Raw genomic sequence first — 57671 nt, 5'->3', positions numbered from 1 at the left:
CCAGACGCTGTTTTTTGACTGCGGCACCACCACTCCGTGGATTATCGAAGCCATCGACAGCAGTATTCCCTTTACCGCCGTGTGTTACTCCCTGAACACCTTTCTGGCGCTGCAGGAGAAACCCGAGTGCCGGGTGATCCTCTGCGGCGGTGAGTTTCACGCCAGCAACGCTATCTTTAAGCCGCTCAACCTGCAGGACACGCTCAGCAACTTATGTCCGGACATCGCGTTCTATTCCGCCGCGGGCGTGAATGTGCGTCAGGGGGCGACCTGCTTTAACCTGGAGGAGCTGCCGGTAAAGCACTGGGCATTAAGCGCCGCGCAATACCATGTGCTGGTGGTCGATCACAGTAAGTTTGGTAAGGTGCGGTCGGCAAGAATGGGCGAGCTGGCGCAGTTTGACGCCATCGTCAGCGATTGCCGCCCGGATGAGGAAATTGTGGCCCATGCGAAGGCGCAGCAGGTGAAGTTGATATATTGAGAGGGGTGCGGTCTGATGCCCTCACCCCGCCCCTCTCCCACAGGGAGAGGGAGAAAAGCATGATGGATTAGCTGAACCAGCTGCCAAACCAGCTGTGGAATTTCATCAATACGAAATCCCACATCCGGCTGAAGAAGCCACCCTCTTCTACCGCTTCCATCACGATCAGCGGACGCTGTTCAATTGACTTACCGTTTAACTGGAAATCAATCGTCCCGACCACCTGGCCTTTTTTCAACGGCGCGGTGAGCTGCGGGTCGGTCAGGGTATAGCTGGCCTTCAGGTTTTTCAGCTGACCGCGTGGAATGCTCACGGAACCGGCTTCCCCCGCCCCGAGATTCACTTCACTCTTGTCCCCAAACCAGACGCGCTGGCTGACGAACGTGGCATCCGGTTTAATCGGCGTCACGGTTTCATAGAAACGGAAGCCCCAGGTCAGCAGTTTTTCTGATTCGTTAAACCGGATGCGGTCGGTTTTGGTGCCCAGCACAACCGAGATCAAACGCATGTCGCCCTGCGTCGCAGAGGCCACCAGGTTATAGCCCGCGCCCGCCGTGGTGCCGGTCTTCATGCCGTCCACGTTAACGTTGCTGCTCCACAGGAGACGGTTACGGTTCGGCTGGCGAATTTTGTTGAAGGTAAACTCTTTCTCTTTGTGGATCGCGTATTCATCCGGTACGTCGTGGATCAGCGCTTTCCCCAACAGCGCCATGTCGCGCGCGGTACTGAACTGTCCCGGCGCATCCAGGCCGTGAACTGTTTTGAATGTCGTGTTGGTTAAGCCGAGTTTCTGCGCATAGCCATTCATCAAACCAATGAAAGAATCCTGACTGCCGGCCACATAATCGGCCAGCGCGATACACGCGTCATTTCCCGACTGAATAATTACACCTTTGTTCAGATCGGAAACGGACACCTGATCCCCTGGCTTCAGGAACATCACCGATGACCCGCGCAGCGCGGGGTTACCGGTCGCCCAGGCGTCCTTTCCGATGGTGACCATATCGTCCAGCTTGATCTTACCGGCTTTCAAGGCCTGGCCGACCACATAGCTGGTCATGATTTTGGTCAGGCTGGCCGGATCGAGTTTCTCATCGGCATTGCCTTCCGCCAGCACTTTCCCGCTGGCATAGTCCATCAGGATCCAGGCGCGCGCATCCACCGGTGGCGCTTCGGGCGCAGCCTGTTCTGCTGCGTAGAGAGTTGGTGCAAACAGGAAAAGGAGCGCAGAGCCTGCCGCCAGGCTGCGCAGAGAAGTCATTTTTCGCGTCATAAATGCCACCCGAGTGTCCATTCAAAAATTACGTCACATCACCGTGTCGCAAGAAGCGATGAGTAATAGCGCACTAAAACGGTGAAAGAAACCCAGCGAGGGTAAAGTTATTAAAGTTTATGCAATAACATTCATTTACGCTTTGATTCAGGCGATTTTTTTGTCTTCTGTTGCGTAATTGTTAGGTTTATCTCACCATGGCGAAAAAGGTGACCCGGATTCACAACTCATCAGGAGTAAATATGATTACGCTGTGGGGCAGGAACAATTCGACCAACGTGAAGAAAGTGCTCTGGACGCTGGAAGAGCTGGATTTACCGTTTAATCAAATTATGGCTGGCATGGCATACGGGGTAAACAGAGAGGCCGACTATCTGGCGATGAACCCGAACGGCCTGGTGCCGCTGCTGCGCGATGACGAAACAGACGCAACGCTTTGGGAATCTAACACCATTGTGCGCTACCTCGCCGCCCAGTACGGTCTTGGCCGCCTGTGGGTTGAAAACCCGGCGCAGCGCGCCCAGGGTGAAAAGTGGATGGACTGGGCAAACCAGACGTTCTCTCCTGTTCACCGGGTTATCCTGATGGGACTGGTGAGAACCCCCGAGGCCGAGCGCGACTATCCTGCTATTCATGCCGCTCAGGATTCCTGTGAAAACCTGTTTGCCATGATGGATGACGAACTGGCGAAGCGCGCCTGGTTCTCCGGCGAGACGTTCGGCGTGGGGGATATTGCCGTGGCGCCGTTTGTCTGGAACCTGACCAATATGGGGCTGAACTGGACGCCGCGCCCTCACCTTGAACGCTGGCTCAAGCAACTGAGCGAGCGTCCGGCGTACCGTAACGTCGTGATGACCCCGGTCACCTGATTACGCACCGGACGGGCTGACTTTTAGCAGTTGCCCGTCCGTTTCATCGGTGAGCACATACAGATACCCGTCCGGCCCCACCCGCACATCGCGAATACGTTGATCTCGATCGCCCAGGATGCGCCCGTCCTCCGTGACCTTGTTGCCCTCCACGCTCAGGACGATAACGTCTTTCTCCTTTAGCGCCCCAATAAACAGTTTGTTTTTCCACTGCGGAAAAACGTCACTGTTGTAGAACGCCATGCCGCTGACCGCGGGCGAGACTTTCCAGACAAACAGCGGCTTCTCGGTTCCCTCGACGTGTTCACCTTTGGCTTCGGGGATTTTCAGGCCACTGTAATTAATGCCGTGTGTTGCCAGCGGCCAGCCGTAATTTTTGCCTTTCTCCGGGATATTGATTTCATCCCCGCCGCGCGGGCCATGTTCGTTCAGCCAGAGCGTGTCGCTCCACGGATTCATCGCCATTCCCTGCGGGTTGCGAATGCCATAAGACCAGATTTCCGGCCGTGCGCCGGCGGTGTTCACAAAGGGGTTATCCGCAGGCACTTTACCGTCCTCGGTCAGGCGCACCACTTTCCCCTGCAGTTTGTCCAGGTCCTGCGCCGTCGGGCGCTGGTTGTTCTCGCCGAGTCCGATAAAGAGGTAGCCTTTGCCGTCAAACACCAGCCGTCCGCCAAAATGGTTACCGGTAGAGAGTTTCGGCATCTGGCGAAACACGACCTGGAATGCCTCGATGCGGGAAAGATCGTCGCTTAAGCGGCCATAACCCACCGTCGTTCCGGCTTTGCCGTCATGCCCTGCTTCGGCGTAACTCAGCCAGACGCGGCGCGACGTTGCAAAATCAGGCGCCAGCACCACGTCCAGCAATCCTCCCTGACCGTTCGCCCAGACCTTCGGAACGCCGACAATGGGATCGGAAAGCCCTTTTCCAGCCTGCCAGTGTTTGAGCTGCCCGCCCTTGAGGGTCACCAGAAGCCCTTTATTGTCCGGCAGGAACGCCATCGACCAGGGGTGATCGAGTCGGTTTTGCAGCACCTCGACCTTCACCGCCTCTGGCGCCGCAAGAAGTGAAAAGGAAAAGCACAACGCAGGAAGGAAAATCAACGAGGACCGTGGCATGACGCGCTCCTTTTTCGGCATATGGCATAAAGATTAGCCAGTACCTCCGGGCGCGTTACCACTTTTACAAAAGCTTAATCAGAAGGGGGAGTTGCCTCCCCCGGGCTCAGTGTTGCTCAAGCTTCTCGTGCTCGGACAGACACATGATGCATAGAGAGAGCGTTGTCAGGCAGTTTTCAAGCTTCTCCGCGTTCACAGCGATAAAATTCGGGCAGTCGTGGCGTCCGTTCATCAAACATACCCCAGCAATGGAGAGCACCTCAGCGGCACGACGCAGCGCCATTAACTCGCATTCATCGTATTCCGCCCTCAGGATCGGTGCTTTTTCACGCATGAAATTGCAAAGTTCAAACAGATTATCACGCAGATGTTCGCTTTCGCTGACTGACATATAGCCTTTGGCCTTCCTGAGCTGCAGATAAGCGGCCAGGTCGATTCGGGCGTTGATCAGCTTGTTAAGCAGATCGCGTTTCAGTCTGTCAACGGACATACTATTTCCTCCTCTGTCAGCCATGTTGCACAGTCAGAATAAGTTCATTTTTTGTACAGTTTAATGCCTGAGATCAATTATTCTTAACTGATTAACATTATTTACAATGTTACAACCTCTGCCCGGCACATCCCGCTTGCAAAGAGTGTATAAATCCCACGCGATACGCTGTAAAATCCCGCCCTGATAACTCCATAATTGATGAATTTTTAACCTATGAGCAATGTTACGCACCCGCCGAAAATCGGCTTCGTCTCCCTCGGCTGCCCGAAAAACCTGGTGGATTCCGAACGCATCCTGACCGAACTTCGTACCGAAGGCTATGACGTGGTGCCAAGCTACGACAACGCCGATATGGTGATTGTGAACACCTGCGGGTTTATCGACAGCGCGGTTCAGGAGTCCCTGGAAGCCATCGGTGAAGCCCTGACGGAAAACGGCAAAGTCATTGTGACCGGCTGTCTGGGCGCGAAAGAGGACCAGATCCGCGAAGTGCATCCGAAGGTGCTGGAGATCACTGGCCCGCACAGTTACGAGCAGGTGCTGGAACATGTTCATCACTACGTGCCAAAACCAAAGCACAATCCGTTCCTGAGCCTGGTGCCGGAACAGGGCGTGAAGCTGACGCCGCGTCACTACGCTTACCTGAAAATTTCCGAAGGCTGCAACCATCGCTGCACCTTCTGCATCATCCCGTCCATGCGTGGCGATCTGGTGAGTCGTCCGATTGGCGACGTGCTGGCGGAAGCTAAACGTCTGGCCGATGCTGGCGTGAAAGAACTGCTGGTGATTTCCCAGGATACCTCTGCTTACGGCGTAGACGTGAAGCACCGTTCCGGTTTCCACAACGGCGAGCCGGTGAAAACCAGCATGGTGGGCCTGTGCGAGCAGCTCGCGAAGCTGGGGATCTGGACGCGTCTGCATTACGTCTACCCATATCCGCACGTTGACGACGTCATTCCGTTGATGGCGGAAGGCAAAATCCTGCCGTATCTGGACATCCCGCTGCAGCACGCCAGTCCGCGTATCCTGAAGCTGATGAAGCGTCCTGGCTCCGTTGACCGTCAGCTGGCACGCATTAAACAGTGGCGCGAAATCTGCCCGGATCTGACCCTGCGCTCAACCTTCATCGTCGGCTTCCCGGGTGAAACCGAAGAAGATTTCCAGATGCTGCTCGATTTCCTGAAAGAAGCGCGTCTGGACCGCGTAGGCTGCTTCAAGTACAGCCCGGTTGAAGGCGCAACAGCCAACGAACTGGCGGATCAGGTGCCGGAAGAGGTGAAAGAAGAGCGCTGGAACCGCTTTATGCAGCTGCAACAGCAGATCTCTGCTGAACGTCTGCAGGAGAAAGTGGGCCGTGAGATCATGGTTATCATTGACGAAGTGGACGAAGAAGGCGCAATTGGCCGCAGCATGGCAGATGCCCCTGAAATCGACGGCGCGGTGTACCTGAACGGCGAAACTCGCGTTAAGCCGGGTGATATTATTCGCGTGAAGGTTGAAAACGCGGACGAATATGACCTGTGGGGTAGCCGGGTTTAATCGCACTGCACCTCATTTCCAGGCCGGGTAAGGCGTAGCCGCCACCCGGCACATTCCACTGCCCTACCCCTTAATCCTCGGATCCAGCGCGTCGCGCAGCCCGTCCCCCAGCAGGTTAAACGCCAGCACGGTCAGGAAAATCGCCAGACTCGGGAAGATCGCCACGTGCGGCGCAATCACCATATCTGCCCTCGCCTCGTTCAGCATCGCGCCCCACTCCGGCGTCGGTGGCTGTGCGCCTAACCCCAGAAACGACAGGCTGGCCGCAGAAATAATCGACACGCCGATGCGCATGGTGAAATAGACCACAATAGACGACACCGTTCCCGGCAGAATATGGCTGAACAGAATGGTGGCATCGCTGGCCCCCATGCTGCGGGCGGACTCGATAAACGTCTGCTGTTTCAGCACCAGCGTGTTGCCGCGCACAAGTCGGGCAAAGGCGGGAATCGAAAATACCGCAACGGCAATAATCACGTTCGCCATGCCGCTGCCCATAATGGCCACCACGGCAATGGCCAGCAGAATACCGGGGAAGGCAAACAGCACGTCGCAGATTCGCATGATGATGCGGTCCCACCAGCCTTCGTAATATCCGGCGACGAGACCCAGCACGGTACCGATTGCCGCGCCGATCAGTACCGCAAACACCCCGGCGGCAAGCGAGATTTGCGCCCCCACCAGCACGCGGCTGAAGATATCGCGCCCAAGGGAATCCACGCCGAACCAGTGGAGCATGGACGGCCCATCGTTCAGGCGGTCGTAGTCAAAATAGTTTTCCGCATCAAACGGCGCCACCCAGGGTGCAACGATCGCCACCGCAATCAGCAGCAGCACAAACAGCCCCGCCGTCATGGCGACCGGCTGACGGCGAAAACGCCGCCAGAATTCCGACCATGGCGTGCGGATATGCTCCGGTTTCAGCCCCGGCATAGCGTTTAAAACGGCCTGACGTCGCCAGTTCAACAATCGCATTTTACTTATACCTGATGGCCGGGTTAATGGCGGCGTAGAGCACATCCACCACTAAATTGATAAGAATAAACTCCAGGGAGAAAAGCAGGACTTCCGCCTGAATTACCGGGTAGTCGCGCATCTCGACCGAATCGACCAGCAGACGCCCCAGCCCCGGCCAGTTGAAGACCTTTTCCACGACGATAGAGCCGCCCAGCAGAAAGCCAAACTGCAGTCCCATCATCGTCACCACCGGGATCATCGCATTACGAAACCCGTGCTTAAGAATGACCCACTTCTCGCTGACCCCTTTCGCCCGCGCGGTGCGAATATAATCTTCACTCAGCACGTCAACGAAGGAGGCGCGGGTAAAGCGGGCCATTACCGCCGAGACGGCAGCCCCCAGCGTCATAGAGGGCAGAATGTAATGCTTCCAGGTATCGGCCCCAACGGTCGGCAGCCAGCCCAGCTCAACGGAGAAGATTTGCATCAGCAGCATCCCCAGCGCGAACGCCGGAAAAGAGATACCGGTGACCGCCAGCGCCATACCGAGCTTATCCGGCCAGCGGTTGCGCCAGACCGCCGCAACAATCCCGGCGCCCAGCCCAAACACCACTGCCCAGCTCATACTGGCAATCGTTAGCCAGAACGTGGGCATAAAGCGGCTGGCGATTTCCTCCGCTACCGGACGACGCGACACCATCGAGATGCCAAAATCGCCCTGCAGAACGTTGCAAATGTAATGAAGAAACTGCATATACAGTGGCTGATCCAGGCCCAGCTGCTTGCGCACCAGCTCAATGACGGCGGCATCTGCTTCCGGCCCGGCAACCAGACGCGCCGGATCGCCCGGCAGCATATGCACAAACAAAAATACCAGTATCGCCACAATCAGCAGCGTCGGGATAAGCCCAAGCAAGCGTTTACAAACATAATTCAGCATGAGTGTTATTTTAAATCCGCATCGTCAAAGCTAAAGCCCGTATCCGGCATGATGTAGAATCCGGTCAGCGCTCTGTTATGGGCTGAAACCAGTTTCTCCACCACCAGCGGTACCCACGGCGACTCTTTCCAGATAAGGTCCTGGGCGTCTTTGTAGAGGCGCGCTTTCTCTTCCGGTTTAGTGGTTTTCAGGGCATCGGCCAGATCGTTGTCCACCTGCGGATTGCTGTAAAACGCGGTGTTAAACAGGGTTGGCGGCCGGTTTTGCGAAGCAAACAGCGGTGCAAGCGCCCAGTCGGCTTCACCGGTCGACGCCGACCAGCCGGTATAGAACATCCGCACGCCGCTCTCTTTCTGCCCTTTCCCCTCGACCTCGGCGGCCCGCTGACCGGCATCCATCGCGGTGACCTGCACCTTGATGCCCACCTGCGCCAGCTGCTGCTGGGTGAACTGCAGTACCTTCTGGGCGGTACTGTGATTGTGCGACGACCACAGCGTGGTGCTGAAACCGTTCGGGAAGCCCGCCTCTTTGAGCAGCTCGCGCGCTTTAGCCGGATCGTACGGCCACGGCTGATAGCTTTGCGCATAGGCAATGGCCGGAGGCAGCACGCCGGTCGCCGGGGTGGCATAGCCCGCAAAAGCGACCTTCACCAGCGCCTGACGGTTAATCGCATAGTTGATCGCTTCACGTACCTTTGGGTTATCAAACGGCTTCTGCGTGACGTTCATGCTGATATAGCGCTGCATGATTGACGGACTGGCCACCAGCTCCAGCTTGCTGTTTTTCTGCAGAATAGCGGCCTGCTCATACGGGATGGGGAAAGCAAACTGCGCCTCACCCGTTTGCAGCATCGCTGCGCGGGTATTGTTATCCACCACCGGACGCCAGGTGATGGTGTCCAGCTTCGGCAGCCCTTTCTGCCAGTACCCTGGGAATTTCTTCACCTTCACAAAATCGGTCTGGTTCCAGGTGAGCAGCTCGTACGGGCCGGTACCGACCGGGTGGAAGCCAATCTCCTTGCCGTACTTTTTCAACGCGGCAGGCGAGATCATCGCCGTTGCCGGGTGCGCCAGTATATTGATAAACGCCGAGAATGGCGCTTTCAGCGTGATTTTGACCGTCGTCGGATCCACCGCCTCGGTGCTGGCGATGTTTTTATAAAGGTTATAGCGCTTCAGGCTGTTTTCCGGGTTGCTGGCACGGTCAAGGTTGACCTTTACCGCCTCCGCATTGAAATCGGTACCGTCCTGGAACTTCACGCCGGAACGAAGCTTGATGGTATAGACCAGACCGTCGTCGGAGACGGTATACCCCTGCGCCAGAACATTTTTGAGCTTCATCTCGTTATCCAGGCCGAACAGCCCCTGATAGAACGATTTCGCCACCGCCTGGGAAAGCGTATCGTTGGCGTCATACGGATCCAGCGTGGTGAAGTTGGAGCCGACAGCAACCACCACATCTTTGGCAGCGAACGCGGGGGCAGCGGCCAGGGCTGCCGTCACGCTCGCGGCTAACAACCATCTACGCGCTACAAAAGTAACCATTGTGTTCTCCTGCCTGTTGTAAGTTATAACCGCGAAAACGCATTGTCCTGACGCGGGGGAGCGACGAAATGACCCGGCCCGACTTCGCGCAGCGTCACGCGCTCAACGGCCTCGCCGCGTTTGCGAATATTGCTCGGCATTTCATCCTGCAGCAGCACGCGCTGGCCGTGACGATGCGCGGGGTCAGCAACCGGTACCGCCGCGATAAGCTTGCGAGTGTAAGGATGTTGCGGGTTCTCAAACACTGCCTTTCGCGGACCTATCTCCACGATTTGCCCCATGAACATCACCGCCACGCGATGGCTGATGCGCTCGACCACCGCCATATCGTGCGAGATAAACAGGAAAGCGATGCCCATATCCCGCTGTAAATCGAGCAATAAGTTGATGATTTGCGCCCGGATTGAGACATCCAGCGCTGAAACGGATTCATCCGCAATCACCACTTTCGGGTTCAGCGCCAGCGCACGGGCAATGCAGATACGCTGCCGCTGCCCGCCGGAAAACTCATGCGGATAACGCCAGGCATGTTCCGGCTTGAGGCCGACGCGCTCCAGCAGCCAGGCCACGCGACGCTGCGCTGCTTCGCCGTCGAGCAGATTATGCACCCGCAGCGGCTCCATAATGGAGTATCCCACCGTATGGCGCGGGTCGAGGGAGGCATACGGATCCTGGAAAATAAACTGAATATCCCGGCGTACCGCCTGTAATTTGTTGTCTGGCAGGGTGTCGATTCGTTCGCCGTTAAAGGTGATTGTCCCTTCCTGCGTCTCCACCAGCCGAAGCAGTGCGCGTCCGGTGGTGGATTTCCCGCAGCCGGACTCCCCCACCAGCGCCAGCGTTTCGCCCGGCCATAAATCGAAACTGACGTTTTCGACCGCGTGGACTTCGCGCTTCAGGCGATTGAAAATCCCGCTGCGCAGCGGAAAACGGGTCACCAGGTCGCGCACTTCAAGAATGGGTTTGCCCGGCACCACGGTATCCTGCTCGCGTTCATCCTCCTGCTGCCCTGTCGCTTCAAGGGAAATCAGCGGAAAACGACGCGGCAGGTCGCTGCCGTTCATCGCGCCAAGACGCGGCACCGCCGCCAGCAGCGCTTTAGTATAAGGATGCACAGGGGCATGAAAAATCTGTTCGACCGTGCCGGTTTCCACCGCATTGCCCTTGTGCATCACCAGCACCCGGTCGGCGATGTCAGCCACCACGCCCATATCGTGGGTGATAAATATTACCCCCATCTCCATCTCTTGCTGCAGCACTTTGATAAGCTGCAGGATCTGCGCCTGAATCGTCACGTCCAGCGCCGTTGTCGGTTCATCCGCAATCAGTACCGCCGGACGGCAGGAGAGCGCCATGGCAATCATCACCCGCTGGCGCATACCGCCGGAAAGCTGATGCGGGTAACGTCCCAGAATGGCCTGCGCCTCGGGAATGCGCACCAGCTCCAGCATCCTTCTGGCTTCGTTGAGCGCCTCATCGCCGCTTAGCCCCTGGTGCAGCCGGATGGACTCGGCAATCTGTTCCCCTACCGGGAAAACCGGGTTAAGCGAAGTCATCGGCTCCTGAAAGATCATCGCAATATCTGCCCCGCGCACGCCCTGCATCTGCGCGCCGCTCAGCTCGTTTAAATCAATGACCTGACGATTACGGCGGCGCAGGAGCATCTTCTCGCTGCTGATTTGCCCGCCCGTCTGTTCCAGCAGACGCATCAGCGCCAGCGCGGTGACCGATTTACCGGAACCGGATTCGCCAACAATCGCCAGCGTCTCGCCGCGTCTGAGCGAGAACGATAAATTTTCTACTGCAGGGATGAACTGCCGCTCTTCCTGAAACGCAATATTCAGCTGATGGACAGCCAGTACTTCGCCGTTGTCCAGCTCTTCACTGTGCGGCACGCGCGGCCCCCTTATTCACGATAGATGCCCGTGCTCGGTTCATCACCGGCGTAACCCCAGGCGCGATACATCCCTTCGCTGTTAAACGGCAGGGCCACGTTGCCCTCACGGTCCACGGCAATTAGGCCGCCGACGCCGCCCAGGGCAGGTAATTTTTCCATCACCACGCGCTCGCAGGCCTCGCTCAGGCTTAAACCGCCGTAATCCATCAGCGCGGTGATGTCGTAGGCCGCGAGGGCGCGAATAAACACTTCCCCGGTGCCGGTACACGACACCGCCGCCGTGGCGTTATTGGCATAGCAGCCGGCGCCCGGCAGCGGGCTGTCGCCGACGCGGCCGGGCAGCTTGTTGGTCATGCCGCCCGTTGAGGTCGCCGCCGCGAGGTTGCCGGCCTTATCCAGCGCCACCGCGCCGACCGTGCCCATTTTGGTGGTTTCATCCAGCGGCGCAGTATGGTCAAGCTGCGTCATGCCCGCTGAACGGGCTTCCAGCAGTTGCTGATAGCGCTCCTCCGTGGAAAAAAGATCGGACGATACCGGTTCCATTCCGTGCTCACGGGCAAATTTCTCCGCCCCGGCGCCCGTCAGCAGAACGTGCGGACTCTCTTCCATCACCAGACGCGCCGCCAGCACCGGATTACGCAGATGACTCACTCCCGCCACGGCGCCTGCCTTAAGGGTGACGCCGTCCATCACGCAGGCATCCAGCTCGTGGGTTTCATCCCGGGTAAAGACTGAACCGATACCTGCATTAAAGAGCGGACACTCCTCCAGCAGACGCACCGCCTCGGTGACCACATCCAGCGCGCTCTCGCCCGCTTCCAGCATTTTTTGACCTGTTTCAACAATGGCGTACAGCGCGTCAATATAACGCTTTTCCTGCTCAGGACTGAGCTGTGCACGGGTGATTGCCCCTGCGCCACCATGAATTGCGATTACCGCATTAACCATTCGCATCACCCGTTAGCCTGATTCGCGGCTTTTTCTATAAATATCATTATCGTCGATGAAACTTCAGATGATTTTTGAATATAGAAAGACGCAACTGTGATGTAAAGCGTACACCCATCGGGTCATACAGTTAGCCGCACTTTTCTGCCATAATGGACGCTTTCGTTGTTACTCCTCAGGAGCCCACCATGGATTTTACCGCCGGACTGATGCCGCTTGAGACGGCACTCACGCAGATGCTTGACCGACTTTCCCCGCTGCAAGACGTCGAAACGCTGCCCCTCGTGCGCTGTTTTGGCCGAATCGCCGCGCGCGATATCGTCTCTCCGCTTAACGTACCGGGGTTCGATAATTCCGCGATGGACGGTTACGCGGTACGCCTGGCGGACCTCCAGACGGGCAACGCCCTGCCGGTGGCGGGTAAAGCCTTTGCCGGTCAGCCGTTTAGCGGTGAATGGCCTGTGGGCACCTGCGTGCGGATCATGACCGGCGCGCCGGTTCCGCCAGGCTGCGATGCCGTGGTGATGCAGGAAGAAACCGAACAGACGGACGACGGCGTGCGTTTTACCGCCAGCGTCAAAGCGGGCCAGAACATCCGCCGTACCGGCGAGGACATTACCCTTGGCGCAACGGTCTTTGCCGCCGGGCAGAAACTGACGGTGGCGGAGCTGCCGGTGCTGGCCTCGCTCGGCATCGCGGACATTGACGTTATCCGGAAAGTGCGCGTCGCGGTGTTCTCCACCGGTGACGAGCTGCAGCTTCCGGGCCAGCCGCTGCAGGACGGTCAGATTTACGACACCAACCGGCTGGCAGTCCACCTGATGCTGGAGCAGCTGGGCTGCGAAGTGATTAATCTCGGCATCATTCCTGACGATCCGGAAAAACTGCGCGCGGCATTTATTGAGGCGGATAAATCCGCCGATGTGGTCATCAGCTCCGGCGGCGTCTCCGTGGGAGAAGCGGATTACACCAAAACCCTTCTTGAAGAGCTGGGCGAAATCGCCTTCTGGAAGCTGGCAATCAAACCGGGCAAACCGTTCGCGTTTGGCAAGCTTCCGCACAGCTGCTTCTGCGGTCTGCCGGGTAACCCGGTCTCAGCGGCACTCACCTTTTACCAGCTGGTGATCCCGCTGCTGGCGAAGCTTTCCGGCAACGCCGCCAGCCCGCTGCCGGAACGCCTGCGCGTGCGCGCCGCGACGCGCCTGAAAAAATCGCCGGGTCGGCTTGATTTCCAGCGCGGCATTCTGGCGCATAACGCGCACGGTGAGCTGGAAGTCAGCACGACCGGGCACCAGGGTTCGCACATTTTCAGCTCCTTCAGCCTGGGCAACTGCTTTATCGTGCTGGAGCGCGAGCGCGGCAACGTGGAAGCGGGTGAATGGGTTGAGGTAGAGCGCTTCAACCACCTGTTCGGAGGCTGACATGATGGTGGAACTGAGCGACCAGGAGATGATGCGCTACAACCGCCAGATTGTCCTGCGCGGATTTGATTTCGAGGGACAGGAAGCACTCAAGGCGGCCAGCGTGCTGGTTGTTGGCCTCGGCGGGCTCGGCTGCGCCGCCGCGCAATACCTGGCCGCGGCGGGCGTGGGCAGGATGACGCTGCTGGATTTTGATACCGTATCGGTGTCTAATCTCCAGCGCCAGACGCTGCACAGCGACGCGACCATTGGCGAGCCAAAAGTGGAATCCGCCCGGGCTGCCCTGGCGCGCATCAACCCCAACGTTCAGTTCACCCTGCTTGACGCGATGCTGGATGACGAGGCGTTATTTGCGCAGATTGCGCAGCACGATCTGGTGCTCGACTGCACCGATAACGTCGCCGTTCGTAACCAGCTTAATGCAGGCTGTTTTGCCCACAAAACCCCGCTGGTCTCCGGTGCGGCGATCCGCATGGAGGGGCAGATCAGCGTCTTCACCTATGCGGAGGGGGCCCCCTGCTACCGCTGTCTGAGCCGTCTGTTTGGTGAGAATGCGCTAACCTGCGTTGAGGCGGGCGTGATGGCGCCGCTCGTCGGCGTGATTGGGTCGCTGCAGGCGATGGAAGCGATTAAAGTGCTGGCACATTACGGTACGCCTGCCGCAGGAAAAATCGTGATGTTTGACGCGATGACCTGCCAGTTCCGCGAGATGAAGCTGATGCGTAATCCGGGGTGTGAGGTTTGTGGAGGTTAAAGCAAACGGCAACCTTCAGGTTGCCGTTTTAGTGTTTGCTCCCTCTCCCTGTGGGAGAGGGTTGGGGTGAGGGCATCAGGCCGCACCCGTCAAATCGACGTCCGACCAAACGCCCCCTGCCAGTCCTGCTCAAACTTCACAATCGCTGCGTCTACCGCAGGAGAGGTAATAAACTGCTGCGCCACGTCCAGCGGCAGCGTGATGGACTCGCATCCTGCCAGCAGGCAGTCCAGCGCCTGACGTGGGGTCTTAAAGCTCGCGGCCAGCACTTTTGATTGCGGGGCGTGCAGCGTCAGCAGCTGTTGCAGCTCAACCACGGTCTGGATACCGTCCCCGCCCTGCGCGTCCACGCGGTTCACGTATGGCGCGACATACTCTGCTCCTGCCAGCGCGCAGAGCATACCCTGGGCCGCGCCGTACACCGCCGTGCCCAGCGTCGGAATGCCTTCCGCTTTCAGCATCTTGATGGCTGCCAGCCCTTCGGCAGTTACCGGCAATTTCACCACCAGGTCGTTAATCATCGCGCGCAGCTTACGCGCGTCTTCCACCATACCTTCAGCGGTCGTCGCCATCACCTGCGCGAACAGACGGCCTTTACCGCCCATCGCGTCGTGCAGCGCGGGCAGAAGCTCATCCAGCGGCGTTTTACCTGCCGCCACAATGCTTGGGTTGGTGGTCACGCCCGCCAGCGGGAAGATACGCGCCAGCTTTTTGACTGCCGCAACGTCTGATGTGTCGAGATAAAGTTCCATGATGTCACCCTCAAAATTAGCCTGCACTTAACCTATCACATGAAAACCTGCTCAGGAGTTGACCTGCATCAAGATAACTTTCATTCGAAAGTCATTTAATCTTCATATGCAACATGAGGGTAAAAACATGATCTTCAATATTCAGCGTTACTCCACCCACGATGGCCCCGGTATTCGTACCGTGGTGTTCCTGAAAGGCTGCTCGCTGGGCTGTCGCTGGTGCCAGAACCCGGAAAGCCGTTCCCGTAGCCGGGACGTGCTGTTTGATGCGCGCCTGTGCCTTGACGGCTGCGACCTGTGTCAGCAGGCGGCGCCGGGCTGTATCGAACGCGCGCTGAATGGTCTCGTCATCCACCGTGAAAAATTGCGTGAAGAGACGCTCAACGCCCTCACCGACTGCTGCCCGACGCAGGCGCTGACCGTATGCGGTGAAGAACAGCAGGTGGGCGAGATCATGGCAACCGTGCTGCGCGATAAGCCCTTTTACGACCGCAGCGGCGGCGGTATTACGCTTTCCGGCGGCGAGCCGTTTATGAACCCGGAGCTGGCGCACGCGCTGTTTAAAGCCAGCCACGAACAGGGGATCCACACCGCCGTTGAAACCTGTCTTCACGTGCCGTGGCACTATATCGAGCCTTCATTACCGTACGTCGATCTGTTCCTCGCCGACCTGAAACACGTCGATCCTGAGGTGTTCAAACAGTGGACGGACGGCTCGGCCAAACGGATCCTCGATAACCTGAAGCGCCTTGCCGCTGCCGGGAAAAAAATCACCATTCGCGTACCGCTGATTCAGGGCTTCAATGCCGATGAAGCGTCCGTAACCGCCATTACCAACTTCGCCGCCGATGAACTTGGCGTCGATGATATTCATTTTCTGCCGTATCACACGCTGGGCATGAACAAATACACCCTGCTTGGCCAACCCTACTCTGCCCCTGACAAACCGCTGGATAACCCTGCCCTGCTGGACTTCGCGCAGCAGTACGCCTGCCAGAAAGGGTTAACCGCGACCTTACGAGGATAAACCTATGACAACGTTAAATCTCAACACCCTCAGCGAGCGCATCAAGGCGCACAAAACCGCGCTGGTCCATATCGTTAAGCCGCCGGTCTGTACCGAGCGCGCGCAGCATTACACCGAAATGTACCAGCAGCACATGGACAAGCCGATCCCGGTGCGTCGCGCCCTGGCGCTGGCACATCATCTGGCTGAGCGTACCATCTGGATCAAACACGACGAGCTGATTATCGGTAACCAGGCAAGCGAAGTTCGCGCCGCACCTATCTTCCCGGAATACACCGTCTCCTGGATTGAAAAAGAGATCGACGATCTGGCGGACCGTCCGGGCGCGGGCTTTGCGGTGAGCGAAGAGAACAAGCGCGTCCTGCATGCGATCTGCCCGTGGTGGCGCGGCCAGACGGTGCAGGATCGCTGCTACGGCATGTTCACCGACGAGCAAAAAGGCCTGCTGGAAACCGGTATTATCAAAGCCGAAGGCAACATGACCTCCGGCGACGCGCACCTGGCGGTGAACTTCCCGCTGGTGCTGGAGAAAGGTCTCGACGGCCTGCGCGCTAAAGTCGCCGAGCGCCGCTCGCGTATCAACCTGACGGTGCTGGACGATCTGCACGGCGACCAGTTCCTGAAAGCGATCGATATCGTGCTGGACGCGGTGAGCCTGCACATCAAACGTTTTGCCGCTCTGGCACGCGAAATGGCGGCCACGGAAACCCGCGAAAGCCGCCGCGACGAGCTGCTGGCAATGGCGGAAAACTGCGACGTGATTGCCCACGAGCCGCCAAAAACCTTCTGGCAGGCGCTGCAGCTGTGCTATTTCATTCAGCTGATCCTGCAGATTGAGTCTAACGGTCACTCCGTGTCGTTTGCCCGTATGGATCAGTATCTCTATCCGTTCTACCGCCGCGACGTGGAGCTGAACCAGAGTCTCGACCGCGAACACGCGATTGAGCTGCTGCACAGCTGCTGGCTGAAGCTGCTGGAAGTGAACAAGATCCGCTCCGGCTCGCACTCTAAGGCCTCTGCCGGTAGCCCGCTGTACCAGAACGTCACCATCGGCGGCCAGAAGCTGGTCAACGGTGAGCCAATGGACGCGGTCAACCCGCTCTCCTACGCGATTCTGGAATCCTGCGGTCGCCTGCGCTCCACTCAGCCGAACCTGAGCGTGCGTTACCACGCAGGCATGAGCAACGACTTCCTCGACGCCTGCGTACAGGTGATCCGCTGCGGCTTCGGGATGCCGGCGTTCAACAACGATGAAATCGTTATCCCGGAATTTATCAAGCTCGGCGTTGAACGTGATGACGCCTATGACTACGCGGCCATCGGCTGTATCGAAACCGCCGTGGGCGGCAAGTGGGGCTATCGCTGCACCGGCATGAGCTTTATCAACTTTGCCCGCGTGATGCTCGCCGCGCTGGAAGGCGGCCGCGACGCCACCAGCGGTAAGGTATTCCTGCCGCAGGAAAAAGCGCTCTCTGCCGGTAACTTCGATAACTTCGAGGAGGTGATGGCGGCGTGGGATACGCAGATTCGCTACTACACCCGCAAATCCATCGAAATTGAGTACGTGGTGGACACCATGCTGGAAGAGAACGTGCACGATATTCTCTGCTCGGCGCTGGTGGACGACTGCATCGAACGCGCGAAAAGCATCAAGCAGGGCGGCGCGAAGTATGACTGGGTTTCCGGCCTGCAGGTGGGTATCGCCAACCTCGGCAACAGTCTGGCGGCGGTGAAGAAGCTGGTGTTTGAACAGGGCGTCATCGGTCAACAGCAGCTGGCGGCGGCGCTGGCGGATGATTTCGACGGGCTGACCCACGAGCAGCTGCGTCAGCGTCTGATCAACGGCGCGCCAAAGTACGGTAACGACGACGACAGCGTGGATATGCTGCTGACGCGTGCTTACCAGACCTACATTGAAGAGCTGAAGCAGTACCACAACCCGCGCTATGGTCGTGGTCCGATTGGCGGTAACTACTACGCGGGCACCTCCTCCATCTCCGCAAACGTGCCGTTTGGTGCGGCAACGATGGCGACTCCGGACGGACGTAAGGCGCATACCCCGCTGGCGGAAGGGGCAAGCCCGGCGTCCGGTACCGACCACCTCGGCCCGACGGCGGTCATCGGCTCCGTGGGTAAACTCCCTACCGAGGCGATTCTGGGCGGCGTGCTGCTGAACCAGAAGCTGAACCCGTCGACGCTGGAAAACGACAGCGATCGCCAGAAGCTGATGGTGCTGCTGCGCACTTTCTTCGAGGTGCATAAAGGCTGGCATATTCAGTACAACATCGTCTCGCGCGAAACGCTGCTGGAAGCGAAGAAACACCCTGACCAGTACCGCGATTTAGTGGTACGCGTGGCGGGCTACTCGGCGTTCTTCACCGCCCTGTCGCCGGATGCACAGGACGATATTATTGCGCGTACCGAGCATACGCTGTAAAAAAACGCCCGGTGGCGCTGCGCTTACCGGGCCTACATTGTCTCCCCCGTAGGCCGGGTAAGGCGAAGCCGCCACCCGGCTTTCTGACTTTCATTCGAAATTAAATTTGTGCTCCCCGTCACCTTGTTATTAGAATGTTTCAAAACGCAGTGACCCAGGAGCACAGTATGACCGTAAAAGTTATCGTCACCGATATGGACGGAACTTTCCTTGATGATGCCAAGCAGTACGATCGTGACCGCTTCCAGGCACAGTTTGAGCAGCTTAACGCCCGCGGTATTGAATTCGTTGTCGCCAGCGGCAATCAGTATTATCAGCTCATCTCCTTCTTCCCTGAGCTTAAAGATCGAATCTCCTTCGTGGCGGAAAACGGCGCGCTGGTGTTCGATCACGGGGAACACGTTTTCCACGGCGAACTGACTCGCCATGAGTCGCAGATCGTCATTGGCGAATTGCTGAAAGATAACGCGCTGAACTTCGTGGCCTGCGGACTGGAGAGCGCTTACGTCAGCGATAAAGCCCCGGACGAATTTGTGGCGCTGATGTCTAAGCACTACCATCGCTTAACGCGCGTCAGCGATTATCACGAGATTGACGATGTGCTGTTCAAGTTCTCACTGAACCTGCCCGACAGCGATATCCCGAACCTGATCGACGCGCTGCATGTTTCTCTCGACGGCATTATGAAACCGGTCACCAGCGGCTTTGGGTTTGTGGACTTGATTATTCCTGGCCTGCATAAAGCCAACGGCATCAGCCGCCTGCTGAAGCGCTGGGAGCTCTCCCCGCAGCAGTGCGTGGCAATTGGCGACAGCGGCAATGACGCGGAGATGCTGAAGCTGGTGAAATACTCATTTGCGATGAACAACGCGGCAGAAAGCATCAAACAGATCGCCCGCTACAGCACCGACGACAACAACCACCAGGGCGCGCAGAACGTCATTCAGGCCGTGCTCGATAACCATTCCCCGTTCGACGCCTAATCTCTCTCCCGCCGGAGCCCCGCTCCGGCCTATCACTCTTTTTCCGACCTGTGGCTTGCGTCAAGTTTTTAAACTTGCATTAACTTATTTTTAACTTAAAGTATCACTTGTAGATATTTTTACTTTCGAATGAAAGATGCGAGGCAGTTATGACCTTTACCAGTGAAACTTTGCCAGCGGACCACAAAGCGGCAATTCGTCAGATGAAGCGCGAGCTACGCGCCCAGATCGGTGATGTTCAGGCGGTGTTCGACAAGCTCAGCGACAACATTGCCACCCGCGTGGCAGAGATCAACGCCCTCAAGAATAAAGGCCAACCCGTCTGGCCGACGATCCCGTTCGCGGATGTGAAAAACGGCACAATCACCGCTGAACAGCGCGAGGCGGTTAAGCGTCGGGGCTGCGCGGTGATCAAAGGTCATTTTCCGCGCGAACAGGCGCTGGCGTGGGATCAGTCGATGCTCGACTATCTCGATCTCAATAAGTTTGACGAGGTGTATAAAGGGCCGGGCGATAACTTCTTCGGCACCTTAACCGCCTCTCGTCCGGAGATTTACCCGATCTACTGGTCGCAGGCGCAAATGCAGGCGCGTCAGAGCGAAGAGATGGCGCAGGTGCAGTCGTTCCTGAACCGTTTATGGACATTCGAGAGCAACGGCAAGCAGTGGTTCGATCCGGATGTCAGCGTGATTTATCCGGATCGTATTCGCCGCCGCCCACCGGGCACCACCTCTAAAGGGCTGGGCGCGCACACCGATTCCGGCGCGCTGGAGCGCTGGCTGCTGCCTGCCTATCAGCAGGTGTTTGCCCGCGTGTTTGACGGCAATATTGATAAGTACGATCCGTGGAACGCCGCGCACCGCACCGAAGTGGAAGAGTACACCGTGGATAACACCACCAAGTGTTCGGTGTTCCGTACTTTCCAGGGCTGGACGGCGCTGTCGGACATGATCCCCGGCCAGGGACTGCTGCACGTGGTGCCCATCCCGGAAGCGATGGCTTACATTCTGCTGCGTCCGCTGCTGGAAGACGTGCCGGAAGACGAACTCTGCGGCGTCGCGCCGGGCCGCGTGCTGCCGATTTCGGAAAAATGGCACCCGCTGCTCATCGAAGCATTAACCAGCATACCGGCGCTGGACGCAGGGGATTCCGTGTGGTGGCACTGCGATGTGATCCACTCCGTCGCTCCGGTGGAAAATCAGCAGGGCTGGGGCAACGTGATGTACATCCCTGCCGCGCCGATGTGCGAGAAGAACCTCGCCTACGCGAAAAAGGTGAAGGAAGCGCTGGAAACCGGTGCGTCACCGGGAGATTTCCCGCGTGAAGATTATGAAAAAAGCTGGCAGGACCGCTTTACCGTGAACGATCTCAACATCCACGGCAAGCGCGCGCTGGGTATGGTTTAACTGTCGTACAGCCCTTCCCGCTCAACGGCGGTGCGTCGTTTCCCCTGACGTATCCGCCGTACCGATTCCCGCACGGTCAGCGTGCCGTTCAGCAGCAAGGTTCCCACCGGCGCGTCAGGGCGCATCAGCCGCTGCTGGAGCATATGCACCGCTTCCGTTCCCAGTTCATCACGCGGGACATGCACTGCCGTCAGGGGCACATCCTGAATCGCCGCCAGATTAAAGCCGTCGATGCTCATGACGGAAACGTCCTGCGGTACCCGCAATCCCTGTTTCTGCAAAGCGCTGATGGTGCCCGCCGCCATAAAGTCGCCGCCGACCAAAAACGCGGTGGGCAGATCTTTTCCCTTCTGCTGGTTAAGCCACTCGCTAACCAGCTGTTCCGTTTCGCGCGCGCTAAAGCTCGGCACCACCAGCAGATCGCGCTTGTCGCTGAACGTCAGGTTATGGGCGTGCCACGCGTCGCGGATCCCTGCCAGGCGCAGCTCCATGGTGTAACGGCGCAGGCACAGCACGTTCATCACGTCGCGGTGTCCCATTTCGAACAGGTATTCCGCCGCCCGCTCGCCAATGGCGCGATGGTCCGGCGCTACGGCAGGCAGACGCATGTGGCGGTCACGGCAGTTAATCAGCATGCAGGGTTTCCCCACGTCCACCGCCAGATCGTGGATATGCGGATCGTCAATACCGAGCAGAATGGCTGCCTGGGTATCCGGCTCGTTCATGCGTGCCAGAAAAAGCTGTGCGTCGCTGTCGTTCTCCTCCAGCGCACAGTAGCGTAGCCGAACCTCGTGCGAAGCCAGCCCTTTGCTGACGCTCTGGATCACGCGGTAGTAAAAGATGTCGGACCGCTCGTCAAAGGCTCGCTGGGGAGCAAAAACCACCAGGCTGTTAAGCAGCAGACGCCCCGCCGCCATGCCATCCATCACCCCCAGCTCCCGTGCGCACGCCAGCACCTTTGCACGCGCTTTTTCGCTGGTGTTCGCTTTGCCCGCCAGCACGCGGGAAACGGTACTGATAGAGAGTTGCGTACGGGCGGCGATTTCGGTGATTTTTAGCCTTTTGTCCATTTTGTGATCTGGCTCCATTTGCGAAATGAAAAAATTTTCATAGCGTATCTGTCAGGTAATAGCGGGCATAACGACCATCATGCCAGAGGGTTTGCGCCCGTTATGAGAAACTTTGCACAAAATCCACTATTGCCCACTCATTTTCTCCCTTAAGGTGAACTTGTCACACAACTTCCATACTAGTTGTATAGCAACTTAAGCATTCTAAACGGATAGAAATCAAAGGCATAACAATCTGTGTGACACCTGAACCTCCGTCCCCTTAGCGTCCGTCTTGTGGAGAGTAAAATGAGTCAGGACATCAATAACACCGTTGCGACAAGCAAAACCCGTCGCGTCATCAAGAACCTGCGCTGGTACGTGCTGGTGCTGTTTTTACTGGGCGTCACCGTTAACTACATCACCCGAAACTCATTGGGGATCCTCGCGCCGGAACTGAAAGAGAGCCTCGGGATCACCACCGAGCAATACTCCTGGATCGTCGGCGCATTCCAGATCGCCTACACCATTTTCCAGCCCCTGTGCGGCTGGCTGATTGACGTCATCGGCCTGAAGATTGGCTTTATGGTCTGCGCCGGGATCTGGGCGCTGATGTGTATCTTCCACGCGGGGGCCGGAAGCTGGCTGCACCTGGCTATCCTGCGCTTCTTTATGGGGGCCTCTGAGGCCGCCGCAACCCCGGCGAACGCCAAAACCATCGGTGAATGGTTCCCGAAATCGGAACGTCCTGTTGCCGCCGGTTGGGCGGGCGTGGGCTTCTCCATCGGTGCGATGCTGGCCCCGCCAATTATCTACTTTGCTCACGCGTCGTTTGGCTGGCAGGGTGCGTTTATGTTTACCGGCGTGCTGGCGCTGCTGTGGGTGATCCTCTGGTGGGCGTTCTACCACAACCCGGAGCAGCACCCGAACCTGAGCAAGGATGAGCTGGCATTTATCAAGCAGGATAACGAACCGCCTGCGGTCAAACTGCCGTTCCTGACCGCGCTGAAAACCGTCTCGAAAAACAAACGTTTCTACGGTATCGCCATCCCGGCCTTTATGGCGGAACCGGCCTGGGCGGTGTTGAGCTTCTGGGTGCCGCTGTATCTCGCCAAAGAACACGGCATGGACCTGAAGCAGATTGCGATGTTCGCCTGGCTGCCGTTCCTCGCCGCTGACCTCGGCAGCGTGGCAAGTGGCTACCTGACGCGATTGTACACCCGCCTGTTCGGCTGCTCCCGCGTTAACTCGGTCGTCGCCAGCTCCGTCACCGGCGCGTTTCTGATGATTTCTCTGGGCATTGTCGCCATTACCCGCGACCCGTATATCACCATCGTGCTGATCTCCATCGGCGGCTTTGGGCACCAGATTATCTCCTGCATGCTCAGCGCCCTGGTCGTGGAGTCGTTTGATAAGGGCCAGATGGCGACCGTCAACGGCATGCGCGGCTCGGCGGCGTGGATCGCCAGCTTCCTGTTCTCGCTGTTAATCGGTGTGACCGCCGACAAAATCGGCTTTAACCCGCTCTTTATTGCCATGGGCTTCTTTGACCTGATTGGCGCTGTCTTCCTGGTAGCATTTATTGCTGAACGTCGCGCCAAGCGCGCCTGATAGTGGATGTATTGCATATGAAAACCCTGAAAAACTGGACCGTTGATACGCAGTCGGCAAACCATCTGGAACTGCTGGTGGATAACCAGCACCGCCTGTGCCTGTATGTGCTGGAAGAGAACCTGTTCCGCGTGCTGATCAAACGCAAAGGTGAACTGGCGCTGGACCGCACCTGGAGCATCGCCCCGGCGCAAGACGTGCCGTGGGAAGGTCGCCGTCGTGACGATGTCAGTGGCTTTACCTGCCCGGCCTGGACGCTGACGCGGCAGGAAAATACCGTGACGGTGGCGACGGAGCAGCTTCGGGTGACCATCCACCAGCCCCTGTGGCTGGAGTGGCACTACCGCAATGACGCGGGCGAATGGCAGCCGCTGGTCAATGACCGTCCGACCAGTGCGTACCTGCTGAACGCCCACGGTGACGGCGTGGCGCACTATCTGAGCCGTCGCAAGGACGAACGTTTCTACGGGCTGGGCGAGAAAGCGGGCGATCTACAGCGCAACGGTAAACGCTACGAGATGCGCAACCTGGATGCGATGGGCTACAACGCCGCCAGCACCGACCCGCTGTACAAGCACATTCCGTTCACCCTCACCCGTCGCGACGACGTGAGCTACGGCCTGTTCTACGATAACCTGAGCAGCTGCTGGCTGGATCTGGGCAACGAGATCGACAACTACCACACCGCCTATCGGCGCTGGCAGGCGGAAGCGGGCGATATCGATTACTACATCTTTACCGGCAAGCGCGTACTGGACGTCACCAAAGCCTTCGTGCGCCTGACCGGGAAAACGCTGTTCGGACCGAAATGGAGCCTGGGCTACAGCGGCTCGACCATGCACTATACCGACGCGCCGGACGCGCAAAACCAGCTGATGAACTTTATCCGCCTGTGTGAAGAACACGCGATTCCATGCGACTCGTTCCAGCTCTCCTCCGGCTATACCTCCATTAACGGCAAGCGCTACGTCTTTAACTGGAACCATGACAAAGTGCCGCAGCCGAAGGTGATGAGCCAGGCGTTCCACGATGCCGGGTTAAAGCTGGCCGCCAACATCAAGCCGTGTCTGCTGCAGGATCATCCCCGCTATAACGAAGTGGCGGAACGTGGCCTGTTCATTCGCGACTCAGAAACTGATGCACCTGAACGTTCCAGCTTCTGGGATGACGAAGGATCACATCTCGATTTCACCAACCCGCAAACGGTGCAGTGGTGGCAGAACGGCGTGACCACGCAGCTGCTGGAGATGGGGATAGACTCGACCTGGAACGATAACAACGAATATGAAGTATGGGACGGGGAAGCACGCTGTTTTGGCTTCGGCAAAGAGATTGCCATCAAACACATTCGCCCGGTGATGCCGCTGCTGATGATGCGCGCCTCGCTGGAAGCGCAGCAGCGTTTCGCGCCGGAAAAACGTCCGTATCTCATTTCCCGCTCCGGCTGCGCCGGGATGCAGCGCTACGTCCAGACCTGGAGCGGCGATAACCGCACTCACTGGGATACCCTGCGCTATAACATCCGCATGGGGCTGGGCATGAGCCTCTCCGGGCTGTTCAACGTCGGCCACGACGTCGGCGGTTTCTCCGGCGACAAGCCAGACGCCGAGCTGTTCGTGCGCTGGGTGCAAAACGGCGTGATGCATCCGCGCTTTACCATTCACTCGTGGAACGATGACCACACGGTCAACGAGCCGTGGATGTACCCGGGCGTCACCCCCGCTATTCGCGGTGCGATTGAGCTGCGCTACCGTCTGCTGCCCTATCTCTACACCCTGCTCTGGCAGGCGCACGCCGACGACGAACCGATGCTGCGCCCGACCTTCCTCGACCACGAGCACGACGCGCGGACCTTCGAAGAGTGCGATGACTTCCTGCTGGGCCGCGACCTCCTTGTCGCCAGCGTCGTCGAGGCCGGGCAGCGTAAACGCCACGTCTGGCTGCCGGATAACGAAACCGGCTGGTACGATTTCTACACTCACGAATGGTTCGCTGGCGGGCAAGCGATCGTCCTCGACGCGCCGCTGGAGAAACTGCCGCTGCTGGTGCGCGCCGGTGCCGGTCTGCCGCTCAGCGAGCGCATCCGTCACGTGAGCGCCGAAAAAGACGATACCCGCGAGCTGAAGCTGTTCCCGGTGAAAGGCGTCGGCACCACGTCCGGCCTGCTGTTTGAAGATGACGGCGAGTCCTGGGGCTACCAGAACGGCAATGCGCTGTGGGTGGCATGGGAAATGGTGTGCGACGGGGCAACCGTCAACCTGAACATCAGTGCACGAGGTGATTATCGTCCGGCGTGGAACGCGCTGAAGGTGTCGTTACCGGCGGGGGAAAAACGTAAGCTGCTGGTGAATGGTGAAGAAAGGTGTGATTGGGTGGTGTAGTGCGGCCTGATGCCCTCACCCTGACCCTCTCCCACAGGGAGAGGGAATGGAACGTAGGCCGGGTAAGGCGAAGCCGCCACCCGGCTTTTTTTAACTCTCGATACCTTTGCTGCGCAGGTAATCTTCGTAGTTACCGGTGAAGTCAACCACGCGCTCTGGCGTAATTTCGATCACGCGGGTCGCCAGCGAGCTGACGAATTCACGGTCGTGAGAAACGAAGATCAGCGTGCCCTGATACATCTCCAGCGCCATGTTCAGCGATTCGATAGATTCCATATCCAGGTGGTTAGTCGGTTCGTCCATTACCAGGATATTGGGTTTTTCCATCATCAGCTTGCCGAACAGCATGCGGCCCTTTTCACCACCGGACAGCACTTTCGCCGGCTTTTTGATGTCGTCCTGACTGAACAGCAGACGACCCAGAATGCTACGCACCGCCTGCTCGTCGTCGCCTTCCTGCTTCCACTGGCTCATCCAGTCAAAGACGGTCAGGTCGTTTTCGAACTCGTATTCATGGTCCTGCGCGTAGTAACCAATCTGCGCGTTTTCTGACCACTTCACGGTGCCGTTGTCCGGCTGCAGTTCACCAACCAGGGTTTTCAGCATGGTGGATTTACCCACGCCGTTGGCACCCAGAATGGCAATCTTCTCGCCCACTTCCAGCAGCAGGTTGAAGTTTTTAAACAGCGGACCTTCATCGAAGCCTTTGGTAAGGGCTTCCACTTCCAGCGCGTTACGGAACAGTTTCTTGTCCTGCTCGAAGCGGATGAACGGGTTCTGACGGCTGGAAGCTTTGACTTCTTCCAGCTTGATTTTGTCGATCTGACGGGCGCGGGACGTCGCCTGACGAGACTTAGAGGCGTTCGCGCTGAAGCGGCTGACGAAGGATTGCAGGTCCGCAATCTGCGCTTTCTTCTTGGCGTTGTCGGCCAGCAGGCGTTCACGCGCCTGGGTCGCAGCCGTCATGTATTCGTCGTAGTTGCCCGGGTACACGCGCAGCTCGCCGTAGTCCAGATCCGCCATGTGCGTACAGACCATGTTCAGGAAGTGACGGTCGTGCGAAATGATGATCATGGTGCTGTCGCGGTCGTTCAGCGTCTGCTCCAGCCAGCGGATGGTGTCGATGTCCAGGTTGTTCGTTGGTTCGTCGAGAAGCAGGATGTCCGGGTTAGAGAACAGCGCCTGCGCCAGCAGGACACGCAGCTTCCAGCCTGGCGCGACTTCACTCATCGGGCCGTAATGCTGTTCAACAGGAATGCCCACGCCCAGCAGCAGCTCGCCCGCACGCGCTTCAGCTGAATAGCCATCCATCTCGCCGTAATGCGTTTCCAGTTCGGCCACTTTGTAGCCGTCCTCTTCGCTCATTTCAGCCAGGGCGTAAATGCGATCGCGCTCCTGCTTCACTTCCCACAGCTCCGCGTGCCCCATGATCACGGTGTCCAGCACGGTGAACTCTTCGAAGGCGAACTGATCCTGACGCAGCTTACCGATGCGCTCGTTCGGATCGAGCGACACGTTGCCAAGCGTCGGCTCCAGGTCGCCGCCGAGGATCTTCATAAAGGTGGATTTTCCGCTACCGTTGGCACCAATCAGGCCGTAACGGTTGCCGCCGCCAAATTTGACGGAAATGTTTTCGAACAGCGGCTTACTGCCAAACTGCATAGTGACGTTGCTGGTAACTAACACGGGGAGATTCCTGCGAAAAGTGTGATAAACACGGCATTATGCCACAATTCCGAATTGAGATCCCGTGTTGCGGCAATCCACTAAACTTTAACAAAATCGAAAAAAATGTGATTTCGTACACATCTGAATTCCCTGCGAGCGGGAATGCACATATAATGCGCTCCCATCATAGATTCAGACTTATCAACTCATCGCCTGAATGGCTTAGATACCTCGCACAACATGAACATGAAATTAACAACGCTTTTTGCGGCGGCGTTAGCCGTAGTAGGTTTTTGTAAGACCGCGTCTGCGGTGACGTATCCCCTGCCGACAGACGGAAGCCGTCTGGTGGGCGAAAACCAGGTGGTGACGGTACCAGAAGGTAACTCTCAGCCGCTGGAGTATTTCGCCGCACAGTACCAGCTGGGCCTGTCTAACATGCTGGAAGCAAACCCGGGCGTTGACCCGTATCTGCCAAAAGCGGGTACCGTACTGAATATTCCTCAGCAGCTGATCCTGCCGGATACCGTTCATGAAGGTATCGTCATTAACAGCGCCGAAATGCGTCTGTATTACTACCCGAAAGGCACCAACACCGTTATCGTGCTGCCAATCGGCATCGGCCAGCTGGGTAAAGACACCCCAATGAACTGGACCACCAAAGTTGAGCGTAAGAAAGCGGGCCCAACCTGGACCCCTACCGCCAAAATGCACGCAGAATACATCGCTGCCGGCGAACCGCTGCCAGCCGTTGTGCCAGCCGGCCCGGATAACCCGATGGGTCTGTACGCGCTGTACATTGGCCGTCTGTACGCCATTCATGGCACCAACGCCAACTTCGGTATCGGCCTGCGCGTAAGCCACGGCTGCGTGCGTCTGCGTAACGACGACATCAAGTTCCTGTTCGAAAACGTGCCGGTCGGTACGCGCGTGCAGTTCATTAACGAACCGGTAAAAGCGACCACTGAGCCAGACGGTAGCCGTTACATTGAAGTGCACAACCCGCTGTCTACCAGCGAAGACCAGATCAACAACAACGAAGTCGTCCCTGTGACGCTGAACAGCGCGGTGCAGGCGGTGACCTCTCAGCCTGACGTGGAAACGACCATCGTTGACCAGGCCGTGCAGAACCGCTCCGGTATGCCGGTGCGTTTGAACTAATAACGAGCATTAAAAAAGCGGGCTTCGATGCCCGCTTTTTTTTACCCGTTATTCACGATAACTATCCCGCCGTGGTCGTACCGATAGTGGCAGTGGGCATATTCCAGCGGCGTGCCATCTTCCAGATAAATGACCTGCTCCACCTCCAGCACCGGATCGGTTTCCTCGCAGACCAGATGTTGCCTGTCCAGCGCATTGGGTTTTAGCGCCCGCACCACCCTGTATGACCCCATAATTTTCAGCCCCAGCGCCTCCTGAACATACTGAAACACCGAACCGTCAAGATGGCTTTTCGTCAGGCCGGGCACCAGGGTCATCGGCATGACCGTTGAATCCAGCGACATCGGTTCACCATTTAATAAACGCAGGCGAATAAAGTCATAGACCGGCGCATCGGCATTAATCATCAGCGACGCCTGCTCTTTCTCGTTCGGGAAGCGCAGTTCAAAATGCACCACCTGGCTCGTGACCGTACCCAGATGTTCCCAGGTTTTGGTGGCACCAAAATAGTCGCTGCCGGAGAGATCCCACTGGGAAAGCTGAAGGAAGTTTTTGCGGATAAAGGTGCCCTGCCCCTGACGGGTATAAACCAGACCTTCGACAATCAGCTGGCGCATCGCCTGCTGGATGGTCATCCGGCTGGTGCTGAACTCCGCCGCCAGCGCAAACTGGTCCGGCAGGGGTTCGTTGGCGGCGTACTGCTGGCTGATAATGCGTTTTTTAATTTCCCGCGCTATGGTGATGTACTTCGCCGCCATCGTCCTTCCTTTCAGTTAGTTTTCTATCCCGCTGTTTTTCAACGCCACTCGCTCGGCAATCTTGAGGAAAGGCAGGTAGAAGAATACACCAAAAACAATGATTGCCAACTGCACCACCACCGCCCGCCAGTCCCCTGCCGTGGCCAGCCAGGCGCTCAGAATCGGCGGCGTGGTCCACGGGATCATCACCACGCAGCGCGACATTAACCCCAGCGTAGTGCAGAGCCAGGCAACGTAAATGCCAATCGCGGGCAACAGCACAAACGGGATCATCAGCGGCAGGTTAAAGACAATCGGCAGGCCAAAAATCACCGGCTCGTTGATGTTGAATAAACCGGGCGCCAGCGACAGGCGCGCCACCTGCTTCGCCGACTTCTGCCGGGAGAAGATAAAGATGGCGATCAGCAGCGAAATGGTGCTGCCCGTCCCGCCCACCATGCCAAACGTCGGCACGAAGATGTTGTTGATGATATGCGGGATGGGCTGGCCATTGGCAAAGGCCAGCATGTTCTCGTTGGTGTTGATCAGCAGGAACGGTTCCAGTACCACGCTGTTGACCACCGACTGATGAATCCCGAGCGTGAACAGGAAGTTACCGAAGCTGTAGATAAAAATCGTTCCCGGCAGGCTGGTGTTGATCAGCCGCAGCGGCTGCTGGATAAAGGTCGTGATGAGATGGATCAGGTCCGTGTGCAGCACATTTGCCAGCAGTGCTGCCAGCACGGCAAATACTGACAATGTCAGAATGGTTGGGATCAGCGCGGTAAAGGATTTACTCACCGCCGGAGGCACATTTTCCCCCAGCGAAATGTGCAGCGCCTTGAGCCGCGAAATGGCAATAAACAGCTCCGTTGAGAGTAGCCCGATCAGCACTCCGGCAAAAATCCCGGTAGAGCCGATATTGGCGAACGTCAGTACCTGAGTGACGTTCACCGTGGTCTCGCTGCCGACGGGCGTCAACTGCAGGCGCATCGGCATCATGATGATAAAACTGCTGACGGCGATAACCACTGCCGAGACCGGATTGTCGAAATCTTTATTGCGCGCCAGCGACCAGGCAATCATCGGGGCCAGCAGCAGCGCGGCGATATTCAGCGTGCCGTTGATTATCGCCTCCCCCCAGACCTTAAACTGCGTGAGCGTGTCGCCGTCAAAAATCCACGGGAACACCACGTTGTTCACCAGCACCGCCAGACCGGCGAGGATGAAAATCGGCATCACCGTGGCGAAGGCATCGCGCAGGGAGCGCAGGTGCACCTGGTTTGCCAGGCGCGCCGAGAACTCAACAAATTTATCGACAAAGGACTGCATATGCGGTGTGATTTTTGTTTCAGACATAGCGGATAGTTCCCATCAATCAGTCACAAAAACGGCCCGGCAGCGTACGGCTTACATCTCGCGTCCGTTGGTATGAATGACCTGTTTCAGCCAGGCGTAGCTTTTCTTCGGCACGCGCTTCAGGTCTTTCAGGTCGTGGTTTTCTCGGTTGACGTAGACCACGCCGTAGCGCTTACGCATGTCGCCCTGGGAGCTGAGAATGTCGATTAACCCCCAGCCGAGGTAGCCGATGACCTCTGCGCCATCTTCGAACATCGCCGCTTTCATTGCGTCGATATGCGCCCGGTGGTAGTCGATGCGGTAGGTGTCCTCAATCGGGTTGACGCCGTCCCAGGACTCAATCACGCCAATACCGTTTTCAATCGGGAAGACCGGCATCCGCCAGTCGTTGGCGTAGCGGGTGATGATGGTGCGAAAGCCCATAGGGTCGATCTGCCAGTTCCACTCGGTGGCTTTCAGGTACGGGTTATTTTTCTCACCGTGTAGCAGGTAATAGTTGACCGGCGTGCCTTCCGGGATGGCATCGCTGTCCAGCGTTTTGCTGGCGTAATAGCTGAAGGCCATAAAGTCGTTTTTGGTGCGCGCCAGCAGCGCTAAATCTTCGTCGCGGTAGATATCGCCAAAGCCTTCCTGCTCCACCACCGCCATCACCGCCGGGCTGTAACCCTGACCCGCAAAAACGCGCAGCAGGTTCTGGTTGAGGAATTCATCGTACTGCTGGGCGCAGAAGATATCGCGCGGTTTGCAGGTGGCCGGGTAAATCAGCTGGTGCGCCAGCATGCCGCCCATCAGCTGGCCCGGTTTGGTCTGGTGCAGATACTCGGTCAGCGACATATGCGCCACCATCGCATGGTGCTGTAACTCATAGAGCTCGCGAAGGGTTTGCTCCCCTTTCAGGTAACCGGAAATGCGGAAGGCTTCCGGCATATGGAAAATGTTCTGCTCGTTGAAGGTCAGCCAGTACTTCACCCGGTCGCCAAAGCAGTCGATCATCTTCTTGCCGTAGCGGATAAAGGCCTCCATCACGCGGCGATCGTTAAACCCGTTGTACTCCTGCGCCAGCGCCAACGGCATATCGAAGTGATAGAGGCAGATCATCGGCTCGATGCCGCGCGCGATAAGATCGTCAATAAAGCGGTCGTAAAACGCGATCCCCTCGTCGTTGAACGCGCCATCGCCCTGCGGGCAGACACGGCTCCATGAGATCTGAAAGCGGTAGCAGTTCATGCCCAGATCCTGCATCAGGTCGAAATCTTCCCTGTAGCGGTGGTAGGAGTCGGTCGCCACTTTCCAGTCGGAGATATTTTCCCCGGCTTCACGAATGTCGTAGACCGACATGCCCTTTCCGCCCTCGTTCCATGCCCCTTCCGTCTGCATGCTGGAGACCGAGTTACCCCATAAAAAATTGGCTGGCAGCGATGTATTCATGCTCTCTCCCTATATGACTAGTCATTTTAAATTTCATGACTAGTCATATAGGCGAAGATGAAAAGGTGATCAAAGGGGAGGATCGTTTTTTGTGAGATGGATTGAAATAATGCCTACGGAAAGTAGCCCCGGTAAGCGAAGCGCCACCGGGGAGAGGACGGTTATTGCTGTGCAAGCTGGTTACGACGATATTCCCCCTGGCGCTCAAGCATCCAGCCCGGGTATTCCCCCGGCAACGCGCTGACGGCATCAAGCTTTTTAAGCTCGTCTTCGCTTAAGCGGATCCCGGTTGCGGCGATATTGTCATTCAACTGATCGACGCGTTTCGCGCCCACGATCACGCTAGTTACCGCTTTCTGATGAAGCAGCCACGCCAGCGCGATCTGCGCGACGGAGACGCCTTTGCTTTCGGCAATCGTGCGCATTACATCCACGCAGTCGAAGGCACGATCTTTATTGACCGGCGGGAAGTCAAACTCCAGACGGCGCCCGCCCGATTCGCTCTGCCCGTTGCGATCGTATTTCCCGCTCAGCAGACCGCCCGCCAGCGGGCTCCAGACCATCAGCCCGACGCCTTCGCTCTGCATCATCGGCACCAGCTCGCGCTCAAGATCGCGCCCGGCGATGGTGTAATACGCCTGCAAAGACGCGAAGCGTGCCAACCCCAGACGCTCGGAGATGCCAAGCGCTTTGGCAATCTGCCACGCTGCCCAGTTCGAGACGCCGATATAGCGCACGTGGCCGTGCTGTACCAGGGTATCCAGCGCACGGAGCGTCTCTTCAATGGGGGTGGCAGGGTCAAAGCCGTGCAGCTGGTAGAGATCGATATGATCCAGCTGCAGGCGGCGCAGACTCTCCTTCACGCTGCCGATGATGTGATACCGCGAGCTGCCGCGCGAGTTCACGCCCGCGGTGCCGGTTTCACCGAACACTTTGGTCGCGACCACCACGTTCTCCCGCGGAACTTTCAGGTTCTTCAGCGCCTGGCCGGTGATCTCCTCCGAGCGCCCTTCCGAGTAAACGTCGGCGGTGTCGATAAAGTTGATCCCGGCATCCAGCGCGCGGCCCACCAGCTGTTCGGCTTCGCTCTGCTGCAGCTGGCCAATCTTGCCCCACATGCCGCCTTCTCCGCCGAAGGTCATGGTCCCGAGGCAGAGTTCAGAAACAAACAGACCGGTGTTGCCCAGTTTTTGATAACGCATAAGTCATTCCTCACATGTCGAATGGGTGCCAGTTAGTTATACCCGCCCCTCTGTCATCGCGAATGTGGCGTTCCTGTCCGTTTCTTGCCCAATCCTCTGAATTTATCCGCGCGGGGCGTCGCCAAAGACGCTGTAATCCGGGAGCTGCACCTGCTGATACGGCTCCCAGCCGCCGCCAAGCGCCTTGTAGAGCGCCACCAGATCGAGCGCGCTTTGCACCTGCGCCTGAGCGCGCTGCTGCTGAGCCTGGGCGAGCTGACGCTGGGCATCCAGTACGTCGATAAAGCTGGCGATGCCCTGTCGGTAGCTGTCGCTGGCTAAGTCAAAGGCGTTTTGCAGGGCGTCGATCGTTTTTGCGAGGCCCGCTTCACGCTGCTGGTCGGTGCGGTAGCTGACCAGCGCGTTTTCAACATCGCCGAGCGCGGTGAGCACCGTCTGCCGATAGTCCAGCACCGCTGCCCCCTGCTGCGCGCGCGCCACCTTCACGCTGGAGACCAGTCGTCCGCCCTGGAAGATCGGAATAGAAACCTGCGGACCGAAGCTGTAGAAATGGCTGCTCCAGTCGGTCAGCCAGTTGGTTTCGCTGTTACGCAGGCCAAACTGCCCGGAGAGGGTAAAGCTCGGGAACAGCTCGGCCACCGAGACGCCGATTTGCGCAGTGGCGGCATGAAGATTCGCCTCCGCCTCACGCACGTCCGGACGACGGCGCGCCAGCGTGGACGGAATGCCCGTTTGCACGATATCCGGTAGCGCAGGCATTGGCTGCGCTGACTGGAGTTCGGCATCCAGTGCGCCCGGCGGCTTGCCGAGGAGGATTGCCAGGCCGTTCATCGCCTGCCGCGCCTGCGCCTGATATTGCGGCAGTTGCGCTTCCAGATTTCCCAGCTGCGCCCGGGCATTTTCTACGTCCATCTGTGGCGAGAGCCCGCCGCGCTGACGGCTTTCGGTGAGATCCAGCGTCTGCTGTGCGCTCTCAATCTGGGTGTTCAGGGTGGCGATAATGCTCTGCGCGCCGCGCAGCTGTAGCCACGCCCGCGCCACTTCCGCTTCCAGCGACACCAGCGCGTCGTTACGCTGCTCGATAGCCGCCTTCTGCTGGGCTTCCGCGGCTTCCACCTGACGGCGCACCTTGCCCCACAGGTCAATTTCCCACTGGGCGTCGAAACTGCCCTGGTAGAGGTTGATCGGCTGCGTCAGCGGGCCTAACGCGCCCCGCAGGGCTGGATCGACATTATCCAGTTGGTCATACACGCCGTGGGATTTCAGCTCGCCTTCCAGCCCGAGCTGTTGGCGCGTCGCCTGTAGATTGCCATTAACCGACGGGAAAAATGCTCCGCCTGCCTGATTAATCTGTTCACGTGCCCCGGCAATGCGTAGCACCGTTTGCTGCAGGGTCAGGTTTCCGGCAATAGCCCGTTCAACGAGGCTATCGAGCTGCGGCGAGCCGAAGGTTTTCCACCAGCGCGGGTTGGTCGCAGCGGAGATGGTTTGCGATTTCACGCCGCTGTCGCCCTTATCGTTCCAGTGCGTGACGGCCGGCGGCGCGGGTGGCTGGTAATCCGGTCCCACGGCACAGCCAGCCAGCAGCAGCATTATCATCAGGGGGTGTAAACGTCTGTGTATCATCAATGTGCTCCTGCACTCCCCTCGCTCTTAACCGGCGAGAGCAACAAACAAAACGGAATCAGTAACAAGGCCACCACGCTCAGCAGGGTGAAGACGTCGATGTAGGCCAGGAAGCGCGACTGCTCGATCATGGTCTGGTACATCCGCCCGGTGGCAATGCCGGTTGGGTCACCCACCTGAGTCGTGAAGTTCTGGATCGCCTGGGCGCTTTCGCGTATCGCCTGCTGAAACTGCTCGTTAAACGGTGAAGCGTGATACGCCAGATGCGCGCTATGGGCCTGCGAGCGCTCGGTAATGGCCGCCGTCGAGAGCGAAATCCCAATCGAGCCCGCCACGTTGCGGAACATGGTAAACAGCGCCGCCGCGTCGGCGTTGAGCCGTCTCGGTATCGAGATGAAGGCAATCGTGGTGAGCGGCACAAACAGGAACCCCAGCCCAATCGACTGAGCGCTGCGGAACAGCACCAGAGTTTCGAAGTCGATATCCGGCGTCAGCGTACGTGACCAGAAGAACGATGCCGCCAGGCAGGTAAAGCCAAAGGCGATAATCCAGCGCGTCTGCACCACCGGCATGAGCTTCAGCACCAGCGGGATGGTGAGTACAATCAGCACCGCGCCGGGCGACAGCACCAGCCCGGACCAGGTGGCGGTATAGCCCAGATCCTGCTGCGCCAGCTGCGGGATCACCACCGAGCTGCCGTATAAAATCATCGCCATCCCAGCCATTAACAGGCTGGAGATCGCGAAGTTGCGGTCTTTCAGGCAGTAGAGATCCACCACCGGCTTTCTGGCATACACCAGCCAGTAGATCGCGCCGATGATGCCGATCAGCGTCAGCACGGCGAAAGTGCGGATAAAGTTTGAGTAGAACCAGTCTTCATCCTCTCCCCGGTCCAGCATCACCTGCAAACAACCGAGCCCTAAGGCGATCAGCCCGATCCCCGTCCAGTCGATGGTTAGCTTCTCTTTCGATTTACTCTCCCACGGCGGATCTTCCAGCAGCTGATAGATCGCCAGTACCGTGACGATCCCCACCGGGATGTTGATAAAGAACACCCAGCGCCAGGAGTAGTTGTCGGTGATCCAGCCGCCGAGCGTGGGGCCGAGCACCGGCGCAACGATAATCGCAATAGAGGAGAGACCAAACGCTTTGCCCCGGTCCTCCGGCTTGAAGTAGTCGAGCAGCACCGACTGCTGGGTAGGCTGCAACCCACCGCCAAAGAAGCCCTGCATCACGCGGAACAGGATGATCTGCCACAGCTCGGTGGCGATCCCGCACAGGAACGAGCAGACGGTGAACATCACAATGCAGATTAAGAAGAACTGCTTGCGGCCAAATACCCGGCTCAGAAACGCCGAGATGGGCAGCACGATGCCGTTCGCCACCAGATAGCTGGTTAAAACCCAGGTCGATTCGTCATAGCTGGAGGAGAGCGAACCCGCGACGTGCGGCAGCGCCACGTTAACGATGGTGGTGTCCAGAATTTCCATAAACACCGCCAGGGTGACAACAATCGCCACCGCCCACGGGTTACTGGCGGGTTTCCAGCTGTCGTGGCTATGATCCGTCATTCCACTGTCACCTTCGGCGCCACCGACAGCCCCAGCGGCAGCGGTTTATTCGGGTCGAGTCCCTTATCAATCACGATTTTCACCGGCACGCGCTGCACAATTTTGACGAAGTTGCCGGTGGCATTTTCTGCCGGGAAAGCGGAGAAGCGTGAGCCACTGCCCTGCTGAATACTGTCGACGTGGCCCTCAAGTTCCATATCCGGCCACGCATCCACGGAGACGGTGACCTTATCGCCGGGCTTCATGCGTTCAAGCTGGGACTCTTTAAAGTTCGCCACCACCCATACGTTAGGGGAAACCAGTGAGAACAGCGCGGTGCCCGCCTGCACCAGCGTCCCGGGCTGCACGTTGCGTTTGGTGACAAAACCGTCGAACGGGGCGCGGACTTCGGTGTAGGAGAGATTCAGATTGGCCGTTTCGAGCTGCGCTTTCGCCTGCTCGACCTGACGCTCACGTGCTTCAACGTTGGTTTCCTGCTGGCGAATTTGCAGTTGAACCTGCTCCGCCACTTCCAGCTGCGCCTGGGCGCTGGCCAGTGCAGCCTGCGCGCTGCGCAGCTGTGCGTTCGCAGAATCAATACTTTGTTGCGTGGTCGCCCGCGGGTCGACGCCGCGTTGACGACGGTACTCCGCCTGCGCGTTCGCCAGATCGGCCTGCGCTTTCAGTACCTGCGCTTTCGCTTCGTCGCGCTGGGCAGGATACTGCACTTTTGAGAGCGCCAGCTGCGCCTGGGCCTGATGGAGCTGCGCGATAGCCAGTCCAAGCTGAGCCTGAGCCTGATCGCGCTGGGCGGTGGTATCGCGTGGATCGATAACCACCAGCAGATCGCCTTTTTTCACGCGCTGGTTATCGCGCACGTGCAGCCCGGTGACATAGCCCGCAGTTTTGGGGGCAATCGTCACCACATCGCCATCGGTAAAGGCGTCGTCAGTTGTCTCTTCGTTACGGGTTAAAAACCACCAGACCAGCGCCACGACAACCATCACTACCACGACAATGCCGAGGATAATTAACGGTTTTTTGCCCGGTCGCTTACGTTCATTATTGTTGTTTTCCTGCTCGTCAGCAGGCGTTTTTTGATCTTCAGCCATAGTTCAGCAACGGTCCTGTCAGTGAGCGGCATCACACTATGCCGTTCACTAAAGCTAGGACGTTGCTATACGTTTGCCAGGAAAAACTGACAAATTGCGCACTATATGAGAAGGAATAATCCGAAACCGATCGCCGCAGCCCACACCAGCATGGGGAGGGACCAGAGATGGAAGCGCCACCAGATACGACGATCGCTGGCCATACGCAGGGCGATGAGGTTTGCCAGCGAGCCGGGCAGCAGCCCAAACCCGCCAATGTTCACCGCCCAGGCCAGAAGGGTGTCAGGCGGAACATAGTTGAGCAGCAGAATGGTGGAAGGCACGTTGCTGATAAACTGCGACAGGCCAATGGCCGTCAGCCACAGACCCGGCTGAGACAGCGTGCTGACGCTGTGCAACACGTTTTGCAGCACCGGAAGCTGGATAAGAAGATGCACATCAATAAACATCGCCATAAAGACCAGCAGCAGCGTCCAGTCCACGCTCACCAGCACCCGGCGTGCCAGCACGACAAAGCCTGCGGCGACCAGTAGCACACCCGCCAGCTCAACCTTCAGTTCCAGCGCGATGAGAAAGACGATGTACAACCCGAGGCAGCTCCAGACCAGACGCGGCTGCCACTGCGGGCCCGCGGTTCCGCTATGGTACTGCAGTTTTTTATCCGGAAAAGCAAACCAGCATACCGCCAGTAGCGACAGCATCATCACCAGTGCCAGCGGGGCCATTTGCCAGGTAAAGGCGGCAAACGACAGGCCGGACCGCCCCCAGAGCAGGATATTTTGCGGGTTGCCGATAGGGGTCAACAGAGAACCGGCGTTCACGGCCAGCGCTTCAAAGATGATCAGCCGGCTGACCGGGATCTCGCAAAGCCTGCGTAGCGTCAGCGTGAGGGGCACGATGATAAACAGTGCCACATCGTTGGTCAGAAACGTCGACAGCACCGCAGCGGAGAAGACCATAAACAGCGCCAGCCTGCGCTCGGTGGCAAAACGGCGCACCATTTTACGGCCCAGCACGTCAAAATAGCCGCTCAGCTCAACCCCTTTGGTCAGCATCATTAACCCACTCAGGGTAATGATGGTGCGCCAGTCAATGGCGGCAACCCAGGCGCGGGGCGCAAACGGCACAAAGAGGCTTAACCCTGCGCCAATGATTAATAAGAGATGGAAGAAACGATCGCGTGCCAGGGCATGCAGTCCGGGGATTTTCATTCAGCGGAGGGACCGTATTTAAGGGTAAATTCACGAAACTTCACCAGCGTCTCTTCACTTACGTGGTGCTCCATTCCTTCCGCATCCCGGCGGGCAATCTCCGGGCTAACGCCCAGTACCAGTAAAAAGTTCTCGACCAACTGGTGACGCTCGCGGCTCTCCTGCGCAAGCTTCTCCCCTTCCGGCGTCAGAAATACACCGCGCCAGGGGATCATTTCAATTAAGCCCACCGAAGCCAGACGTTTTAACATTTTAGCCACTGTCGGCTGTGATACCCCCAGTCTGGCGGCCATATCGACCTGCCGCGCTTCCCCGACTTCACGGATCAGATCGGAAATCAGCTCAACATAGTCATCAATCAGTTCACGACGGTGCGCTTCACGGACCTGGCGAAACCCTTCGACATGTTCTTCAACATTCACCAGCTGCGTCGTTTTTCTGATTGTTGGCTTACCTGCACGACGGTTCATTGTACTTCCTCAGTGGGGTGACGCTTCCAGCGCCCGGTATCGAGAGCGCACATTGTAAACCATCCCTCTGCAAGCACAAAAAATTAACGAAATAGCCATAGCTATACAATATAGCCTGTGCTATATCTGTATGTAATGCAGTCACCCTTCACGGATCGAAGGGATCAAAAATCAGGAGGTCTTATGAACGAATTCAAGAGGTGTATGACCGTGTTTACCCACTCTCCCTTTAAAGTGCGCTTGATGCTGTTGAACATGCTGTGCGATATGTTTAACAACAAACCGCATCAGGACGACAAACCTTCCCACTAAGCGGCGTTGCGGTACGCCGCTTCATCTCTGCGTCACATTCCCGCTGTAAACTGGCTCCCGGCCGCCCTATTCCCGATCTTTTTTACGGATTTGCAATCCTCTTCGCAAAACATCTGTTGAGCAACTGTTGCTATTATTTTGCGCTCGCACTATCTTCTTGCAGCCCTGCACTATTTGCGGCTCGCTGAAGCGGACCCTCATTCCCTTTCTACGCACTGTCAGGCAGGTTATGACCCTTGACGCCAGGGTGAGCACATGGCGTTTTTATCCATGATAGTGACCTATGAATTTAACCCTGATAGATTCTGTCGTTACCCGTAGCCGGGCCTTAAGCCCGTGGACGGCGTTTTACTTTTTGCAGTCATTGCTGATTAACTTTGCACTAGGCTATCCCTTCAGTCTGCTGTATGCGGTGGCGTTCACCTGCATTCTGCATGTGCTGTGGCGGGCCGCTCCGCGCGTGCAAAAAACGCTGATTGGAATCTGTTCGCTGGTCGCTGCCCTCTATTTCCCGTTTGGCCAGGCTTATGGCTCGCCAAACTTTAATACCCTGCTCGCGCTGCACTCGACCAATATGGAAGAGTCGACGGAGATCCTGACCATCTTCCCGTGGTACAGCTACGTGGTAGGGCTCTTTATCTTCGCACTGGGGGTTATTGCCCTCCGCCGTCAGTCAGTTGAGAAAAAGTCCTGGGGCAAGATCGAAATTCTTTGTCTGGTATTCAGTATTGCCGTGGCGTTCGTCGCCCCCATCCAGAATATTCCCTGGGACGGTAAGTTAAGGCTCATTAACGTTGGTTATCCGGTTTTCCGCTTCGTGAAAGACGTTGTCGTGAATAACAGAGAAGTGCTCGACGAGCAGGCCCGCATGGCTGAACTTTCCAATAAGAAAGACGCCTGGAACGTGCTGGCGGTGAAGCCGAAATACCATACCTACGTGGTAGTGATCGGCGAGAGTGCCCGTCGCGACGCAATGGGCGCATTCGGCGGACACTGGAATAACACGCCGTTTGCCAGCTCGGTCAATGGCACCCTGTTTACTGATTATGTCGCGGCCAGTGGCTCGACGCAGAAATCGCTGGGTCTGACGCTAAACCGTGTGGTAGAGGGCAAACCCCAGTACCAGGATAACTTTGTTACCCTGGCAAACCGCGCAGGTTTCCAGACATGGTGGTTCTCTAATCAGGGGCAAATTGGCGAATACGATACGGCCATCGCCAGTATTGCGAAGCGTGCTGACGAAGTGCAGTTCCTGAAGAGCGGTGACTTTGAGGCCGACAAAAATACGAAAGACGAGGCGCTGCTGAAGATGACGGCGCAGGTGTTTGCCACCCCACGCACCCAGCCTCAGCTGATTGTCCTTCACCTGATGGGCTCACACCCGCAGGCCTGCGATCGCACTGACGGGAAATACGCGGATTTCGTGCAGTCCAAAGAGACCTCTTGTTATCTCTATACCATGACGCAAACCGACGATCTGCTCAGCAAGCTGTACGATCAGCTGCGCAATACGGGCGACAGTTTCTCTGTGGTCTATTTCTCGGATCACGGGCTGGCGTTTAAAGAGCGTGGCAAAGAAGTGCAATACCTGGCCCATGACGACAAGTTCCAGCAGAACTTCCAGGTCCCGTTTATGGTGCTGTCAAGTGATGATAAAACGCATCGCGTGATTAAAGCGCGCCGTTCGGCGAATGATTTCCTGCAGTTCTTCTCTCAGTGGACGGGGATTAAAGCCGAAGAGATAAAAAATGCGTATCCGTTTATCTCCAACAAGAAAGCGCCCCCAGTGTACGTTACCAACTTCAAGTTACAGAAAGTTGACTATAACCATCTGGGTACGGATATTTTTGATATTAAGAGTAAGTGATTTCTGCCGTCAGACTGATGCCCTCACCCTGACCCTCTCCCACGTGGAGAGGGAACAAACAAAAAAAATCCGCCACATTGGGCGGATTTTTTATTCGATCACCGGAGTGATTAGAAGCGGTAACCTACGCCCGCGATCCAGGTGCCAACGTCAACGTTGCGGATACGGCTCTGCTCATAGGAGAAGTCCAGAGCAACGTCCTGGATTGGGTTGAACTGCAGGCCTGCGCCATAGGAGAAGCCGTAGTCGCTGGTGCTTGCAGTGCGGTTCAGACCCTGGTTTTCGGTCTGCTGGAATTTACCGTAGCCAACACCTACAACACCGTAGATGCTTGCCCAGTCATTCAGACGGTAAGCTGGACCAGCAGTGATACCGTAGTACTGGCCTTTGTTGTACGCGCCGTTTTCAGTACGATCTTTCTCGGTGTAGGTGAAAGAACCGATCACGCCCAGCGGGTTGTTATCCTGCTCGTAACGATACTTCAGGTTGAAACCGTTAGTTTTGTTCATTACGCCCTGCATATCGCTCTGAGCGTAACCACCGGTTACAGTAGAAGTAGCCGCTACAGCGGTACCTGCGGAAACAGCCAGTACAGCGGCCAGTGCTGAAAGACATGCAATTTTTTTCATAACCACCTCAAATGTGCTTCAAGTAAGTCCGTAAGTTTTAAATATATCAAAAAATTTTGCGAAACTCTTTGTGATTCGTGATGTCTAACGAGGTCTTTCCTGTAACAGAACGTTTCCAACCTCAGCTAACTCTTTCAAATCACATGCGATTTTTCCTACAAAACGCCCATATTGCGCGTCTGTGCTGTTACATTCATCCAGATTATTCCTAATCTTTAAGGCGATTAATCCAGCAGTAGTTAACCATTTTACGGATTTGATGGGGCTTTTTTTTCAACAGAGTCTCAACCGTCGCTGTATATTTCCTTTACACTGCAACCTTTACTTCATTTGACAGAAGCTGACAGGAGAAAGGATGCCTGGGTTATCCCGCACGTCGTCGGTCTGGTTGCCGGTAGCAGTCATACTCATTGCCATGTTGTCCATTCAAAGCGGTGCCTCGCTGGCAAAATCGCTCTTTCCACTGGTAGGGGCACCCGGGGTGACGGCCCTGCGTATCGTGCTGGGCACGGCGATACTGGTTGCCATTTTCAAACCCTGGCGTCTGCGCTTCAAAAAAGAGCAACGTCTCCCCCTGCTGTTTTATGGTCTGTCCCTTGGGGCGATGAACTATATGTTCTACCTCTCCATCCAGACCATCCCCCTCGGGATCGCCGTCGCGCTGGAGTTTACCGGTCCGCTGGCGGTGGCACTTTTCTCTTCCCGTCGTCCGGTGGATTTTATCTGGGTCGTATTAGCGGTGCTGGGCTTATGGTTCCTGTTGCCGCTCGGCCAGAATGTCACTGAGATTGATCTTACGGGTGCCGCGCTGGCTCTCGGAGCCGGTGCCTGCTGGGCCGTTTATATCCTCACCGGGCAGCGCGCAGGCGAAGAACATGGCCCGGCAACGGTCGCCCTGGGTTCCGTGATTGCGGCTATCGTTTTTGTGCCGATCGGTATGGCGCAGGCCACGGCGTCTATCTGGCAATGGTCAGTTATGCCCATTGGGCTGGCGGTCGCAGTGCTCTCAACGGCGCTCCCCTATTCTCTGGAGATGATCGCCCTGACGCGTCTGCCGACACGCATTTTTGGCACCCTGATGAGCATGGAGCCTGCCCTGGCGGCAATCTCCGGAATGGTATTCCTTGGCGAAACGCTGACGTTTACCCAGACGCTGGCACTCTGCTCTATTATTGCAGCCTCAATGGGGTCAACGCTCACCATGCGCCCGGAACCCAAAGTTGAGAAAATCGACATCAACTGATGCCATATATTCTGTATGGCTTTCTGGCCATGCAGAATAAAGGCCAGATCGTCAGGCGTTATAATTTCTTACATACTTTGTCATATTATCGAAATATCCTGCCGGGCCTGTTTTCTCTGTCCTCAATTAAGATTGATCTGTATCAACTCTAAAATAATCTATTTATATCAGTAAATTATATTATCAACCTCCTTCTTGCTATTAAACCGATAGGCACAGCCAGACCGCAGAGAAAAAATCCGGTGCTATACTTAGTTCCGTAATTACCTGGGACATTAACATCAAGAGGATATGAGATTATGAGTACCGCTAAACTGGTGAAAACGAAAGCGTCTAATCTGCTTTATACCCGTAACGATGTATCGGATAGCGACAAAAAAGCGACCATTGAGTTGCTGAATCGCCAGGTGATCCAGTTCATCGATCTTTCGCTGATCACCAAACAGGCCCACTGGAATATGCGCGGTGCAAACTTTATTGCCGTTCATGAAATGCTGGATGGCTTCCGCACAGCACTGGTGACACACCTCGATACGATGGCTGAACGTGCCGTACAGTTGGGTGGTGTTGCGCTGGGTACCACGCAGGTGATTAACAGTAAAACGCCACTGAAAAGCTACCCGCTGGATATCCATACCGTTCAGGATCACCTGAAAGAACTGGCAGACCGTTACGCGATTGTGGCCAATGACGTGCGCAAAGCGATTAGCGAAGCCAAAGATGAGGATACGGCAGATATCTTCACCGCCGCCTCCCGCGATCTGGATCAGTTCCTGTGGTTTATCGAATCTAACATCGAGTAATCCATACGATTTTTCTATCGAACCCTCGCCTTCCGGTGAGGGTTTTGCACATCTATGGTGCACACTTTTGGCCTGATACGGTGCAAAAGTGAAGAAATTGTAATAATCACCTCACACAACCGTTAATGGAAGATTGTTTTTTCGTCAGAATTTACGCTAAATATCTCCCCGTTAGTTGAGCCAAACGACGCGCACCAAAATGGTGCTCCATCATGGTGCAACACAACATCATTGCCCCGTTTTTTGTGCAATGCATGACTCCATCCCCTTTGCAAAACAACAGCTTGTAAAGTTGGCACGATTTTTTCATTGTGCCTGTCGTTCTCTCAGGGGATCGCCCCGTGGATATAAAAGGAAATGCTATGAAGTCTGTATTAAAAGTTTCACTGGCTGCACTTACCCTGGCTTTTGCGGTGTCCTCTCAGGCTGCCGACAAACTGGTTGTGGCGACCGACACGGCGTTCGTTCCGTTTGAATTCAAACAGGGTGATAAATACGTTGGCTTCGATGTTGATTTGTGGGCCGCTATCGCAAAAGAACTCAAACTGGATTACACCCTGAAGCCAATGGACTTCAGCGGCATCATCCCGGCACTGCAAACCAAAAACGTTGATCTGGCCCTGGCGGGTATCACCATCACCGAAGAGCGTAAAAAAGCGATCGACTTCTCTGACGGTTACTACAAAAGTGGTCTGCTGGTCATGGTCAAAGCCGATAACAATGACGTCAAAAGCGTGAAAGACCTCGACGGTAAAGTTGTCGCAGTGAAGGGCGGTACCGGTTCCGTGGATTACGCAAAAGCGAACATTAAAACCAAAGACCTGCGTCAGTTCCCGAACATCGACAACGCGTACATGGAACTCGGCACCAACCGTGCTGACGCTGTTCTGCACGACACACCGAACATCCTGTACTTCATCAAAACCGCAGGTAACGGCAAGTTCAAAGCGGTAGGCGACTCTCTGGAAGCACAGCAGTACGGTATCGCATTCCCGAAAGGCAGCGACGATCTGCGCACGAAAGTGAACGGCGCGCTGAAAACGCTGAAAGAGAACGGCACGTATAACGAAATCTACAAAAAATGGTTCGGTACTGAGCCTAAATAATTTCACCTGAAATCAGGTTTGTAACGCCCGGTGGCGCTGACGTTTACCGGGCCTACATTTTTCGTTTTTCACCACGGTATACAGGAATACATCATGCAGTTTGACTGGAGCGCCATCTGGCCTGCCATTCCACTCTTGCTTGAAGGCGCTAAAATGACCCTGTGGATTTCGGTCCTGGGTCTGGTGGGCGGGTTGATTATCGGTCTTGTCGCCGGTTTCGCCCGCACCTACGGCGGCTGGATTGCAAACCACATCGCACTGGTTTTCATCGAAGTGATCCGCGGCACCCCGATTGTCGTGCAGGTCATGTTCATCTACTTCGCCCTGCCAATGGCCTTCACCGACCTGCGTATCGATCCGTTCAGCGCAGCCGTCGTGACCATTATGATCAACTCGGGCGCCTACATTGCGGAAATCACCCGCGGTGCGGTGCTGTCGATTCATAAAGGTTTCAGTGAAGCGGGTCTGGCGCTGGGCCTTTCGCGTCGCGAAACGATCCGCCACGTCATTCTTCCGCTGGCGCTGCGTCGCATGCTGCCACCGCTGGGTAACCAGTGGATCATCAGTATTAAAGATACGTCGCTGTTCATCGTTATCGGCGTGGCTGAGCTGACCCGTCAGGGGCAGGAGATCATTGCTGGCAACTTCCGCGCGCTGGAAATCTGGAGTGCGGTAGCCGTTGTCTACCTGATCATTACTCTGGTTCTGAGCTTCGTTCTGCGTCGTCTTGAAAGAAGGATGAAAATCCTGTGATTGAATTTAAAAACGTTTCCAAGCACTTTGGCCCAACCCAGGTGCTGCACAATATTGATCTGAATATTACGCAGGGTGAAGTGGTGGTCATTATCGGACCGTCCGGTTCCGGTAAATCCACTCTGCTGCGCTGCATTAACAAACTGGAAGAGATCACCAGCGGCGATCTGTTTGTCGACGGTCTGAAGGTCAATGACCCGAAAGTGGACGAGCGCCTGATTCGCCAGGAAGCGGGCATGGTGTTCCAGCAGTTCTACCTGTTCCCGCACCTGACGGCGCTGGAAAACGTGATGTTCGGCCCGCTGCGCGTGCGCGGTGCCAGCAAAGCGGCGGCGGAAGCGCTGGCAAAAGATCTGCTGGCAAAAGTGGGTCTGGCAGAACGTGCGCACCACTACCCTTCCGAGCTCTCCGGTGGTCAACAGCAGCGCGTCGCGATTGCCCGCGCGCTGGCAGTGAAGCCGAAGATGATGCTATTTGATGAGCCAACGTCCGCACTCGACCCGGAGCTGCGCCACGAAGTGCTGAAAGTCATGCAGGACCTGGCAGAGGAAGGGATGACGATGGTTATCGTGACCCACGAAATCGGCTTTGCGGAGAAAGTCGCGTCCCGCTTGATCTTTATCGATAAAGGTCGTATCGCGGAAGACGGTAACCCGCAGGAACTGATTGCTAATCCGCCGAGCCAGCGTTTGCAGGAGTTCCTGCAGCACGTCTCATGATCTTACGCTTCACGCTGAGCCGGGCTTGCCCGGCTTTTTTACGCCAGATTGTTCCCAAAAACTCCCCTCCTCCCCGCGCCCTCTATACTTATCATTTTGCACGATATTTTGTCGGAGGACGCCGTGCCGTGGTTCCTGCTGCTGTTGATAAGCCTGTTTAGTGCGCCATCCCTCGCCGTGGCGATCCCCGGCGTGACCACCGGAACGACCGCGTCCCAGCAAAGTACGCCGCCCCCGGAACCGGATGTTGAACAAAAAAAAGCGGCTTACGGCGCACTTGCCGACGTACTTGAAAACGATGCCTCCCGAAAAGAGTTAATCGATCAGCTGCGTAAAGCCGCCGCCACGCCGCCAAAGGAGACCGTTCCTACCCTCACCCCGCCGCAGGTAGAGGAACAAAAAACCGTGCTGGAAAACGTCACCGACGTGAGCCGACGCTTTGGTGAAGCGCTCTCCACACGCTTTGCCCAGCTCTTTCGCAACCTGATGGGATCACCGCATAAGGCATTTAACCCGCAAACCTTTAGCGCCGCCGCCACCCAGTTTTTGATGCTGGCGGGCGCGGTATTTCTTTTTTACTGGCTGATACGCCTCTGTGCCTGGCCGCTTTACCGCAAGATGGGCTACTGGGGCCGAAAAAAGAACCAGCATAAAAACAGCTGGCTGCACCTCCCCGCCATGATCGCCGGAGCCTTTATTATTGATTTACTGCTGCTGGCGTTGACGCTGTTTGTGGGTCAGGTGCTGGCGGACCGTCTCAATACGGGCAACAAAACCATTGCCTTCCAGCAGGCGCTCTTTCTGAACGCGTTTGCGCTCATCGAATTTTTTAAAGCGGTACTGCGCGTCATCTTTTGCCCGCGCGTGCCTGAACTCCGCCCGTTTAATATCAGTGATGACAGCGCGAAATACTGGGCCGTGCGGCTCAGCGTGCTCAGCGGCCTGATTGGCTACGGCCTGCTGGTCGCGGTGCCGATCATCTCCAACCAGGTCAACGTGCAGTTTGGCGCGCTGGCGAACGTGTTGATCATGCTCTGTATTACCGTCTGGTCGCTGTACCTCATCTTCCACAATAAAAAGGCGATCACGGAGAGTCTGCTGCATCTGGCCGATCGTTCTTTGTCGTTCTTCAGCCTCTTCATTCGCGCCTTCGCGCTGGTGTGGTACTGGCTGGCAAGCGCTTATTTCATCGTGCTGTGCTTCTTCTCGCTGTTCGACCCGGGTAATAGCCTGAAATTTATGATGGGGGCGACGTTCAAAAGCCTGGCGATTATCGGCATCGCGGCATTTGTGTCGGGGCTGTTGTCGCGCTGGATTTCGAAAACCATCACCCTGTCCCCGCACGTACAGCGTAATTATCCGGAACTGCAAAAACGCGTGAACGGCTGGATGTCAGTCTCCCTCAAGGTGGCGCGCATTCTGACCGTCTGCGTGGCGATTATGCTGCTGCTGAATGCGTGGAACCTGTTTGATTTCTGGAACTGGCTGCATAACGGCACAGGCGAGAAGACCGTTGATATTTTAATTCGTATCGCACTGATTCTGTTTTTCTCCGCCGTTGGGTGGACGCTGCTGGCGAGCCTTATCGAGAACCGTCTGGTGTCCGATATTCACGGCAGACCGCTCCCCAGCGCCCGTGCACGCACGCTGTTGACCCTGTTCCGCAATGCGCTGGCGGTGATCATCAGTACCATCACCATCATGATTGTGCTGTCGGAAATCGGCGTAAACATCGCTCCGCTGCTGGCAGGTGCCGGTGCGCTGGGACTGGCGATCTCCTTCGGGTCACAAACGCTGGTGAAGGATATTATTACCGGCATTTTTATCCAGTTTGAGAACGGAATGAACACCGGCGATCTGGTAACCATCGGGCCGCTGACCGGCACGGTCGAGCGGATGTCGATTCGTTCGGTGGGCGTGCGTCAGGATACCGGGGCATACCACATTATTCCGTGGTCATCGATCACCACCTTCGCCAACTTTGTGCGCGGCATTGGCTCCGTTGTGGCGAACTACGATGTGGATCGTCATGAGGATGCGGACAAAGCGAAGCAGGCGCTGCGGGATGCCGTTGAAGAGTTAATGCAGATGGAGGATATTCGCGGCCTGGTAATTGGCGAGCCGTCATTTGCCGGGATCGTCGGGCTGACGAATACGGCATTTACGCTTCGCGTGTCGTTCACCACCCAGCCGCTGAAGCAGTGGACGGTGCGCTTTGCGCTCGACAGCATGGTGAAAAAACACTTTGATCTGGCAAACGTGCGGATGCCGGTGCAGACGTATCAGGTGTTGCCTTCACCGGCATCGATGCCACCTCCGCAGGAGCCGACATTGTAGCCGTGTTGCCGGGTGGCGGCTTCGCCTGACCCGGCCTGCGGGACACCTTATTTGCGGCGTTTGTTGTCATCCATAAACGACCAGGCAATAAAGCGGCTCTGCTTCTGGCCCTGCGCCATCTCTTTTTTCACCACTTTCACCGCGCCTGCTTCGGTGAGGGCCCGGTAGAGTGGCGGCAGGTTATCTCCGCGGGAAACCAGCGTGGTGAACCATTTCACCTGGCGACCAAACTGTTTGCTTTCGGCAATCATCCGCAGGATGAAGGCGACTTCACCGCCCTCGCACCACAGCTCCTGCTGCTGTCCACCAAAGTTCAGCACGGCATCTTCGGCCTGCCCCAGGTTGCGGCGTTTGCGCTCGCTGCCTGCACGGGCCGCTGCCGCCGAATCATGGAATGGCGGATTACACATCGTGGCGTCATAGCTTTCGTTTTTGTGAATGATGCCGTTGAAGATTGACGTCGCCTCCTTCTGGCGACGCAAACGAATGGAACGACTCAGGCCAGCGTTAGCGCTGATTATCGCCTGCGCGCTGGCAAACGCCTCGGCACCGATTTCGCTCCCGGTAAAGCGCCAGTGGTACTCATGCACGCCAATCAGGGGGTAAATCAGGTTTGCCCCGGTACCAATATCCAGGACGGAAGCCTGCTGGGGGATCGCGCCGTCACGATCGTCGGCGAGAAGATCGGCAAGGTGATGAACGTAATCAGCACGGCCCGGAACAGGAGGACAGAGAAAGCCTTCCGGGATATCCCAGTGCGCCACACCGTAAAAATGCGCCAGCAGCGCCTTGTTCAGGGTTTTCACCGCCAGCGGATCGGCAAAGTTAACCGACGGTTCACCCGCGGGGGTCTCGACAATATAGTCCTGCAGCGCCGGACAACTCTGGCACAGTGCGTTCATGTCGTAGCGGCTGCGATGGCGATTTCGTGGGTGCAATCCCGGCTTTTGGGAAGTCATGGCATTCTCCTTTAAACAGCGGCGTAAGATACCTTGTGCTGGCTCTACGGTAAATCTTTCTCTGCAACCCTTAAAAAACCGCCATAAATCAAACACCTTTATGTCTATGATCTGTCAGCGGATTGTCAGCTTTTATCGTTCAAAAAATAAGCAGATCATCATCAAATATTTGCGCTAAATCACACTCGTCAGGCTTCTAAACTTAAAGGGAATCACCTGTTGTTTCCTCATGAGGATGTGATTATGAAAAAGTATCTGACCCTTGCTCTTCTCGCCGGTACCCTGGCGAGCGCCTCTTTCTCCGCTATGGCCGTTCAGTCCCTGACCCAAAGCACGGACACCAGCCAGCTGCGCCCGGCCGGTACCGTCTCGGTAAGCCGCGCAAGCAACCTTGACGATCTTCAGGATAAACTGGCTGAAAAAGCTCGCCAGGAAGGCGCTAAAGGCTTCGTGGTGAACTCCGCAGGTGGAGATAACCATATGTACGGCACAGCGACTATCTATAAATAACGTGTTTCCTTTCACCCGACTGCATCTGCCTGCCAGATGCAGTTTGTCTCCCCTCTCACCTTGATTGTGCATTTTTTAACCCCATATTAACGCTATGGCTTAAACCGATATCAGGAGGGCAAGATGGCTTCCGGTTGGGCAAATGATGATGCCGTGAACGAACAGATCAACAGTACGATTGAAGATGCGGTTGCGCGCGCTCGCGGCGAAATTCCGCGCGGCGAAAGTTTAACGGAATGCGAAGAGTGCGGAGAGCCCATTCCTGAGGCGCGGCAAAAAGCCATTCCCGGGGTAAGGTTATGTATAACCTGTCAGCAGGATAAAGATTCAAAAAACGCTTCACATTCGGGATATAATCGCAGAGGATCGAAAGACAGCCAGTTACGCTGACTTTCCTTTACCTAAGTTAACCGCCCGAATGCTTACCTTTACGCTCACGCTTTTTAGCGAACCGCGTAGCAAAATGTGCCATTCATCTTTCTTCTGTAAAGCGTATCAACAAGAAGTGTAAAGCCGTAATTTGAATTTATTAATAATCAATAAGTTATTTGTCATTCAATTTTTTTGATTAACCACGTCAATTCTCTTCGATTTTATCTCTGCAGAAAAAACGTGATACTTATCACATCGACGGAACATCGTCCCCTTAACAGAATAACCTGCGAGAGATTAATTATGAAAACCATCAAATATGCTGTTGCTGCTGTTGCCCTGTCCGCTCTGTCTTTTGGCGCATTCGCTGTAGAGCCTGTTTCATCTACTCAGGCGCAGAGCATGAATAAAATCGGTGTGGTGAGTGCAGAAGGCGCGACCACGCTGGACGGTCTGGAAGCCAAACTGGCTGAGAAAGCGGCTGCTGCCGGTGCAAGCGGATACACCATCACCTCCGCTAACACCAACAACAAGCTGAGCGGTACTGCGGTTATCTACAAATAATCGCCTGAATGAATGCTGTACCCTCACCAAACCCTCTGGTGAGCTGCTCCAACCCTCATTGACCCTGTTGTTTGTTACCCTTGCTTGCCCGTCCGCCACTGGACGGGCTTTTTTTTGCCTAAAATGCCGCCTCAACCCGTTTCATGCCAGCCTCGACCGTGTCAACTTCCCCGGTCGCCAGCAGGCAGCAGGCCATCTGTAACCTGATGGACTGCGGCACCGGCACATTTCCGGCAAGGCACTGTTCAATCCACTTCGCGGTGATGTAGGGATCTTTCGCCTCCGGCAGAATAACGCCGCTGTTCTCTTCCCCACGTTCAAGCGCGATACGCGTCCCAGCCGCGTCGATCAGCATTATTTGCGGGCAGCGCTGCGGATTAGCGTACACCTCGCCTTCCGTCCCATGCATCAGCAACGCGTTGCCGCCAATCTCTTCAAAGAATTTCCCCACGCGCCCCACGTATTCCGGGTGCGAAACGCTGGAAAGGCGCAGCGCGGCATTTTCGGCAAACGGCGTGGCCAGCTTCGCCAGCGTATGCGCGCTGTTACGCACGCCCATTCGCCAGCGCATTGCGAGCTGCTTTTCCAGCGGCGGGCAGAGCGCCTTAACGGGAATATAGACCGGCTGATGGCTATCGAGCTTCGCCTGCGCCTGCCCGGCGTGGAGAGTGGGTTCGATCCCCAGCAGTTCAAAAATCGTTTCTGTCAGCACGCGGGTCGGATCTTCACTCACCCCATGCACCACCACCGGAAAACCCAGCTTATGTAACAGAATAGCCAGCAGCGGCGTCAGGTTGGCCTGCTTGCGCGCGCCGTTATAGCTGGGAATGACGATCGGCATCGGTTTTGCCACCGGTGGCGTCAGACGCAGCGTTTGCGCCTGCATCGCCTCATAAAAGCCGCGCATCTCCGCTTCACCTTCTCCCTTAATGCGCAGGGCGATAAGAATGCCGCCGAGTTCGAGATCGGGAACCTCACCGTTGAGCATACGGGTGTAAAGCGCACGCGCTGTCTCATGATCCAGGTCGCGGGCATGGTTTTTTCCACGCCCTACCTCTTTGATAATTTTACGATAATCCACGGTATCTCTCCTGAAAACGTCACCTTGTTAACACTATATCCCCGATGAAACCTGCCCGGTAGCTTTTTATCCCCACCGCCAGAGCCATCTGTTTTACCGAAGAAAAAAATTATGCAAGCACTGATTCAATTATTTGTGATGCCTATAGAAGATTCTTATCCATCCATTCTTTGATTAAATAACGAACGGAAATCATTGAGGACAACGGGCAAAAACCTTAGGCACGTTTTTACCCACACACCAGGAACTATTATGAACAAGATTGCGTTAGGTCTTTTTATCGCGTCGGTGATTGGCTGCTCGGCATCCGCTTTTGCAGCAACAGACGGTGAAGGACAGATCAACTTTACGGGCGAAATCATCGATTCCGCCTGTCAGGTTGTGAATGGTTTAAGTAACCCGTTGAACGTGACATTAGGCAAAGTCTCCAAGACGGTCTTTACCGGTGCCGGCTCCACCAGCACCGCCACGAAGTTTGATATTGAGTTAAAAAACTGCCCGGAAACCGTTACGGCGGCGGCAATCAACTTCGGTGGAACCCCGGATGCCAATAACAACAGCACCCTGGCGTTAACCCCCGATGCAGATGCCGCAACCGGCGTAGCCATTCAGCTGATCGACTCTTCTGAGCAGCCCGTCAGTTTATATACTCCGTCAAAAGAGTATCCGCTGGCCTCCGGCACCGCAGTAAACGATCTGCAGTTTGCCGCGCGTTATATTCAAACCGGTGCGGCTATTACCGCTGGCCCGGCAAACTCTGTTTCAACATTCACGGTTATTTATAACTGATATTGCTCACCAGGGACTATTTCCTTTTGCAAAAAAGAGATAGTCCCGCCTTATTTTGAGAAAAAACTATGCGTCACGGTTATTTACTCAGCACCCTTTTACTGGTAGCTGCAACGGCACATGCAGGCGTTATTATTAACGGCACGCGCCTGGTCTACCAGGGAGGCAAAAAGGAATCCTCTATCGGTATTTCAAACCCAGATGCAACGGATTATCTGGTGCAATCCTGGGCGGATTCTGGCGGTAAAGACCTGGCCAAAGCCCCCTTTCTGATTACGCCGCCACTGTTTCGTCTTGATGCGAAGCAGGAAAACGTTTTGCGCGTCGTACGTACCGGCGGAAATTTGCCTGAAGATCGCGAGTCGATGTTCTGGCTGAATATAAAAGCCATCCCCTCCTCAAAAAAGGTGGCAGGGGTCAATACCCTGCAAATTGCGGTTAACACGCGCATTAAGCTGATGTACCGCCCGGCCTCCGTCAAGGGTAAACCGGAAGCGGTCGCGGATCAGCTTGAGTGGCACCGCGAGGGCAATGATTTAGTGGTTAACAACCCGACGCCGTTTTATATGAATTTCCAGTCGGTCACCCTTAACGGTCATAAGGTCGATAAAGCGACCTGGGCCGTACCAAAAACCGAAACCCATTTTGCGTTGCCTGCACATACCGGCGGTTCAACCGTGTCCTGGTCAATTATTACTGATTACGGCAGCATCAGCAAAACGCTCTCTGCATCCGTGCATTAATACCGTACCCAATAACGCACCTTATGATTACCTATTCTTCAACCCCAAGAAGGCAATTGCCTTCCGTTTGTCGGATGCTTACGCTGCTGACCCTGCTATGCGGGTTAGCGGCCGTGGGTTTTTCGCAGCAAACGCGGGCGGATGATTATTTTAATCCAGCGTTGTTGGATGTGGATAATCCACAGCAGGGAAAAACCGATCTCTCCATTTATGAAAAAGGGCCGGGACAGGCGCCAGGGAAATATCAGGTCACGATCTTTATCAATAATAATAAAATTGATACCCGCGACGTGACCTTTATATTGCAAAAGCAGGATAATGGAGAAAATTCCCTTCAGCCCTGCTTTACTCTGTCCGATTTAAAAAGCCTGGGTATTAAAACTGACGACTATCCTCAGCTTGCCGTGAAAGGCTCATGCGCGGATTTGCACGCCATACCGGCGGCGACGGCGACATTTCGCGTCAGCAACCAGCAGCTTCTGTTGAGCATTCCGCAGTCCGCGCTCGGTCAGGTTCCCCGTGGCTATATTGACCCAACAGAATTTGATGAGGGGATCACGGCGGGCATCCTCAACTACAGCGCCAGCGCCAGCCAGAGCCACGCCCGTCAGCAGGGCATGCAGGACAACAGCAGCCAGTACGTTAACCTGCGTCCGGGCCTGAACGTCGGCGCGTGGCGCCTGCGCAACTATTCCACCTGGAGTCGCAGCACCAGCGGTCACGAAGAAGAGCAATCCTTTAACTCGGTCTACACCTATGCCCAGCGCGATATCGTGGCGTTAAAAAGCGATCTGACCGTAGGCCAAAGCAGCTCCCCGGCAGACGTATTTGACAGCGTTCCGTATACCGGCGCGCAGCTGAACTCCGACAACGATATGCTGCCGGACAGCGAAAAAGGCTATGCCCCGATCATCCGCGGTACGGCCCACAGTAATGCGCTGGTGGTGGTACGTCAGAACGGCTACGTGATTTATCAAAATACCGTTGCGCCGGGTGCATTTGAAATCAATGACCTGTATCCCACCGGCAGCAGCGGCGATCTCCAGGTCACCGTGAAAGAGACGGACGGCAGCGAACGTCACTTTGTGGTGCCCTACGCCTCCGTACCGGTCCTCCAGCGCGAAAAGCATCTGAAATACAGCGTCACTGCCGGGCGCTACCGCTCTTATGACAAAGACGTGGAAAAAACGCCCTTCGCTCAGGGGAGTGTCATTTATGGCCTGCCGTACGGATTCACCGCCTACGGTGGCGTGCAGCAAAGCAGCCATTATCAGTCACAGGCGCTGGGCACCGGTAAAAACTTTGGCGATCTTGGCGCGTTTTCTGTCGACGTGACGCGCGCCAAAGCGCTGCTCAAAAAACAGCAGGCCAGCAAGGGGCAATCCTGGCGTCTGCGCTACAGCAAAGATTTCGCGGGTACGGGCACAAACTTCGCTCTGGCTGGCTATCGCTACAACAGTAAAGGGTTTTACACCCTCGAAGACACCATGGAGTCCTATACCCGCGCCGATGACTGGTCAGCACCGCAGCAGCGCCGCGCGCGTACCGAGGCCACCATCGATCAAACCCTCGGCGAAGGCTGGGGATCGTTTACGCTGAGCCTGGTCAAAGAGACCTACTGGAACCAGGGTCAGGACATGACCTCGATGAGCGTCAGCTATAACAACAGCTGGAAGGGAATCACCTACAGCATGAGCTATAGCCTCAACAAAAACACCAACAGCCGTGATGACGAAGGCGATTCGGTCAGTAACGATAACCTGTTCGCGCTGAGCGTGTCGGTACCGCTGGATCGCTGGATGAGCAACACCTGGGCCTCCTACAACATGAATAACAATAAAGACGGCACCACGCACACGCTGGGCCTGAACGGGACGGCGCTGGAGGAGAACAACCTTAACTGGAACGTGCAGGAAGGCTATGACTCATCAGAGAACGGTACCTCTACCAGTCTGAACGCCGATTATAAAGCCACCTACGGGGAAGTGAGTGGCGGTTTCAGCCAGGACAAATACCAGCGGACCACCAACGTCGGTCTGCAGGGGGGCATGATAGCCCACGCTAACGGCCTGACGCTGAGCCAGCCGCTGGGCGAGACCATCGCGCTGGTGAAAGCGCCCGGAGCCAGCGGCACGCACATCGCCAACCAGACGGGCGTGGAAACTGACTTCCGCGGCTATACCGTGGTGCCCTTTGTCACCGCCTATCGCCACAACACGATTTCGCTGGATACCGAAACGCTGCCTGACGAGGCTGACGTGACGCACGCTTCGCAGATCGTCACGCCAACCCGCGGTGCGGTGGTGCGGGCAAGCTTCAATACCCGCGTGGGTCATCGCGTCCTGATGACGCTGACGCACAACGGGAAGCCGCTGCCCTTCGGCGCAACGGTTACCACCGAGGATAAGGACAGCGAATTTATCGTCGGCACTGATGGCCAAACCTATCTTTCCGGAATGCCCGATCGCGGCAAGCTCTCCGTCTCATGGGGACAGGAAGCCAGCGACCACTGCGTTGCGGAATACACGCTCACGGATGAAAAAGAGAAAACAGACATTATTAACGCTGCCGCGCAGTGTCAGTAATCAACCGAGCAGGTTCACCTATGCAGCTTGTAAAACAATGCTTTTTCTTACTCGTACTGGCGACCGCATCGCTGTTTATGCCGCATGCGAAGGCCACCTGTACGTCACCGGATATGCCAAAAACCATTAACCTGGCCACGGTTTCCGTTTCCACCACGCTTCCCGTCGGCTCGACCATCCCCGGCACCGAACAGACGGTACACGTCGCGGGCCACTGTGATAATGCTGCAGATAAGGGTCTGGAGATCGTCTCCTGCTACTACGGCTACGGCACGGAAATCCCCGGCCTTACCGGGGTCTATGAATCCGGCGTGAAGGGGGTTGGCATTGCGCTGATGAATGACAAAGGTCAGCGCATCAGCGGTGCGGGCGGGGTCACCTGCGACTCCCGCGGCACGCCTATTGGCTATGTCTCAACTGACGGCAACCAGACGTTCGATTTTAACGTCACGCTGGAGCTGGTAAAAACGGATACCGCGGTAGAATCCGGTACGCTAAATCAAAGCCAGACCGTTTTTGGCATTGGCGTTTTTGGTCACGAAGGCATCGGTTCACCTAACAATGTTAGCTATGCTGGTAACGTAAACCTTGAAAACGTCACCTGCTCCGTACTGCCAAAAAGCCTGACCGTCAACATGGGCGATTTCCCGGTCAGCGATTTCAACATGGTCGGCACGCTGGCGATGCCCGCGAAGGAGTTCAACATCACGGTGAACTGTAACTCCACCGTTCAGCCGGAATTTAAGGTCACCAGCAGCGACGGCTACGTACCCGGTTATCAGGGGGTGCTTAAGCTCACGCCGGAGGATGGCGTGGCAACGGGGGTCGGGATTGAAATGGTGATCGACAACGAGCTGGCAACGTTCGATACCTACACCCCAACTGAAACCCTGG

Annotated in this window: 50 protein-coding genes (2 of these 50 running past the window's edge); 27 read left to right on the top strand and 23 right to left on the bottom strand. The window is 56.5% G+C overall.

The features are described from left to right. A protein-coding gene (gene deoR / locus L3068_RS06930) for a DNA-binding transcriptional repressor DeoR (protein ID WP_180261925.1) crosses the window boundary here: on the top strand, window positions 1-481 show its 3' portion. 278 nt of this gene lie to the left of the window's left edge; the window shows 481 of its 759 coding nt (coding positions 279-759); the start codon falls outside the window, past its left edge; its stop codon occupies window positions 479-481. A 67-nt stretch (window positions 482-548) separates the two neighbouring features. Here deoR and dacC read toward each other — a convergent pair whose 3' ends face one another. Next, on the bottom strand, window positions 549-1754 hold the full coding sequence (gene dacC, locus L3068_RS06925; protein ID WP_117580704.1) for a serine-type D-Ala-D-Ala carboxypeptidase: 1206 nt from the start codon (window positions 1752-1754) through the stop codon (window positions 549-551). A gap of 242 nt (window positions 1755-1996) precedes the next feature. On the opposite strand from dacC, the gene L3068_RS06920 reads away from it, so the two are divergent. Next, window positions 1997-2623, top strand: a complete 627-nt coding sequence (locus L3068_RS06920; protein ID WP_117580593.1) for a glutathione S-transferase family protein — start codon at window positions 1997-1999, stop codon at window positions 2621-2623. Here L3068_RS06920 and L3068_RS06915 read toward each other — a convergent pair whose 3' ends face one another. Together L3068_RS06915 and bssR are read right to left on the bottom strand one after the other, a co-directional pair. Continuing rightward, complete coding sequence (locus L3068_RS06915) at window positions 2624-3742, bottom strand: PQQ-dependent sugar dehydrogenase (protein WP_023336979.1); 1119 nt, start codon at window positions 3740-3742, stop codon at window positions 2624-2626. It lies immediately after the preceding gene. Window positions 3743-3848: 106 nt separating this feature from the next. Beyond that, window positions 3849-4232, bottom strand: a complete 384-nt coding sequence (bssR, locus tag L3068_RS06910; protein WP_023332493.1) for a biofilm formation regulator BssR — start codon at window positions 4230-4232, stop codon at window positions 3849-3851. A 216-nt stretch (window positions 4233-4448) separates the two neighbouring features. On the opposite strand from bssR, the gene rimO reads away from it, so the two are divergent. Next, window positions 4449-5774, top strand: coding sequence for a 30S ribosomal protein S12 methylthiotransferase RimO (gene rimO / locus L3068_RS06905; protein ID WP_045134211.1), 1326 nt, complete (start codon window positions 4449-4451; stop codon window positions 5772-5774). A gap of 63 nt (window positions 5775-5837) precedes the next feature. Here rimO and gsiD read toward each other — a convergent pair whose 3' ends face one another. Genes gsiD through iaaA form a run of 5 tightly spaced genes read right to left on the bottom strand, consistent with a single transcriptional unit; the run spans window position 5838 to window position 12060 of the window. Then, entirely contained in the window at window positions 5838-6749 is a 912-nt protein-coding gene (gsiD, locus tag L3068_RS06900; RefSeq protein WP_014883135.1) for a glutathione ABC transporter permease GsiD, read from the bottom strand. 1 nt (window position 6750) lies between these two features. Next, window positions 6751-7671: a glutathione ABC transporter permease GsiC gene (gene gsiC, locus L3068_RS06895; RefSeq protein ID WP_014883134.1), complete on the bottom strand. Its 921-nt coding sequence runs from the start codon at window positions 7669-7671 to the stop codon at window positions 6751-6753. Window positions 7672-7676: 5 nt separating this feature from the next. Then, window positions 7677-9215 (bottom strand): glutathione ABC transporter substrate-binding protein GsiB, encoded by a 1539-nt coding sequence (gene gsiB, locus L3068_RS06890; RefSeq protein WP_117580595.1) that lies wholly within the window; start codon window positions 9213-9215, stop codon window positions 7677-7679. A gap of 23 nt (window positions 9216-9238) precedes the next feature. Next, on the bottom strand, window positions 9239-11110 hold the full coding sequence (gsiA, locus tag L3068_RS06885) for a glutathione ABC transporter ATP-binding protein GsiA (RefSeq protein ID WP_117580596.1): 1872 nt from the start codon (window positions 11108-11110) through the stop codon (window positions 9239-9241). Between the two features lie 11 nt (window positions 11111-11121). Next, complete coding sequence (gene iaaA, locus L3068_RS06880; RefSeq protein WP_117580706.1) at window positions 11122-12060, bottom strand: beta-aspartyl-peptidase; 939 nt, start codon at window positions 12058-12060, stop codon at window positions 11122-11124. A gap of 188 nt (window positions 12061-12248) precedes the next feature. On the opposite strand from iaaA, the gene moeA reads away from it, so the two are divergent. Further along, window positions 12249-13481: a molybdopterin molybdotransferase MoeA gene (gene moeA, locus L3068_RS06875; RefSeq protein ID WP_117580598.1), complete on the top strand. Its 1233-nt coding sequence runs from the start codon at window positions 12249-12251 to the stop codon at window positions 13479-13481. 1 nt (window position 13482) lies between these two features. Then, window positions 13483-14235 carry a molybdopterin-synthase adenylyltransferase MoeB gene (gene moeB / locus L3068_RS06870; protein ID WP_117580600.1) on the top strand — a complete coding sequence of 251 codons (753 nt, stop codon included), beginning with the start codon at window positions 13483-13485 and terminating at the stop codon, window positions 14233-14235. Window positions 14236-14324: 89 nt separating this feature from the next. On the opposite strand, the gene fsa is transcribed toward moeB, so the two are convergent. Then, window positions 14325-14987 (bottom strand): fructose-6-phosphate aldolase, encoded by a 663-nt coding sequence (fsa, locus tag L3068_RS06865; protein ID WP_117580602.1) that lies wholly within the window; start codon window positions 14985-14987, stop codon window positions 14325-14327. A 127-nt stretch (window positions 14988-15114) separates the two neighbouring features. Between fsa and L3068_RS06860 the strand changes: the two genes are divergently transcribed. The 4 genes from L3068_RS06860 (at window position 15115) to L3068_RS06845 (ending at window position 20840) form a co-directional block, all read left to right on the top strand. Continuing rightward, a complete protein-coding gene (locus tag L3068_RS06860; RefSeq protein ID WP_014883127.1) occupies window positions 15115-16014 on the top strand; it encodes a glycyl-radical enzyme activating protein in 900 nt (299 codons plus the stop codon). A 4-nt stretch (window positions 16015-16018) separates the two neighbouring features. After that, window positions 16019-18451: a formate C-acetyltransferase/glycerol dehydratase family glycyl radical enzyme gene (locus L3068_RS06855; RefSeq protein ID WP_014883126.1), complete on the top strand. Its 2433-nt coding sequence runs from the start codon at window positions 16019-16021 to the stop codon at window positions 18449-18451. 167 nt (window positions 18452-18618) lie between these two features. Beyond that, entirely contained in the window at window positions 18619-19434 is an 816-nt protein-coding gene (locus L3068_RS06850) for a Cof-type HAD-IIB family hydrolase (protein ID WP_117580604.1), read from the top strand. 149 nt (window positions 19435-19583) lie between these two features. Further along, window positions 19584-20840 carry a DUF1479 domain-containing protein gene (locus L3068_RS06845; RefSeq protein WP_023332478.1) on the top strand — a complete coding sequence of 419 codons (1257 nt, stop codon included), beginning with the start codon at window positions 19584-19586 and terminating at the stop codon, window positions 20838-20840. Here the strand turns inward: L3068_RS06845 and L3068_RS06840 are convergent. Beyond that, entirely contained in the window at window positions 20837-21910 is a 1074-nt protein-coding gene (locus L3068_RS06840; protein ID WP_023332477.1) for a LacI family DNA-binding transcriptional regulator, read from the bottom strand. The two genes, L3068_RS06845 and L3068_RS06840, sit on opposite strands and share 4 nt — an antisense overlap. 288 nt (window positions 21911-22198) lie before the next feature. On the opposite strand from L3068_RS06840, the gene L3068_RS06835 reads away from it, so the two are divergent. Continuing rightward, window positions 22199-23500, top strand: coding sequence for an MFS transporter (locus L3068_RS06835; RefSeq protein ID WP_014883122.1), 1302 nt, complete (start codon window positions 22199-22201; stop codon window positions 23498-23500). Between the two features lie 17 nt (window positions 23501-23517). Continuing rightward, window positions 23518-25881 (top strand): glycoside hydrolase family 31 protein, encoded by a 2364-nt coding sequence (locus tag L3068_RS06830; protein ID WP_147326918.1) that lies wholly within the window; start codon window positions 23518-23520, stop codon window positions 25879-25881. 90 nt (window positions 25882-25971) lie between these two features. Here L3068_RS06830 and L3068_RS06825 read toward each other — a convergent pair whose 3' ends face one another. Further along, window positions 25972-27567 (bottom strand): ABC-F family ATPase, encoded by a 1596-nt coding sequence (locus tag L3068_RS06825; protein ID WP_014883120.1) that lies wholly within the window; start codon window positions 27565-27567, stop codon window positions 25972-25974. Between the two features lie 222 nt (window positions 27568-27789). Here L3068_RS06825 and ldtB point away from each other — a divergent pair, with 222 nt between their 5' ends. Then, entirely contained in the window at window positions 27790-28710 is a 921-nt protein-coding gene (gene ldtB / locus L3068_RS06820; RefSeq protein ID WP_014883119.1) for a L,D-transpeptidase, read from the top strand. Between the two features lie 41 nt (window positions 28711-28751). Here ldtB and L3068_RS06815 read toward each other — a convergent pair whose 3' ends face one another. From L3068_RS06815 to mntR, 9 genes are all read right to left on the bottom strand, one after another. Next, window positions 28752-29468 carry a GntR family transcriptional regulator gene (locus L3068_RS06815; protein WP_117580610.1) on the bottom strand — a complete coding sequence of 239 codons (717 nt, stop codon included), beginning with the start codon at window positions 29466-29468 and terminating at the stop codon, window positions 28752-28754. A gap of 15 nt (window positions 29469-29483) precedes the next feature. Beyond that, window positions 29484-30806, bottom strand: coding sequence for a PTS sugar transporter subunit IIC (locus tag L3068_RS06810; protein ID WP_014883117.1), 1323 nt, complete (start codon window positions 30804-30806; stop codon window positions 29484-29486). Between the two features lie 51 nt (window positions 30807-30857). Beyond that, the gene (locus L3068_RS06805; protein WP_023336963.1) at window positions 30858-32234 is read right to left on the bottom strand and encodes a glycoside hydrolase family 1 protein; all 1377 of its coding nucleotides are present in this window, start codon (window positions 32232-32234) and stop codon (window positions 30858-30860) included. A gap of 161 nt (window positions 32235-32395) precedes the next feature. Continuing rightward, window positions 32396-33436 (bottom strand): aldo/keto reductase, encoded by a 1041-nt coding sequence (locus L3068_RS06800; RefSeq protein WP_014883115.1) that lies wholly within the window; start codon window positions 33434-33436, stop codon window positions 32396-32398. Between the two features lie 102 nt (window positions 33437-33538). After that, window positions 33539-35062: an efflux transporter outer membrane subunit gene (locus L3068_RS06795; RefSeq protein ID WP_023332473.1), complete on the bottom strand. Its 1524-nt coding sequence runs from the start codon at window positions 35060-35062 to the stop codon at window positions 33539-33541. Further along, window positions 35062-36633 carry a DHA2 family efflux MFS transporter permease subunit gene (locus L3068_RS06790; RefSeq protein ID WP_045134221.1) on the bottom strand — a complete coding sequence of 524 codons (1572 nt, stop codon included), beginning with the start codon at window positions 36631-36633 and terminating at the stop codon, window positions 35062-35064. The genes L3068_RS06795 and L3068_RS06790 overlap by 1 nt, the downstream gene beginning before the upstream one ends. After that, complete coding sequence (locus L3068_RS06785; RefSeq protein ID WP_014883112.1) at window positions 36630-37724, bottom strand: HlyD family secretion protein; 1095 nt, start codon at window positions 37722-37724, stop codon at window positions 36630-36632. Before L3068_RS06785 ends, L3068_RS06790 begins: the two co-directional genes overlap by 4 nt. A gap of 101 nt (window positions 37725-37825) precedes the next feature. Beyond that, window positions 37826-38935: an anion transporter gene (locus tag L3068_RS06780; protein WP_023332471.1), complete on the bottom strand. Its 1110-nt coding sequence runs from the start codon at window positions 38933-38935 to the stop codon at window positions 37826-37828. After that, window positions 38932-39405, bottom strand: coding sequence for a manganese-binding transcriptional regulator MntR (gene mntR, locus L3068_RS06775; RefSeq protein ID WP_014169260.1), 474 nt, complete (start codon window positions 39403-39405; stop codon window positions 38932-38934). Before mntR ends, L3068_RS06780 begins: the two co-directional genes overlap by 4 nt. A gap of 183 nt (window positions 39406-39588) precedes the next feature. On the opposite strand from mntR, the gene mntS reads away from it, so the two are divergent. Both mntS and L3068_RS06765 read left to right on the top strand, forming a co-directional pair. Beyond that, on the top strand, window positions 39589-39717 hold the full coding sequence (gene mntS, locus L3068_RS06770; protein WP_014831181.1) for a manganase accumulation protein MntS: 129 nt from the start codon (window positions 39589-39591) through the stop codon (window positions 39715-39717). A gap of 283 nt (window positions 39718-40000) precedes the next feature. After that, window positions 40001-41584 carry a phosphoethanolamine transferase gene (locus tag L3068_RS06765; protein WP_117580612.1) on the top strand — a complete coding sequence of 528 codons (1584 nt, stop codon included), beginning with the start codon at window positions 40001-40003 and terminating at the stop codon, window positions 41582-41584. Between the two features lie 110 nt (window positions 41585-41694). Here L3068_RS06765 and ompX read toward each other — a convergent pair whose 3' ends face one another. Further along, window positions 41695-42213 (bottom strand): outer membrane protein OmpX, encoded by a 519-nt coding sequence (gene ompX, locus L3068_RS06760; protein ID WP_014883110.1) that lies wholly within the window; start codon window positions 42211-42213, stop codon window positions 41695-41697. Window positions 42214-42568: 355 nt separating this feature from the next. On the opposite strand from ompX, the gene rhtA reads away from it, so the two are divergent. The 6 genes from rhtA to ybiO all read left to right on the top strand — a co-directional run bounded on the left by rhtA (window position 42569) and on the right by ybiO (window position 49174). Beyond that, window positions 42569-43456, top strand: a complete 888-nt coding sequence (gene rhtA, locus L3068_RS06755) for a threonine/homoserine exporter RhtA (protein WP_014883109.1) — start codon at window positions 42569-42571, stop codon at window positions 43454-43456. Window positions 43457-43755: 299 nt separating this feature from the next. Continuing rightward, a complete protein-coding gene (dps, locus tag L3068_RS06750) occupies window positions 43756-44259 on the top strand; it encodes a DNA starvation/stationary phase protection protein Dps (RefSeq protein ID WP_008501171.1) in 504 nt (167 codons plus the stop codon). A 362-nt stretch (window positions 44260-44621) separates the two neighbouring features. Further along, window positions 44622-45365, top strand: coding sequence for a glutamine ABC transporter substrate-binding protein GlnH (gene glnH, locus L3068_RS06745; protein WP_014883108.1), 744 nt, complete (start codon window positions 44622-44624; stop codon window positions 45363-45365). A 93-nt stretch (window positions 45366-45458) separates the two neighbouring features. Further along, window positions 45459-46118 carry a glutamine ABC transporter permease GlnP gene (glnP, locus tag L3068_RS06740; RefSeq protein WP_003858462.1) on the top strand — a complete coding sequence of 220 codons (660 nt, stop codon included), beginning with the start codon at window positions 45459-45461 and terminating at the stop codon, window positions 46116-46118. After that, window positions 46115-46837, top strand: a complete 723-nt coding sequence (gene glnQ / locus L3068_RS06735; protein WP_063861131.1) for a glutamine ABC transporter ATP-binding protein GlnQ — start codon at window positions 46115-46117, stop codon at window positions 46835-46837. Before glnP ends, glnQ begins: the two co-directional genes overlap by 4 nt. Window positions 46838-46960: 123 nt before the next feature. Continuing rightward, window positions 46961-49174: a mechanosensitive channel protein gene (gene ybiO, locus L3068_RS06730; RefSeq protein WP_063861132.1), complete on the top strand. Its 2214-nt coding sequence runs from the start codon at window positions 46961-46963 to the stop codon at window positions 49172-49174. A 47-nt stretch (window positions 49175-49221) separates the two neighbouring features. Here the strand turns inward: ybiO and rlmF are convergent, their stop codons facing one another. Continuing rightward, window positions 49222-50133 (bottom strand): 23S rRNA (adenine(1618)-N(6))-methyltransferase RlmF, encoded by a 912-nt coding sequence (gene rlmF, locus L3068_RS06725; protein WP_023332468.1) that lies wholly within the window; start codon window positions 50131-50133, stop codon window positions 49222-49224. Window positions 50134-50376: 243 nt separating this feature from the next. On the opposite strand from rlmF, the gene mcbA reads away from it, so the two are divergent. The 3 genes from mcbA (at window position 50377) to ybiJ (ending at window position 51579) form a co-directional block, all read left to right on the top strand. Beyond that, window positions 50377-50643 carry a DUF1471 family periplasmic protein McbA gene (gene mcbA / locus L3068_RS06720; protein ID WP_014883104.1) on the top strand — a complete coding sequence of 89 codons (267 nt, stop codon included), beginning with the start codon at window positions 50377-50379 and terminating at the stop codon, window positions 50641-50643. Between the two features lie 123 nt (window positions 50644-50766). Beyond that, window positions 50767-51033, top strand: a complete 267-nt coding sequence (locus L3068_RS06715; protein WP_014883103.1) for a DksA/TraR family C4-type zinc finger protein — start codon at window positions 50767-50769, stop codon at window positions 51031-51033. Between the two features lie 285 nt (window positions 51034-51318). After that, window positions 51319-51579 carry a DUF1471 family protein YbiJ gene (gene ybiJ / locus L3068_RS06710; RefSeq protein WP_014883102.1) on the top strand — a complete coding sequence of 87 codons (261 nt, stop codon included), beginning with the start codon at window positions 51319-51321 and terminating at the stop codon, window positions 51577-51579. A gap of 118 nt (window positions 51580-51697) precedes the next feature. On the opposite strand, the gene ybiB is transcribed toward ybiJ, so the two are convergent. Continuing rightward, complete coding sequence (gene ybiB / locus L3068_RS06705) at window positions 51698-52660, bottom strand: DNA-binding protein YbiB (protein WP_014883101.1); 963 nt, start codon at window positions 52658-52660, stop codon at window positions 51698-51700. Between the two features lie 252 nt (window positions 52661-52912). On the opposite strand from ybiB, the gene L3068_RS06700 reads away from it, so the two are divergent. From L3068_RS06700 to L3068_RS06685, 4 genes are all read left to right on the top strand, one after another. Continuing rightward, window positions 52913-53449 carry a fimbrial protein gene (locus L3068_RS06700; RefSeq protein WP_014883100.1) on the top strand — a complete coding sequence of 179 codons (537 nt, stop codon included), beginning with the start codon at window positions 52913-52915 and terminating at the stop codon, window positions 53447-53449. Window positions 53450-53517: 68 nt separating this feature from the next. Beyond that, window positions 53518-54192, top strand: a complete 675-nt coding sequence (locus tag L3068_RS06695; protein ID WP_023332465.1) for a fimbrial biogenesis chaperone — start codon at window positions 53518-53520, stop codon at window positions 54190-54192. Between the two features lie 74 nt (window positions 54193-54266). Further along, window positions 54267-56777, top strand: coding sequence for a fimbria/pilus outer membrane usher protein (locus L3068_RS06690; protein WP_045307504.1), 2511 nt, complete (start codon window positions 54267-54269; stop codon window positions 56775-56777). A 20-nt stretch (window positions 56778-56797) separates the two neighbouring features. Further along, window positions 56798-57671, top strand: partial view of a fimbrial protein gene (locus L3068_RS06685; protein WP_063861134.1) — the 5' portion only. 116 nt of this gene lie beyond the right edge of the window; only the first 874 of its 990 coding nucleotides appear in the window; the start codon lies at window positions 56798-56800; the stop codon falls past the right edge of the window.

It is taken from the genome of Enterobacter cloacae complex sp. ECL414, assembly GCF_021869685.1.
Classification (GTDB): domain Bacteria; phylum Pseudomonadota; class Gammaproteobacteria; order Enterobacterales; family Enterobacteriaceae; genus Enterobacter; species Enterobacter kobei.
Note: the sequence above shows the minus strand (reverse complement) of the source record. Positions and strands in the feature narration are given on the sequence as shown.

Bases quoted from the DNA above. Each gene is read 5' to 3' on its own strand.
- dacC (WP_117580704.1), bottom strand. From the start codon at position 1,754: ATGACGCGAAAAATGACTTCTCTGCGCAGCCTGGCGGCAGGCTCTGCG.
- L3068_RS06920 (WP_117580593.1), top strand. From the start codon at position 1,997: ATGATTACGCTGTGGGGCAGGAACAATTCGACCAACGTGAAGAAAGTG.
- L3068_RS06915 (WP_023336979.1), bottom strand. From the start codon at position 3,742: ATGCCACGGTCCTCGTTGATTTTCCTTCCTGCGTTGTGCTTTTCCTTT.
- bssR (WP_023332493.1), bottom strand. From the start codon at position 4,232: ATGTCCGTTGACAGACTGAAACGCGATCTGCTTAACAAGCTGATCAAC.
- rimO (WP_045134211.1), top strand. From the start codon at position 4,449: ATGAGCAATGTTACGCACCCGCCGAAAATCGGCTTCGTCTCCCTCGGC.
- gsiD (WP_014883135.1), bottom strand. From the start codon at position 6,749: ATGCGATTGTTGAACTGGCGACGTCAGGCCGTTTTAAACGCTATGCCG.
- gsiC (WP_014883134.1), bottom strand. From the start codon at position 7,671: ATGCTGAATTATGTTTGTAAACGCTTGCTTGGGCTTATCCCGACGCTG.
- gsiB (WP_117580595.1), bottom strand. From the start codon at position 9,215: ATGGTTACTTTTGTAGCGCGTAGATGGTTGTTAGCCGCGAGCGTGACG.
- iaaA (WP_117580706.1), bottom strand. From the start codon at position 12,060: ATGGTTAATGCGGTAATCGCAATTCATGGTGGCGCAGGGGCAATCACC.
- moeA (WP_117580598.1), top strand. From the start codon at position 12,249: ATGGATTTTACCGCCGGACTGATGCCGCTTGAGACGGCACTCACGCAG.
- moeB (WP_117580600.1), top strand. From the start codon at position 13,483: ATGATGGTGGAACTGAGCGACCAGGAGATGATGCGCTACAACCGCCAG.
- fsa (WP_117580602.1), bottom strand. From the start codon at position 14,987: ATGGAACTTTATCTCGACACATCAGACGTTGCGGCAGTCAAAAAGCTG.
- L3068_RS06860 (WP_014883127.1), top strand. From the start codon at position 15,115: ATGATCTTCAATATTCAGCGTTACTCCACCCACGATGGCCCCGGTATT.
- L3068_RS06855 (WP_014883126.1), top strand. From the start codon at position 16,019: ATGACAACGTTAAATCTCAACACCCTCAGCGAGCGCATCAAGGCGCAC.
- L3068_RS06850 (WP_117580604.1), top strand. From the start codon at position 18,619: ATGACCGTAAAAGTTATCGTCACCGATATGGACGGAACTTTCCTTGAT.
- L3068_RS06845 (WP_023332478.1), top strand. From the start codon at position 19,584: ATGACCTTTACCAGTGAAACTTTGCCAGCGGACCACAAAGCGGCAATT.
- L3068_RS06840 (WP_023332477.1), bottom strand. From the start codon at position 21,910: ATGGACAAAAGGCTAAAAATCACCGAAATCGCCGCCCGTACGCAACTC.
- L3068_RS06835 (WP_014883122.1), top strand. From the start codon at position 22,199: ATGAGTCAGGACATCAATAACACCGTTGCGACAAGCAAAACCCGTCGC.
- L3068_RS06830 (WP_147326918.1), top strand. From the start codon at position 23,518: ATGAAAACCCTGAAAAACTGGACCGTTGATACGCAGTCGGCAAACCAT.
- ldtB (WP_014883119.1), top strand. From the start codon at position 27,790: ATGAACATGAAATTAACAACGCTTTTTGCGGCGGCGTTAGCCGTAGTA.
- L3068_RS06815 (WP_117580610.1), bottom strand. From the start codon at position 29,468: ATGGCGGCGAAGTACATCACCATAGCGCGGGAAATTAAAAAACGCATT.
- L3068_RS06810 (WP_014883117.1), bottom strand. From the start codon at position 30,806: ATGTCTGAAACAAAAATCACACCGCATATGCAGTCCTTTGTCGATAAA.
- L3068_RS06805 (WP_023336963.1), bottom strand. From the start codon at position 32,234: ATGAATACATCGCTGCCAGCCAATTTTTTATGGGGTAACTCGGTCTCC.
- L3068_RS06800 (WP_014883115.1), bottom strand. From the start codon at position 33,436: ATGCGTTATCAAAAACTGGGCAACACCGGTCTGTTTGTTTCTGAACTC.
- L3068_RS06795 (WP_023332473.1), bottom strand. From the start codon at position 35,062: ATGATACACAGACGTTTACACCCCCTGATGATAATGCTGCTGCTGGCT.
- L3068_RS06790 (WP_045134221.1), bottom strand. From the start codon at position 36,633: ATGACGGATCATAGCCACGACAGCTGGAAACCCGCCAGTAACCCGTGG.
- L3068_RS06785 (WP_014883112.1), bottom strand. From the start codon at position 37,724: ATGGCTGAAGATCAAAAAACGCCTGCTGACGAGCAGGAAAACAACAAT.
- L3068_RS06780 (WP_023332471.1), bottom strand. From the start codon at position 38,935: ATGAAAATCCCCGGACTGCATGCCCTGGCACGCGATCGTTTCTTCCAT.
- mntR (WP_014169260.1), bottom strand. From the start codon at position 39,405: ATGAACCGTCGTGCAGGTAAGCCAACAATCAGAAAAACGACGCAGCTG.
- mntS (WP_014831181.1), top strand. From the start codon at position 39,589: ATGAACGAATTCAAGAGGTGTATGACCGTGTTTACCCACTCTCCCTTT.
- L3068_RS06765 (WP_117580612.1), top strand. From the start codon at position 40,001: ATGAATTTAACCCTGATAGATTCTGTCGTTACCCGTAGCCGGGCCTTA.
- ompX (WP_014883110.1), bottom strand. From the start codon at position 42,213: ATGAAAAAAATTGCATGTCTTTCAGCACTGGCCGCTGTACTGGCTGTT.
- rhtA (WP_014883109.1), top strand. From the start codon at position 42,569: ATGCCTGGGTTATCCCGCACGTCGTCGGTCTGGTTGCCGGTAGCAGTC.
- dps (WP_008501171.1), top strand. From the start codon at position 43,756: ATGAGTACCGCTAAACTGGTGAAAACGAAAGCGTCTAATCTGCTTTAT.
- glnH (WP_014883108.1), top strand. From the start codon at position 44,622: ATGAAGTCTGTATTAAAAGTTTCACTGGCTGCACTTACCCTGGCTTTT.
- glnP (WP_003858462.1), top strand. From the start codon at position 45,459: ATGCAGTTTGACTGGAGCGCCATCTGGCCTGCCATTCCACTCTTGCTT.
- rlmF (WP_023332468.1), bottom strand. From the start codon at position 50,133: ATGACTTCCCAAAAGCCGGGATTGCACCCACGAAATCGCCATCGCAGC.
- mcbA (WP_014883104.1), top strand. From the start codon at position 50,377: ATGAAAAAGTATCTGACCCTTGCTCTTCTCGCCGGTACCCTGGCGAGC.
- L3068_RS06715 (WP_014883103.1), top strand. From the start codon at position 50,767: ATGGCTTCCGGTTGGGCAAATGATGATGCCGTGAACGAACAGATCAAC.
- ybiJ (WP_014883102.1), top strand. From the start codon at position 51,319: ATGAAAACCATCAAATATGCTGTTGCTGCTGTTGCCCTGTCCGCTCTG.
- L3068_RS06700 (WP_014883100.1), top strand. From the start codon at position 52,913: ATGAACAAGATTGCGTTAGGTCTTTTTATCGCGTCGGTGATTGGCTGC.
- L3068_RS06695 (WP_023332465.1), top strand. From the start codon at position 53,518: ATGCGTCACGGTTATTTACTCAGCACCCTTTTACTGGTAGCTGCAACG.
- L3068_RS06690 (WP_045307504.1), top strand. From the start codon at position 54,267: ATGCTTACGCTGCTGACCCTGCTATGCGGGTTAGCGGCCGTGGGTTTT.